The sequence below is a fragment of the Vibrio sp. BS-M-Sm-2 genome, from assembly GCF_041504345.1.
In the GTDB taxonomy this organism is placed as follows: domain Bacteria; phylum Pseudomonadota; class Gammaproteobacteria; order Enterobacterales; family Vibrionaceae; genus Vibrio; species Vibrio satsumensis.
This window is the reverse complement of record NZ_CP167894.1, coordinates 2,883,571-2,941,241: the sequence shown is the minus strand read 5'-3', so window position 1 is coordinate 2,941,241 and position 57,671 is coordinate 2,883,571. Positions and strand designations below refer to the sequence as shown.

The 57,671-nt window shown below is 44.0% G+C and carries 53 protein-coding genes, 2 tRNA genes and 1 pseudogene (1 of these 56 running past the window's edge); 26 read left to right on the top strand and 30 right to left on the bottom strand.

The genetic code is table 11. The features are described from left to right. Nucleotides 1-470 precede the first annotated feature (470 nt). A complete protein-coding gene (nhaC, locus tag AB8613_RS13585) occupies nucleotides 471-1,907 on the top strand; it encodes a Na+/H+ antiporter NhaC (protein ID WP_017063453.1) in 1,437 nt (478 codons plus the stop codon). A gap of 91 nt (nucleotides 1,908-1,998) precedes the next feature. Here the strand turns inward: nhaC and AB8613_RS13580 are convergent, their stop codons facing one another. From AB8613_RS13580 to yejK, 3 genes are all read right to left on the bottom strand, one after another. Then, entirely contained in the window at nucleotides 1,999-3,177 is a 1,179-nt protein-coding gene (locus tag AB8613_RS13580) for a chemotaxis protein (RefSeq protein ID WP_146492458.1), read from the bottom strand. A 76-nt stretch (nucleotides 3,178-3,253) separates the two neighbouring features. Next, entirely contained in the window at nucleotides 3,254-4,660 is a 1,407-nt protein-coding gene (locus AB8613_RS13575) for an Hpt domain-containing protein (protein WP_372383958.1), read from the bottom strand. Between the two features lie 105 nt (nucleotides 4,661-4,765). Beyond that, nucleotides 4,766-5,770 (bottom strand): nucleoid-associated protein YejK, encoded by a 1,005-nt coding sequence (yejK, locus tag AB8613_RS13570; protein ID WP_017061190.1) that lies wholly within the window; start codon nucleotides 5,768-5,770, stop codon nucleotides 4,766-4,768. A gap of 84 nt (nucleotides 5,771-5,854) precedes the next feature. On the opposite strand from yejK, the gene AB8613_RS13565 reads away from it, so the two are divergent. From AB8613_RS13565 to AB8613_RS13555, 3 genes are all read left to right on the top strand, one after another. After that, entirely contained in the window at nucleotides 5,855-6,082 is a 228-nt protein-coding gene (locus AB8613_RS13565) for a YejL family protein (RefSeq protein WP_017068253.1), read from the top strand. Between the two features lie 28 nt (nucleotides 6,083-6,110). Then, nucleotides 6,111-7,919, top strand: coding sequence for a DUF3413 domain-containing protein (locus tag AB8613_RS13560; protein WP_372383957.1), 1,809 nt, complete (start codon nucleotides 6,111-6,113; stop codon nucleotides 7,917-7,919). 138 nt (nucleotides 7,920-8,057) lie between these two features. Then, nucleotides 8,058-8,148, top strand: a tRNA-Ser gene (locus AB8613_RS13555). Here the strand turns inward: AB8613_RS13555 and AB8613_RS13550 are convergent. Next, nucleotides 8,135-8,293: a hypothetical protein gene (locus AB8613_RS13550; RefSeq protein ID WP_372383956.1), complete on the bottom strand. Its 159-nt coding sequence runs from the start codon at nucleotides 8,291-8,293 to the stop codon at nucleotides 8,135-8,137. The genes AB8613_RS13555 and AB8613_RS13550 overlap by 14 nt on opposite strands. Nucleotides 8,294-8,520: 227 nt before the next feature. On the opposite strand from AB8613_RS13550, the gene AB8613_RS13545 reads away from it, so the two are divergent. Beyond that, nucleotides 8,521-8,611 (top strand) — tRNA-Ser (locus AB8613_RS13545). A 66-nt stretch (nucleotides 8,612-8,677) separates the two neighbouring features. Here the strand turns inward: AB8613_RS13545 and AB8613_RS13540 are convergent. Next, the gene (locus tag AB8613_RS13540) at nucleotides 8,678-9,598 is read right to left on the bottom strand and encodes a histone deacetylase (RefSeq protein WP_372383955.1); all 921 of its coding nucleotides are present in this window, start codon (nucleotides 9,596-9,598) and stop codon (nucleotides 8,678-8,680) included. Nucleotides 9,599-9,859: 261 nt separating this feature from the next. Between AB8613_RS13540 and AB8613_RS13535 the strand changes: the two genes are divergently transcribed. Together AB8613_RS13535 and AB8613_RS13530 are read left to right on the top strand one after the other, a co-directional pair. After that, nucleotides 9,860-10,546: an SDR family oxidoreductase gene (locus AB8613_RS13535; protein WP_146492266.1), complete on the top strand. Its 687-nt coding sequence runs from the start codon at nucleotides 9,860-9,862 to the stop codon at nucleotides 10,544-10,546. A 7-nt stretch (nucleotides 10,547-10,553) separates the two neighbouring features. Continuing rightward, nucleotides 10,554-11,555: a DUF3080 domain-containing protein gene (locus AB8613_RS13530; RefSeq protein ID WP_327783631.1), complete on the top strand. Its 1,002-nt coding sequence runs from the start codon at nucleotides 10,554-10,556 to the stop codon at nucleotides 11,553-11,555. Nucleotides 11,556-11,594: 39 nt separating this feature from the next. Here the strand turns inward: AB8613_RS13530 and AB8613_RS13525 are convergent, their stop codons facing one another. The 3 genes from AB8613_RS13525 to AB8613_RS13515 all read right to left on the bottom strand — a co-directional run bounded on the left by AB8613_RS13525 (nucleotide 11,595) and on the right by AB8613_RS13515 (nucleotide 16,452). Continuing rightward, nucleotides 11,595-13,571: a DNA topoisomerase III gene (locus tag AB8613_RS13525; RefSeq protein WP_372383954.1), complete on the bottom strand. Its 1,977-nt coding sequence runs from the start codon at nucleotides 13,569-13,571 to the stop codon at nucleotides 11,595-11,597. Between the two features lie 115 nt (nucleotides 13,572-13,686). After that, complete coding sequence (locus AB8613_RS13520) at nucleotides 13,687-14,235, bottom strand: NAD(P)H nitroreductase (protein WP_146492270.1); 549 nt, start codon at nucleotides 14,233-14,235, stop codon at nucleotides 13,687-13,689. Between the two features lie 207 nt (nucleotides 14,236-14,442). Continuing rightward, nucleotides 14,443-16,452: an NADPH-dependent 2,4-dienoyl-CoA reductase gene (locus AB8613_RS13515; RefSeq protein WP_048660802.1), complete on the bottom strand. Its 2,010-nt coding sequence runs from the start codon at nucleotides 16,450-16,452 to the stop codon at nucleotides 14,443-14,445. Between the two features lie 279 nt (nucleotides 16,453-16,731). On the opposite strand from AB8613_RS13515, the gene sppA reads away from it, so the two are divergent. Then, a complete protein-coding gene (gene sppA / locus AB8613_RS13510; RefSeq protein ID WP_372383953.1) occupies nucleotides 16,732-18,582 on the top strand; it encodes a signal peptide peptidase SppA in 1,851 nt (616 codons plus the stop codon). Nucleotides 18,583-18,700: 118 nt separating this feature from the next. After that, on the top strand, nucleotides 18,701-19,717 hold the full coding sequence (ansA, locus tag AB8613_RS13505; protein ID WP_060982262.1) for an asparaginase: 1,017 nt from the start codon (nucleotides 18,701-18,703) through the stop codon (nucleotides 19,715-19,717). Between the two features lie 104 nt (nucleotides 19,718-19,821). Here ansA and AB8613_RS13500 read toward each other — a convergent pair whose 3' ends face one another. Continuing rightward, on the bottom strand, nucleotides 19,822-20,103 hold the full coding sequence (locus AB8613_RS13500; protein ID WP_372383952.1) for a YeaC family protein: 282 nt from the start codon (nucleotides 20,101-20,103) through the stop codon (nucleotides 19,822-19,824). Between the two features lie 113 nt (nucleotides 20,104-20,216). Between AB8613_RS13500 and AB8613_RS13495 the strand changes: the two genes are divergently transcribed. Further along, the gene (locus tag AB8613_RS13495; RefSeq protein ID WP_372384823.1) at nucleotides 20,217-21,023 is read left to right on the top strand and encodes a DUF2989 domain-containing protein; all 807 of its coding nucleotides are present in this window, start codon (nucleotides 20,217-20,219) and stop codon (nucleotides 21,021-21,023) included. Between the two features lie 172 nt (nucleotides 21,024-21,195). On the opposite strand, the gene msrB is transcribed toward AB8613_RS13495, so the two are convergent. Then, the gene (gene msrB / locus AB8613_RS13490; protein WP_019823761.1) at nucleotides 21,196-21,633 is read right to left on the bottom strand and encodes a peptide-methionine (R)-S-oxide reductase MsrB; all 438 of its coding nucleotides are present in this window, start codon (nucleotides 21,631-21,633) and stop codon (nucleotides 21,196-21,198) included. Nucleotides 21,634-21,952: 319 nt separating this feature from the next. Here msrB and gap point away from each other — a divergent pair, with 319 nt between their 5' ends. Further along, entirely contained in the window at nucleotides 21,953-22,948 is a 996-nt protein-coding gene (gap, locus tag AB8613_RS13485; protein ID WP_017059382.1) for a type I glyceraldehyde-3-phosphate dehydrogenase, read from the top strand. Nucleotides 22,949-23,184: 236 nt separating this feature from the next. Then, on the top strand, nucleotides 23,185-24,069 hold the full coding sequence (locus tag AB8613_RS13480; RefSeq protein WP_372383951.1) for a D-hexose-6-phosphate mutarotase: 885 nt from the start codon (nucleotides 23,185-23,187) through the stop codon (nucleotides 24,067-24,069). Between the two features lie 133 nt (nucleotides 24,070-24,202). Here the strand turns inward: AB8613_RS13480 and AB8613_RS13475 are convergent, their stop codons facing one another. Next, nucleotides 24,203-25,171: a nucleoside hydrolase gene (locus tag AB8613_RS13475; protein WP_372383950.1), complete on the bottom strand. Its 969-nt coding sequence runs from the start codon at nucleotides 25,169-25,171 to the stop codon at nucleotides 24,203-24,205. 205 nt (nucleotides 25,172-25,376) lie between these two features. Here AB8613_RS13475 and rlmA point away from each other — a divergent pair, with 205 nt between their 5' ends. From rlmA to AB8613_RS13450, 5 genes are all read left to right on the top strand, one after another. Continuing rightward, nucleotides 25,377-26,192 carry a 23S rRNA (guanine(745)-N(1))-methyltransferase gene (rlmA, locus tag AB8613_RS13470; protein WP_372383949.1) on the top strand — a complete coding sequence of 272 codons (816 nt, stop codon included), beginning with the start codon at nucleotides 25,377-25,379 and terminating at the stop codon, nucleotides 26,190-26,192. A gap of 75 nt (nucleotides 26,193-26,267) precedes the next feature. Next, nucleotides 26,268-27,221 carry a ChaN family lipoprotein gene (locus AB8613_RS13465; protein WP_372383948.1) on the top strand — a complete coding sequence of 318 codons (954 nt, stop codon included), beginning with the start codon at nucleotides 26,268-26,270 and terminating at the stop codon, nucleotides 27,219-27,221. Nucleotides 27,222-27,486: 265 nt separating this feature from the next. Beyond that, a complete protein-coding gene (locus AB8613_RS13460) occupies nucleotides 27,487-27,840 on the top strand; it encodes a hypothetical protein (protein WP_029405548.1) in 354 nt (117 codons plus the stop codon). A gap of 129 nt (nucleotides 27,841-27,969) precedes the next feature. Beyond that, entirely contained in the window at nucleotides 27,970-29,856 is a 1,887-nt protein-coding gene (locus tag AB8613_RS13455; protein ID WP_146492277.1) for a BCCT family transporter, read from the top strand. Between the two features lie 193 nt (nucleotides 29,857-30,049). Beyond that, nucleotides 30,050-31,627 (top strand): alkaline phosphatase, encoded by a 1,578-nt coding sequence (locus tag AB8613_RS13450; protein ID WP_372383947.1) that lies wholly within the window; start codon nucleotides 30,050-30,052, stop codon nucleotides 31,625-31,627. 148 nt (nucleotides 31,628-31,775) lie between these two features. Here the strand turns inward: AB8613_RS13450 and AB8613_RS13445 are convergent, their stop codons facing one another. Continuing rightward, complete coding sequence (locus AB8613_RS13445) at nucleotides 31,776-32,213, bottom strand: YcgN family cysteine cluster protein (protein WP_285953179.1); 438 nt, start codon at nucleotides 32,211-32,213, stop codon at nucleotides 31,776-31,778. 159 nt (nucleotides 32,214-32,372) lie between these two features. Between AB8613_RS13445 and AB8613_RS13440 the strand changes: the two are divergent. From AB8613_RS13440 to AB8613_RS13430, 3 genes and pseudogenes are all read left to right on the top strand, one after another. Continuing rightward, a pseudogene (locus AB8613_RS13440) lies at nucleotides 32,373-32,462 on the top strand (YkgJ family cysteine cluster protein); the annotation flags it as partial. Nucleotides 32,463-32,492: 30 nt separating this feature from the next. Beyond that, nucleotides 32,493-32,723 (top strand): YkgJ family cysteine cluster protein, encoded by a 231-nt coding sequence (locus AB8613_RS13435; RefSeq protein WP_372383946.1) that lies wholly within the window; start codon nucleotides 32,493-32,495, stop codon nucleotides 32,721-32,723. After that, nucleotides 32,720-34,135: a recombinase family protein gene (locus AB8613_RS13430; protein WP_372383945.1), complete on the top strand. Its 1,416-nt coding sequence runs from the start codon at nucleotides 32,720-32,722 to the stop codon at nucleotides 34,133-34,135. The genes AB8613_RS13435 and AB8613_RS13430 overlap by 4 nt, the downstream gene beginning before the upstream one ends. A 106-nt stretch (nucleotides 34,136-34,241) precedes the next feature. Here AB8613_RS13430 and AB8613_RS13425 read toward each other — a convergent pair whose 3' ends face one another. Continuing rightward, complete coding sequence (locus AB8613_RS13425; RefSeq protein ID WP_372383944.1) at nucleotides 34,242-35,102, bottom strand: hypothetical protein; 861 nt, start codon at nucleotides 35,100-35,102, stop codon at nucleotides 34,242-34,244. A 38-nt stretch (nucleotides 35,103-35,140) separates the two neighbouring features. Further along, nucleotides 35,141-35,689, bottom strand: a complete 549-nt coding sequence (locus AB8613_RS13420; protein WP_372383943.1) for a recombinase family protein — start codon at nucleotides 35,687-35,689, stop codon at nucleotides 35,141-35,143. 431 nt (nucleotides 35,690-36,120) lie between these two features. Here AB8613_RS13420 and AB8613_RS13415 point away from each other — a divergent pair, with 431 nt between their 5' ends. Further along, nucleotides 36,121-36,426 (top strand): hypothetical protein, encoded by a 306-nt coding sequence (locus AB8613_RS13415; protein WP_372383942.1) that lies wholly within the window; start codon nucleotides 36,121-36,123, stop codon nucleotides 36,424-36,426. Nucleotides 36,427-36,867: 441 nt separating this feature from the next. Next, nucleotides 36,868-37,428: a MarR family transcriptional regulator gene (locus tag AB8613_RS13410; RefSeq protein WP_372383941.1), complete on the top strand. Its 561-nt coding sequence runs from the start codon at nucleotides 36,868-36,870 to the stop codon at nucleotides 37,426-37,428. A gap of 155 nt (nucleotides 37,429-37,583) precedes the next feature. Here the strand turns inward: AB8613_RS13410 and AB8613_RS13405 are convergent, their stop codons facing one another. Both AB8613_RS13405 and AB8613_RS13400 read right to left on the bottom strand, forming a co-directional pair. Next, nucleotides 37,584-38,039: a hypothetical protein gene (locus AB8613_RS13405; protein ID WP_372383940.1), complete on the bottom strand. Its 456-nt coding sequence runs from the start codon at nucleotides 38,037-38,039 to the stop codon at nucleotides 37,584-37,586. Between the two features lie 14 nt (nucleotides 38,040-38,053). After that, nucleotides 38,054-39,250 (bottom strand): MrcB family domain-containing protein, encoded by a 1,197-nt coding sequence (locus AB8613_RS13400; RefSeq protein WP_372383939.1) that lies wholly within the window; start codon nucleotides 39,248-39,250, stop codon nucleotides 38,054-38,056. 117 nt (nucleotides 39,251-39,367) lie between these two features. On the opposite strand from AB8613_RS13400, the gene AB8613_RS13395 reads away from it, so the two are divergent. The 3 genes from AB8613_RS13395 (at nucleotide 39,368) to AB8613_RS13385 (ending at nucleotide 41,224) form a co-directional block, all read left to right on the top strand. Then, complete coding sequence (locus AB8613_RS13395; protein ID WP_372383938.1) at nucleotides 39,368-39,550, top strand: Fe-S-cluster oxidoreductase; 183 nt, start codon at nucleotides 39,368-39,370, stop codon at nucleotides 39,548-39,550. A 93-nt stretch (nucleotides 39,551-39,643) separates the two neighbouring features. Beyond that, nucleotides 39,644-40,333: an aquaporin Z gene (gene aqpZ / locus AB8613_RS13390; protein WP_146492280.1), complete on the top strand. Its 690-nt coding sequence runs from the start codon at nucleotides 39,644-39,646 to the stop codon at nucleotides 40,331-40,333. 231 nt (nucleotides 40,334-40,564) lie between these two features. After that, nucleotides 40,565-41,224, top strand: a complete 660-nt coding sequence (locus AB8613_RS13385; RefSeq protein WP_372383937.1) for a porin family protein — start codon at nucleotides 40,565-40,567, stop codon at nucleotides 41,222-41,224. 98 nt (nucleotides 41,225-41,322) lie between these two features. Here AB8613_RS13385 and recR read toward each other — a convergent pair whose 3' ends face one another. The 7 genes from recR to AB8613_RS13350 all read right to left on the bottom strand — a co-directional run bounded on the left by recR (nucleotide 41,323) and on the right by AB8613_RS13350 (nucleotide 47,298). Then, entirely contained in the window at nucleotides 41,323-41,922 is a 600-nt protein-coding gene (gene recR, locus AB8613_RS13380; RefSeq protein WP_019823189.1) for a recombination mediator RecR, read from the bottom strand. 77 nt (nucleotides 41,923-41,999) lie between these two features. Continuing rightward, entirely contained in the window at nucleotides 42,000-42,329 is a 330-nt protein-coding gene (locus tag AB8613_RS13375) for a YbaB/EbfC family nucleoid-associated protein (RefSeq protein ID WP_017062338.1), read from the bottom strand. Between the two features lie 152 nt (nucleotides 42,330-42,481). Further along, a complete protein-coding gene (gene dnaX / locus AB8613_RS13370) occupies nucleotides 42,482-44,737 on the bottom strand; it encodes a DNA polymerase III subunit gamma/tau (protein WP_372383936.1) in 2,256 nt (751 codons plus the stop codon). A gap of 18 nt (nucleotides 44,738-44,755) precedes the next feature. Beyond that, the gene (gene apt, locus AB8613_RS13365) at nucleotides 44,756-45,301 is read right to left on the bottom strand and encodes an adenine phosphoribosyltransferase (protein WP_019823185.1); all 546 of its coding nucleotides are present in this window, start codon (nucleotides 45,299-45,301) and stop codon (nucleotides 44,756-44,758) included. A gap of 161 nt (nucleotides 45,302-45,462) precedes the next feature. Next, on the bottom strand, nucleotides 45,463-45,834 hold the full coding sequence (locus tag AB8613_RS13360) for a YbaN family protein (RefSeq protein WP_146492282.1): 372 nt from the start codon (nucleotides 45,832-45,834) through the stop codon (nucleotides 45,463-45,465). A gap of 74 nt (nucleotides 45,835-45,908) precedes the next feature. Beyond that, complete coding sequence (locus AB8613_RS13355; RefSeq protein ID WP_017067606.1) at nucleotides 45,909-46,046, bottom strand: hypothetical protein; 138 nt, start codon at nucleotides 46,044-46,046, stop codon at nucleotides 45,909-45,911. A 148-nt stretch (nucleotides 46,047-46,194) separates the two neighbouring features. Continuing rightward, entirely contained in the window at nucleotides 46,195-47,298 is a 1,104-nt protein-coding gene (locus tag AB8613_RS13350; RefSeq protein WP_048669227.1) for a response regulator, read from the bottom strand. A 228-nt stretch (nucleotides 47,299-47,526) separates the two neighbouring features. Here AB8613_RS13350 and AB8613_RS13345 point away from each other — a divergent pair, with 228 nt between their 5' ends. Continuing rightward, a complete protein-coding gene (locus tag AB8613_RS13345) occupies nucleotides 47,527-48,402 on the top strand; it encodes a LysR family transcriptional regulator (protein ID WP_017067604.1) in 876 nt (291 codons plus the stop codon). Nucleotides 48,403-48,524: 122 nt separating this feature from the next. Here the strand turns inward: AB8613_RS13345 and purF are convergent, their stop codons facing one another. The 7 genes from purF to AB8613_RS13310 all read right to left on the bottom strand — a co-directional run. After that, nucleotides 48,525-50,039, bottom strand: a complete 1,515-nt coding sequence (gene purF, locus AB8613_RS13340; RefSeq protein ID WP_060982247.1) for an amidophosphoribosyltransferase — start codon at nucleotides 50,037-50,039, stop codon at nucleotides 48,525-48,527. A 34-nt stretch (nucleotides 50,040-50,073) separates the two neighbouring features. Beyond that, the gene (locus AB8613_RS13335; RefSeq protein ID WP_009848678.1) at nucleotides 50,074-50,565 is read right to left on the bottom strand and encodes a CvpA family protein; all 492 of its coding nucleotides are present in this window, start codon (nucleotides 50,563-50,565) and stop codon (nucleotides 50,074-50,076) included. A gap of 61 nt (nucleotides 50,566-50,626) precedes the next feature. Continuing rightward, nucleotides 50,627-51,202 (bottom strand): SPOR domain-containing protein, encoded by a 576-nt coding sequence (locus tag AB8613_RS13330; RefSeq protein ID WP_052878957.1) that lies wholly within the window; start codon nucleotides 51,200-51,202, stop codon nucleotides 50,627-50,629. Next, the gene (gene folC / locus AB8613_RS13325; RefSeq protein ID WP_372383935.1) at nucleotides 51,203-52,465 is read right to left on the bottom strand and encodes a bifunctional tetrahydrofolate synthase/dihydrofolate synthase; all 1,263 of its coding nucleotides are present in this window, start codon (nucleotides 52,463-52,465) and stop codon (nucleotides 51,203-51,205) included. It lies immediately after the preceding gene. A gap of 42 nt (nucleotides 52,466-52,507) precedes the next feature. Continuing rightward, a complete protein-coding gene (gene accD / locus AB8613_RS13320; RefSeq protein WP_372383934.1) occupies nucleotides 52,508-53,434 on the bottom strand; it encodes an acetyl-CoA carboxylase, carboxyltransferase subunit beta in 927 nt (308 codons plus the stop codon). A gap of 176 nt (nucleotides 53,435-53,610) precedes the next feature. After that, entirely contained in the window at nucleotides 53,611-54,405 is a 795-nt protein-coding gene (gene truA, locus AB8613_RS13315) for a tRNA pseudouridine(38-40) synthase TruA (protein WP_004734161.1), read from the bottom strand. Between the two features lie 194 nt (nucleotides 54,406-54,599). Then, on the bottom strand, nucleotides 54,600-57,671 hold the 3' portion of the coding sequence (locus AB8613_RS13310) for a FimV/HubP family polar landmark protein (RefSeq protein WP_372383933.1). Its footprint extends 1,920 nt past the window's final position; the window shows 3,072 of its 4,992 coding nt (coding positions 1,921-4,992); the start codon falls outside the window, past its right edge; it ends in the stop codon at nucleotides 54,600-54,602.

Below are 57,671 nucleotides of genomic sequence, written 5' to 3'. Positions count from 1 at the left end.
GCTCTCCCCCATCTATAAGTTTTTCAGAAACAGAACTCAAGTGCTTTTTGTCAAAAAGTGTAACTTTTTCGTTTCTTTTAAGTGAACGTAATGAATCGTGCAGTTATCTCTGTATCGACATTCCATCTCCACCTCATTGATTAAGCGTCCATTATCGTCAAATTCAAACATTTACATCGCCAAAACCGGTTCAATCGACGCTCATCACAAACAGTAAATCCCTCTTTCAAACCAAGGTTAATCAGAATTTTATTTTACAAAACGAAAACAACGTGCGACAGATTTCAACATGTAACAATCATGAATTTAACAAAATTTTAGATTATGAAACCACAATTGATTGAGTTAACAGTCAAATATCACAACTTGGGCGTATTTTTTCGATATAATAAACTAATTACTGTAGTGTCCGTTTTGTACCACACACTATAACGAAGCACTATAAATGCTCGAAATCACAAGAGGCTTTTATGAAGCAGAGTAAAACTCGCCTACCGAACCTATTACAGGTATTCATCGCGTTAGGACTATTTCTATCCCTTGCTTTTTCCTTTACAGCAAAGCTTGACCTTCCAATTCAACTTGCCTTGTATATTGGCTGGTTCATTATCATGGTTCTTGGTATTCGTCTTGGACACCAATACAAAGACTTAGAAAAAGCAGCACTCAAAGGAATATCCAATGGCTTAGGCGCGGTTTTAATACTTTTAGCCGTTGGCGCTCTTGTTGGTACTTGGATCTCAGGCGGGATCGTACCTACTATCATTTACTATGGTCTGAAAGCTATCCACCCTTCTATCTTCCTTTTAGCGACCATGATCATCTGTTCTCTAACCGCATTGGCAACTGGTACTTCTTGGGGCGCTGCGGGTACAGCAGGTATCGCAATGATGGGTATCGGCCAAGGTCTCGGTGTTCCAGCGCCGATTACTGCGGGTGCAGTGCTGTCAGGCTGTTACTTCGGTGACAAGATGTCTCCGCTTTCTGATTCAGTGATTCTGGCTTCTTCAATGTCTGGTGTTGAAGTGGTTGAACACATCAAGGGCATGTTGCCAGTTGCGTTAATCAGCTACGTGATTACAGGCATCATGTTTACTGCGTTTGGTTTCCACTACGCGGGCAACGTTGACATGAGCCAAGTAGACTCTGTAATCAAAGCGATGGAAGTTCAGTTCTACATCACCCCTTATTCATTCGTTCCAGTACTTATCGTGCTTGGTCTGTTGGCTTTCCGTATGCCTTCCTTCCCGGTTATCAGCTTTGGTTCTTTGCTGGGTATTATCTGGGCAGTCATGATCCAAGATATCGACTTCCTAACGGCATTCAACACTGCTTGGGCACCGTTCTCAATCTCATCTGGCGTAGAGTTTATTGATTCGATTCTTAACCGTGGCGGTATGTCTTCCATGCTTGGTTCGGTTGCGGTTATCGTATTTGGTCTAGGTTTCGGTGGCTTACTGGATAAAGTGGGCGTACTAGAGACAATCGCTAAAGTGTTTGAGCGCCGCGTAAACAGCGCAGGCTCACTAGCGACTAGCACCATTGGCACGGCTTTCATGGGTAACGTATTCGGTTCTGCAATGTACGTATCGTTAATCCTTACGCCAAAAATCTGTGCGAAAAACTACGACCGTTTAGGCTACAAACGTAAGAACCTATCGCGTAATGCTGAGTTTGGTGGCACGTTAACGTCGGGTATGGTTCCGTGGAGTGATAACGGCATCTACATGGCGAGTATTCTTGGCGTTGCGACGCTGTCTTACGCGCCGTTCATGTGGCTAAGCTTCATCTGTATCATTGTAACTATCGTGACGTCTTATATGGGTTGGTTCGTTGATAAGTGTGAACCAACAGCACCAGCGTTTGAAGCTGAAGAAGCGACAGAGCTAAGCAAGCAACAAGCTTAAGTTCATGGGCTAACACTTTCGAACGTAACTCAAAACGTTAATGGTAGAAATGCAAAAAGAGCGCCATAGAGCGCTCTTTTTTATCGGTTTTTTACTTGTTTGCGGTTCGCTTACCCAACCAGTAACCGATGCCTAACGGTGCGAAGAACACCACCAAGATAAACAGAATAAAGTAGATAATCACACCCTTGATTAGCTCCATCAGCTTATCAATCGCAAGCACAACCACTTCTTGAGAGACACGGTCTAAATCTTGAGTGAACAGCTCTCTTTCTGATGTCACAATACCTGCAATCTCGAGACGCTCTTTCTCAATCATCTGAACTAACGCTTCTCTCTCACGCGTAACCATCTTTTCCAGAGCGACACGTTCATCGCTCAGCATCGCCAATTTTTGGTCTGTTTTATCGCTGAGGTCGTTGAGCAATGGCTGCATTTCTGCCGACATAATAGAGGCTAGTGTTTGCATGTATTCAGGGTTATTTTCAATAAAGTCCTGCATGCTAGCTGAGGTTTGGCGAAGGCTTTCTAGTGTCATCGACAAATCTTCACCCGTGAGTGAGCTATTCATCGCCACCAATTCGGCTTTCCAAGACATCAGTTTTGGCGTTTGGTCCGCCATTAGGCTTAAGCGGTCTGATGCATCGCTCATGGCTTCTGGCATGGTACCTAGGCTCTGAACGATCTGTGATTCATCTTTACCAAGGTAAGCTAGCCATTCTCGATAAGCAGGCGTACTTCTGAAGGTAAGGTCTTTAAAAGGATTGTTCGCGGCAAACTCTGCAACGAATGCTTTGCTCTTTTTGAAATCACTCGAGCTCAATACGCCCTTTGCTAGCTTTTCAGCTTCTTGGTCAAGAAAACGAGCTGTTTCTACAGCATCATCGGTCACGAACAAATCAGCACCGTCACCTTGTGCGTAAAACTGATTCATTTGAGCAGTGAACACCCATGAGTCAATTAAAGCTGACATAGGAGAAGTTTGATAAGCCGCTTGCTGTAAGCCTTGCTCTGCGTGGATCTTCCAAAGCAACACATAAGATTGATGTAAGGTGTCATCAGCCGGGTAAGATTGCGCGATTACGTCCGCCGAGTCTTCGACTCTTGTAAAAAACATCTTGGCGTATTCACGCGTCATGAGGCGAGCATTCAGCTCTTGTTGAGTGAGAGGCGTCGTCTGACTATCTAACTTAACTTCTAGGAGAGAACAACCACTTAGCACAATGCTAAGCACCAACACCATCCAACTTCGACTCGAAACTCGTAACATATAAACCTCTGACAAAGACTAAGGGCGCGGATTGTATGAGCACTTCGTCAGAGTATTGTCAAAATCCCTGCAAAAGTTAACGTTGATTATCTAAATATGCATGAGCTGAATCTACCGAGGCTTTTATTGCCTGCTCGAGCTCTGTTAAATCATGCTCACTGATGGCTCTTGATTGCTTCATTGTCATTTCAATACTCGCGGCAATAATCGCTAATCGAGACGCTTTAATGCTACCAGCTACGCCTTTTAAACTATGTACAATGCGAGCTGCGGAGGTTTCATCTTTGATCAGCAAAGACTTAAATTTCTTATAATCACCTGCGTGATCTTGTACAAAGACGCCAAGCAACAATTCGACAGACTCAGCATCACCATCGAGTGTCTCCAACATGTCTTCAATATCAATCGCAGGCTTAGAGTCCGTCACACTGGCTATGTGTTTCTCCGACATTGGCTCGCCTATCGTACCAGGTTGACTTGCAGGGCTCATATTTTGTTGAGGTTGATATTCTGGTTGCTGATTCAATACGGTTTCAGGTACCTCAGGCTCTTTCTCAAACTGGTTAGTTGCCGAGGGAGTCGAATCAACGCTACTTTCTGAAAACAATTCATCTTCCTTATCGGAAAGATTAACAACCTTTTCTTTGCTAGGTTCAGGGGCTATACCCTGTTCTGCTTTGGGCTGCAGAGCCGCTTTTCTCACACTAACACTCCACACAACCAAAGCGCTCATCGCCACTAAGCTCAAGCCTAACATCACAAGTAAAAGGTTAAACTGACGCTCATGAAACTCAGCTTCAAGTTTAATGATCTGCTCATTCACTGAGTTTTTCTTAATCTTATCGACCAAATAATTGAGCTGGGCGTAATCACTCAACAATGCTGAAGCATCAGCCAATAGCTGTTGAAGTGCATCTTGCTCTTTGGTTTTTAATGAATAAGATTTTTCTAGAATAGAATCGAAGGCACGATAAGTGGCAGACGAACTTTGACTGTCAGAATACATCGCTTCAAAGACCACTACGCCGAATTCGTTTAGGAGTGGTTTTAACTTAGGGGAAAGCTCTTTATCCGCACGCAACATCTTAATGTTATCAACGATGTCTTGAACTTGGCTTTCGATCGGGATGAACTCATCGAACTTTTCTAGGAACTGATCGGCTACGTACAACAGTTGGTTCACATCAGGGCGAAACAAAGCGTGTTGAAAATCAGATTCAATCTGCAGTCGGATTGAATAAACCAACTGAGCATCGAGTGCTAGATCATTGATACGAGAGACTCGAAGCGGTTCTGAGAAATAAAGTGATTGCCTCAACTCGTTGACTCGAATACCGAGCTCTTCGATTTGAGCAAGAGAATTGGTGTAGGAACGGCTTAAATTAAGAAGAGCCAATGAAGGAAGTAGCCACAGAGCCAAGAGCACAACCAAGAAGGTGGCTGGTTTTTTAAAGCGTTTGGGCTTTGCTACTGATTGTTCCATCTATATTCCTTGTGCGTGTTAACTTGAAGCCATAACAGTAGCTAAAAGATTAAGCACAAAATAAGCGACAACATCCTGCTGCCGCTTTTATCCGTTAACTTCCGACTATGACTTATTGCGAGTCAATTGGTCACGTAAGTTCGGTGGTGTGCCTTTAATCGTTAGCGTGTCTGTCTCCGGATCGTAAAAGATACGTTCGCCTAGAAGCAGACTATCAAAACTAACATTCAAACCGCCACCAGCACCAACAAATTTTGTTAGTTTACGCATAGTTGCACGATCGGCTGGAAAGCTGTCTTCTAACTCGTAACCTTGCTCACTAGTATAGTCAAAGAAACTTGTGCCATCTGTGCTTGCTGGTAACTCTCCAGAAAGTTCACGAACTTGCACTTCATCGCCAGCTTTAAGCTGCTCGTTACAGTAATCCGCAACCTGCTTTTTGTAGCTGATCGCTTCTTCTTTTTCTAATTTAGAGTCAGAAACGAAATCTTCTACCGCTTGCATCAGTACTTGGTTTTGCTGTTTCGCATCCAGACCCACTTCAGCTTGTAAGAAATCTAAGAAGAAATCGGCGACTTTACGGCCAACACGTCCTTTAATGTAAGTTAAATAACGGTTTGACTCTTTATCAGTCTCATAAGTAGAAAGGTCTAGGCGAGCCGCGATATCCATTTTTGAGATATCAAGGTAATCCGTCGCACTAATATCTAGCCCTTCAGTTACCTTTAGGCTTTGGTTTGAAGGCAGCAAACCAATGAATAGGTAATCTGTTGCAAGTGACTGATATTCAGCCATTACCAAGATACCTTCGTCAGCAAATGGGTATTTTGAAAGCTCATCTTTTAGACGTTGCGCACTCTTTTGAGAAAAATCGTAAAAGTTTGTCTCACCAGCACGAAGTTGGTGCAACCACTGCTGAAATTCGCTGTCAGATTTGAAAGAACCAAACCCTTTGCCTGCTTTTGAGTTAAAAACACGGTGAAGTTCAGCAACCAGACTTTCAGATGAAGCATCGTTTTCTAGAGATTCAGCACGATAGTTAACAATCAGTTCATCCTGATCGTTCTTGCTCAGCTGGTGTAAAATTACGTTGGAAAGGTGAAGGCTCATAGTGAAAATATTACCGTTCAGGTTTCAGTTGTCGTGCATAGTAGGTTATCATAAGCCGCTTTTACTATCATTATTAGAGTCCTTATGCCGATTATATCTAAATACACAGATGATCAAGTTGAAAAAATCCTAGCTGAAGTAGGTGCTGTACTATCTAAGCACAAAGCTTCACCAGAACTTTCACTGATGATCGCTGGAAATATCGCAACCAATGTCTTAAATCAGAATGTTGCTGCTTCACAACGCAAAGGAATTGCTGAAAAATTTGCCGAGGCTTTAATTTCTTCTCTTGAAGATAAAAAGTCTCACTAAATTTGATTGACGGATAAAAGAATTATAAATGGTAGACAGCGCAAACTCATATAGCGATCGTGTATCTCGACTGGTTGGTTGGGGTCACTGGTTTGCATTTTTCAACATCATTGCTGCGATGTTGATTGGTACTCGTTATATTACTCAATCTGCTTGGCCAGAAACCTTGCTAGGTCAATTCTATTTGGCTGCATCGTGGGTTGGTCATTTTGGCTTTTTAGTGTTCGCGCTCTATCTATTAGTGCTGTTCCCGCTCACTTTTATTCTTCCGTCGAGGAAGTTATTACGTTTGGTTGCGGTTTGTTTTGCGACCATAGGTTTAACTGTCCTACTGATTGATACCCAAACGTATCAAAATATAAACCTCCACCTGACGCCTGTTGTGTGGGAGGTTTTATTCAGTGGAGAGGAATCTGCATTCACGTCTGATTTGCAGCACCTCTTCATTGTTATGCCGCTCATCTTCTTGCTACAGCTTGGCTTATCTGAATGGGTTTGGCGTAAGCAGCGTAAACTGTCTCATAAACACATTGGCCGTCCAATTACTGCCGTATTCTTCTTGTGTTTCATCAGCAGCCACCTGACCTACATGTGGGCTGATGCGTATTTCTATAACCCAATTACTAGCCAGAAAGCGAACTTCCCACTGTCTTATCCAATGACAGCGAAAAGCTTTATGGAAAAACATGGTCTATTAGACCGTGAAGAATATCTAGAACGTTTGGAAGCGAACAAAGGCAATGTAAACCTCGTTAGCTACCCACTAGAAGAAATTCAGTACAACCGTCGTAGTGATGATCTGAACATCCTGATGGTGAGTGTGAACAACCTTCGCTCTGACGCACTGAACGAAACATCAATGCCTAGCAGCTATGCATTCGCACAACAGTCGATCAACTTCACCAACCACTACAGTTCTAGTAACGACATGTTTGGTATTTTCGGTTTGTTTTATGGTCTTCCGAGCAGCTACGCGAGCAGCATCGAAGCCCAAGGCTCTAGCGCGGTATTACTCGATGTTTTAGATAATCACAAGTACAAGTTTGCTGCGTTCAGTGGCGACAACTTTAGCGATGCTCTTTACTCGGATATCATCTTCCGAGGACGTGATGTGATGCCAGAACAGGCAACGTATGATGACCAGAGTGCAATACAAGCTTGGTCTAACTGGATTCAATCACCGCAAGCGAAGCGCCCTTGGTTTAACTTTATTGAACTGACCACACTGGATAACTTCGCCAGCTACGATTCAAGCTCTGAATCAAACTCAACGTTAACCACAGCGGAACGGTTTACTGCAGACTATCAAAAATCAGCTCAAGCCGCCGATGCTCAGCTAGCAACAATCTATGCGGAGCTAGAGCGCTTAGATCTAACCGACAACACGGTTGTAATCATTACCTCTAACCACGGTACTGAGTTTAACGAAACCAAAACGAATAGCTGGGGTGCAAACTCCAACTACAGTCGTTATCAGTTACAAGTACCACTGTTTATCAGCTGGCCTGGTAAGTCTGCTTCTGAGTACACTCACCGTTCTAGTCATCTAGACGTATCAGTAACTCTGATGCAAGAGCTATTGGGTGTATCTTCAAGTCCGACTGATTTCAGTAGTGGTCGCAGCCTGTTTAATGAGCGTAAGAGAAAGTGGATTCTCGCGGGTGACTCTCGTGAACTTGCTCTGATTACTGACAAGCAAACTACTGTGTTAGATAAATTTGGTAACTACAAACTGTACGATCAGAATTACAAGCGCCTGAAAAACGTAAGCCCTCGCTTACCGGTGTTGATGCAAGGCCTCACTGAGCTACAGCGTTTCTACACAAAAAATGATTAAATGATCACCAAAAATAAAAGGGAAGCCAGTGGCTTCCCTTTTTTATTGCCGTTAATGACTAGAAAACAAGCAACAGAACAAAATTATGAAAATTAGGGGTTTACAAGGTCCTCTGCCCCTTATATTATTCACGCCACTGGAGGGATGGCTGAGTGGTCGAAAGCACCGGTCTTGAAAACCGGCAACCGTTAATAGCGGTTCTAGGGTTCAAATCCCTATCCCTCCACCACATTAAAGAAAGCCGCTGAGAAATCAGCGGCTTTTTTGCATCTGGGGTTTATCACTTCTCTTTGTACTTCATCACCAAACTTAATCATCCAAAAGAACTTGCCCAATAGCATTACCATCAAACTTCCACTTTCTTTGTCACTCACTCACAAGTCCACACCAGCATTTCAACCATTACACCGTTATGTCGCTAGCCTAAGATGTTCGCACTGCTCGCTTTAGCCCGATTTAGCGAACACCAATAAGAAAACCATCAAAAAAGCATAATAAATAGCCACTCAACACAAAAACATCGAAAAGCGTTCATAAAAAAAGCAGTCAGTTAATAAGGGTATTTACAAGCGAGGGCCTCCCTTATATTATACGCGGCATCGGAGGGATGGCTGAGTGGTCGAAAGCACCGGTCTTGAAAACCGGCAACCGTTAATAGCGGTTCTAGGGTTCAAATCCCTATCCCTCCACCACATTAAAGAAAGCCGCTGAGAAATCAGCGGCTTTTTTGTATCTGGAGAAAACCCGAGTTTGTCACGTCAAACATTCACTACTAGTGCCGCTTTCAATAATTGCATGTGAATAGAAACCAGATCTTCATGCTGTGTTCGATAGCCACCACCAACAACACACGCCATCGGAATAGATTCTGATTTCGCTAAGTCGATCATCAAGCAGTCGCGTTCAAATATCCCTTGTGTAGACACATTCAAATAGCCTAGTTCATCGTCTTGATGGATATCGATACCCGCATCATAAATAATGAGATCAGGTTGATGGTGAGCAATCGCCAGCTTGGTGACTTGCTCAAAACAACGCAGAAACTCTTTATCTTCTGTTTCACGACTTAACAGCACATCTAAATCAGATAGCGGTTTTCGTGCAGGGAAGTTTTTATCGCAGTGGAACGACAAAGTAATGATGTCGTCATTCTCTTGGCAAAGAGTCGCAGTGCCATCACCATGATGAACATCGCTGTCGACGATAAGCACTTTATCGATATGTTCAAAGGTCAGCGCATGTTTTGCCGCTAAAACCAGATCGTTCAACAAACAAAATCCGCTACCAAAATCATGGTGTGCGTGATGATAACCACCACTCAAATGAATCGCTAAACCACTCTCTATGGCCATTTCAGCCGCTAAACAAGTTCCTCCACTTGAGTAGAGTGTCCTTTCGATCAGTTGCTCACTCCACGGGAACCCGATGCGTCTCATTTTGGCCGCTGGCAAATTACCAGACACAAGTAAATCGACATAGTCACTATCGTGTACCTGTTTTACTTGCTCAACCGAAACCGGCGTTGGTTGAAACACTTCAAACTTGCTCTTCCATCGAGGTTCGCTATCCATTCGTTTCTCAACAGCACTATATAACAACTGATATTTGTTGATTGGGTAACGGTGACCTTCTGGTAAAGGTAACTGCGAATAGATTGGGTGGTAAATTAAAGGAATCATAATCAGGTTAATTGCGTATCTTTCTCAAAATCATAACAGTCTCAGCCTAGGCGACAACCTTAATTAATGATAATGGTTATCATTATATTAAATTTCAAAAAGAGACAGCAATGAGAAACCTAATACTCATCTTTGGGGTGATCTGCGGCTCAGTAACAGCAGTAATGATTTTTGTAGGAATGTTAATGGCCAGTTGGTGGAGCGTTGATTTTCTCGTGTTAAGCCATCAAACTTAACTAATTGAACTGAAAAGGAATCACCATGAGCGTAATTTTTATTACTGGAGCGAACCGCGGCATTGGCTTAAGCCTGACTCAGCAGTACTTGAAAGGTAACCACAAGGTGTACGCGACTTATCGTGAAGCCAATTCAGCAAAAGAACTGCTCTCACTCGCAAAGCACAACAGCAACCTAACCTGCATTCAATTAGAGATAACCGATTACCAAGCAGTAGGCCAACTCCCCTCGCAAATGGAACCGATTGATATCTTGCTCAACAACGCTGGCTACTATGGTCCTAAAGGTTATGGGCTGGGTAATACCGATGTCGAAGAGTGGCGTCGTGTTTTTGAAGTCAACACTATTGCTCCGCTGAAACTTGTCGAAACGCTATTGCCTTTATTAGAAGACAGCGATATCAAAAAGGTCGCTTGTTTATCCTCTAGAGTCGGCAGTATGACTGAGAACACCTCAGGCGGCGGTTATATCTATCGCTCCTCTAAAGCCGCTCTAAACTCCGTGGTGAAGAGCCTAAGCAACGACTTAACCGAGAATGGCTTTACGGTGTTAGCACTGCATCCAGGTTGGGTACAGACTGAAATGGGCGGGCCGAATGCTCTGATCGACACCGACACTTCAGCATCCGGCCTTATTAAAGTCATCGAGTCAGCGAATACCGAAGTGAGTGGTCACTTCTTCAATTTCGATGGCAGCGAAATAGACTGGTGATCCACAGATGAATGCAGGGCCTCTCTCAAACCTAGTTAAGCACTCAACGCTGTTTTGTCTGACAGTGATGCTAGCTGGCTGTTTCAGTGATGGCCCCGGCGACTTGTTCGACGACTATCAAACTAAGGTCGCCAGAGTACAAGATGCAAAAGAACTCAATGATGACTGGGAGTTTGAAAACCTACCGAGAAAGCGAGAGCTGTTGCTTGACGTGCCCTCACTTTCTATCGGTCTCATCGACAGTTATCAACTTCGACAATGTGGGTTATTCAATCTGATTGCAGAAAGAAATTCCGTACTTGGAAAAGTCGCCGACGAGTTCCGGAATTACGATTATCAAGTCGCTCTACTGGAAGGTGTTGGTAAGTGTTTATCTAATAACGAATTAGATCCAGAGATCGTAGAATTACTCAGAGAAATCGAGCAACAGAAACTCGCACAATTTCCACTGCACCAATGGAATCTAATCTATGCCAGTGAAGCAATGCAGTCGCAAATGCGTGGTAGTCAGTGGTTACGTGCTGATATCGGCGATCAGGTACGACAAACCAGTGATGCCTTAGAACATATCAATCAAGCGTTAAACGTTCCGCTCGTTTCAGGCAAGACTACTGAGGTTCAAGAAGTATTAGAGAAGAGCTCTACGCTCGGGGATTTATACTACTCGCTCGCCCGTACCTCAGCTGAGCTTGATACCATCACCAAGCAACTCACTACTTTTGATGCCAACATCATCTGCGGGAAGCAGCGAGACACCACTAAGTTTCGTTATCTCAACAATGTATTCGAGCAGCAATACATAGGTAAGGTTCAGCCTTACATGGCGCAGCTGGATGGCTTTTACCAGCAGTTAGCCCCGCAACTAGGGATGTTTGACGCGCAACCTGACCTGCACAGTTATTACTTTCCCATCAAAGATGCGCATCAAGCCTTTCGATCATCCACTCGCCGCCATGTTGATTATTGGCAACAGCTGTTTAAGCGCTGCGGACGCAAAGTCGGTCGTTAATTCCAGTATCGCCAATAAACAGCTGTTTGCTCTCAGTTCCTAGCTTTTAGTGCCTTTCTTAGCATAGGTACCTTTCTTGGCATAAGCTTTCTTCGCACCACCGCCTTTACGACGTTTAAAAGCGGGTCTCTCAACTTTAGGAAGATGACGCAGAGATTCAGGAACTTCGCCCGTTTTTACCTTGCCCATCAAACCATCAATCTTGCTTTCTAGCGCTTGCATGAAAGGTTGGTACGCTTGGTTACGCTCGGCCATACCTTGTAACTGGTGTTCCCAATGCGCTGTCATGTCAGGAAAAGTAGAATCCTCAGGCAAAGCATGGATCAAGCCTCTCCCCGCAGGGCTACTATGAATACTCTTACCTTGGCGCGTTAGCAGCTGCCTTTTGAATAGCGTATCTAAAATACCCGCACGAGTCGCTTCAGTGCCAAGGCCATCAGTCTCTTTCAAAATGGCTTTGAGGTCTTTGTTCGCAACAAAACGCGCGATACCTGTCATCGCTTGTAGCAAGGTCGCTTCAGTAAAATATTTTGGTGGCTCGGTTTTCTTATCACCAATCACGCCTTCACGACACGTCAACACCGTACCTTTATCCAATGGAGGAACCGTATCCGTGCCATCACCTTTCTCTTCGGTGTCCGTTTTCCCCATCAACACTTTCCAACCTGGGTTGATAAGCTGACGTCCTTTCGCAATGAACACACCACCAGCGATATCAAACACTAACTTAGCATCCGCAAACACAGCCGGTGGGTAGAACTGCATCAGATATTGGCGAGCGATTTGCTGATAGATTTTCATCTCATTGGCAGACAAACCATTCACCGATGATTTCTTCGGTGTTGGGATTATTGCGTGGTGAGCATCGACCTTACTGTCGTTCCACGCTTTTGATTTCAGTGAAAGATCTGCGCCTTGCGCACCACTTTGTAGTTCTTTCGCATTATTAGCGATAGCATCGACGACTGACTCTCGTTGCGAGTAGTGATCTTTAGGCAGGTATCGGCTATCAGAACGAGGGTAAGTGATGAGCTTGTGCTTCTCATATAATGACTGGCACGTGTCCAACACCTGCTGAGCACTCATGCCAAAACGCTTAGACGCATCAATCTGCAGTGCTGACAACGAGTAAGGCAGTGGCGCAGCTTGTTTACTTTGCTTTTGCTCTGATTCCGTTACCACCGCGGGTTGACTCGCAATTCGGTTAGCCACGTTCTCAACCAACTTGCGATTAAGCACTCGACCTTCTTCATCTTGCCATGGTTTACATGCTTCGCTTGGTTTCCAACGCGCGCGAATATCAAAGCTTTGCCCGTTATTTTGATAAGGGATCAAAGCGTGCAGAGTGAAGTAATCTTTAGGAATAAAATTCTCAATTTCTTCATCACGTCTTACAACCAAACCAAGTACTGGAGTCTGCACTCGCCCTACCGACAAGACGCCTTGGTAGCCCGCCTTTTGACCAAGCAAGGTATAAGCGCGAGTCATGTTCATGCCATACAGCCAATCGGCTCTAGAGCGTGCCAATGCTGAAACAGAAAGAGGGATAAAATCGCGATTGCTACGCATTTGAGAGAGTGCACGTTTTACAGCAGGTAAGTTTAAGTCGCTGATAAGCAGCCTTTCCATCGACTCTTTCTTGGCTTTAGAAACTTTGCAGTAATCAATCACTTCATCAACCAAAAGCTGCCCTTCTCTATCTGGGTCTCCGGCGTGAACAATTTGAGTAGCGTCCTTCAATAGCTTTCGGATCACCGTGAGCTGTTTGCTTGAAGTCTTGCGTGGTCTTAGCTGCCATTGCTCTGGCACGATGGGAAGATCGGCCAAGTTCCACTTCTTATAACGGTCGTCATAAGCGTCTGGCTCAACCTGTTCCAATAAGTGTCCAATACACCAAGTCACTACATCCCCATTACCACATTTGATAAACCCTTGGTCTTTCTTCTGTGGATTAGGCAGTGCAGCAGCGATCGCGCGGCCGAGGCTTGGTTTTTCAGCAATAATAAGGCGAGACATGTTTTTCCAGATGCTACAAACAATTAGGGCCACATTATCTAATGTGACCCTAATAAATCAAGAAAAACTGGTTGTTTATACAGTTAGCATTCCACTATTCAAGCTTCAACGCTCTTTACAAGAACTCAACAAACTTAGCGAAGTCGCGCTCTGGCACTTTCATTGGTGTACAGCCTGGAGTGCCAAGGTATAGGAAACCAACAATTTCGTCGTCGCCTTCTAGGCCAAATGCTTGGTGTACTTCTGGGTGGAACATCCATTTACCTGAGCGCCAAAAGCCTTGGAAGCCTTGCGCGACAGCAGCCATTTGCATGGCTTGTGCAGCGCAACCCGCAGAAAGGTGTTGTTCGAACGCGGGCACTTTTTCGTGCTCGGTAACTTTTGCAATAACGGTAATCACCATTGGAGCTCGGAACGGCGCTTTTTTTACTTTCTCGATAACCGCCTCTTCGCTTGCATCCGCTTCAGCGGCACGCACCAATATGTCTGAAAGCTTTTGTAGACCTGAACCCTGCGCGATAACAAAGCGCCAAGGTGTTAATGCGCCGTGATCTGGAGCTCGTAAGCCCGCTTTGATGATATTTTCTAACGCTACACCTTCAGGTGCCGGATCAGAGAGTTTTGCGATTGAGCGCCTGTTGAGCAATAGATCCAAAGCATCCATTTGAAGTCCTTACTATTTCTTTATTATTTGTATACTTGAACTTTAGCACAGAATACAAACGATAATAAATCTCAACGACTAGCCATTTGGCCTAGATTAGAAGCAATAAAGGCTCCTAAATCTATGACTTAGGAGCCTTGTTCAAAATCTAGCTCAGCAAACTAAGTAACAATATCTACCGATAAGATTACAGTTTGATAGATGATTCTATAACTTAATAGCTAGCTCAACACCTTGACGGATAGCACGTACTGCATCTAGCTCACCGGCATAATCGGCACCGCCTATCACGTGCAGTTTGCCACCAAACTCTTGCCACATATCTTCGAATGGTCGAACTGACACCTGGCCCGCACATACGATAACGGAATCGGCATCGAGGACCTGTTCTTTCTTGCCAATACTGATATGCAGACCTTGGTCATCAATCTTGTTGTAGCTCACGCCACCCAGTAGGTTCACGCCGCGCTTTTCTAGCGTACGTTTATGAATCCAACCTGTGGTTTTGCCCGGGCCTTTACCAACACGACCCGCTTTACGCTGCATTACCCAGACTGTCTTATCGCTGAATGAATCCGGGTAAGGATACAAACCACCTGGGTGTTCCATATTCTTATCGATGCCCCACTCATGCAGCCAGTCATCTAAACTGTGAGAAGTAGGCTCGGTTAGCATGGTTGCCACATCGACACCAATACCACCAGCACCAACAATCGCGACTTTTTCGCCTACTGGTGTCTTTTCGCGAATCAAGGTTTGGTAATCGACTACGTTTTCTTGGTCGATGCCCTCAATATCGAGCTTTCTCGGTTCAACTCCTGCCGCCATCACCACTTCATCGTACTTCAGCAACATCTCAAACGTTGCTTCGGTATCCAGTTTCAGGTTCACACCTGATGCATCGATTTGGTTAGCAAAGTAACGAATCGTTTCTCTGAACTCTTCTTTGCCCGGAATCTGCATTGCCAGTCTGAATTGTCCACCGATACGGTCATTCTTCTCTATCAAGTCAACCTTGTGTCCACGTTGCGCTAATGTCGTCGCACAAGCCAAGCCTGCGGGGCCTGCACCGACAACCGCAATGGTCTTAGTGGCTTGAGCAGGTTGAACAACAATTTCAGTCTCGTAACAAGCTCGTGGGTTAACCAAACAGCTCGCACGTTTACCTTTAAACACGTTATCTAAACAAGCTTGGTTACAACCGATACAGGTATTGATGAACTGAGCTTGGTCTTGAGCGGCTTTATTAACAAAGTCAGGGTCAGCCAAAAATGGACGCGCCATTGATACCATGTCGGCCTGTCCTGAACTGAGGATACGCTCGGCCTCTTCTGGTGTGTTGATTCGGTTACAAGTCACCACTGGGATCGACACGTATGGTTTCACTTTTTCCGTCACCCAAGAGAAAGCACCTCGTGGTACTTGTGTCGCGATAGTCGGAACACGAGCTTCATGCCAACCAATGCCAGTATTGATGATAGTCACGCCCGCTTCTTCTAGCTTCTGAGCCAAAAGAACAACATCTTCAAACGTGCTGCCTTGCTCAACCAAATCAAGCATCGACAAACGGAAGATAATAATGAAATCTTTACCCACCGCTTCGCGAATCGATTTAACGATCTCTAAAGGGAAACGCATACGCTTCTCGTAAGAACCGCCCCACTCGTCGTAACGCATGTTGGTACGCTTACAGATGAACTGGTTAATCAAGTAACCTTCCGATCCCATGATCTCAATGCCGTCGTAACCTGCCACTTGAGCGAGCTCTGCACTATTGGCAAAGGCACCAATGGTCTTTTTGATCTGACGAGGGCTCATCTCGCTAGGTGCGAACTTAGCAATTGGTGCTTTAATACCAGAAGCACTTTGCGCGAATGGGTGCATTGCATAGCGGCCAGCATGCAGCAACTGAAGGGCAATTTTACCGCCATGCTTGTGCACGGCTTCAGTAACAACTTGGTGAGCTTTTGCGTGCTTCACTTTACTGAATTCAGCACTAAATGGGGTCAATCTGCCACGTAAATTAGGAGAAAAACCACCGGTAACAATAAGGCCAACGCCTCCTTTTGCTCGCTCTTCATAAAACGCGGCGAGTTTATGCAGGCCTTCTTTATTTTCTTCTAAACCTGTGTGCATTGATCCCATCAATACACGGTTACGTAATTGAGTAAAACCAAGATCGAGTGGTTCAAGTAAATGTGGGTACATGGCAGACATCACTTCTATTATTATATCCTTGTGGTCAGACCACAATATAACTCAATTACCAAAAGTTCAAACAGCTGTTTACATTTTTGTAACACCGATCATAGTGCAGGATGTATTAATCGTTCAAAAGTTCTTAATCTAACTACACTTAATGAGAATATATATCGATTAACAATTCTTGGTATAGTTTGAGCTTGGGAATTATCGTAGGATACTAAGCAGTTCATATTATTGAGATTAATGGTACTACGGCTTGTTAAAGCGACGTGATCTCACTGCGGAGACAGAATGAAAAAAATATTCAAATTTATAGGCATGATCTTTAAAGGGATTTGGAAGCTCATCACGTTTGTGCGTCTTGCGCTGGTAAACCTTTTCTTTTTACTCAGTATCGCCATCATCTACTTTGTGTACTTCCATTCAGATACGGCCCAGCCGACTGTTCCACAAGAATCAGCGTTAGTACTTAACCTGTCTGGCCCTATCGTAGAGCAAAGCCGCTATATTAACCCTATGGATTCGGTCACGGGTTCGCTGCTGGGCAAAGACCTTCCAAAAGAAAACATCCTGTTTGATATCGTTGAAACGATTCGCTACGCAAAAGACGACGATAATGTAACGGGTATTGTTTTAGCACTTAAAGAGCTGCCAGAGACCAATCTAACTAAACTGCGTTACATTGCTAAAGCCTTAAATGAGTTTAAAGCGTCGGGTAAGCCGATTTATGCGGTAGGTGACTTCTACAACCAAAGCCAATACTACCTGGCAAGTTACGCCACTAAGGTGTACATGTCCCCTGACGGTGGTGTGCTTCTCAAAGGTTACAGCGCCTATTCGCTTTACTACAAAACCTTATTAGAGAAGCTAGACGTAAATACGCACGTGTTCCGTGTTGGTACCTATAAATCAGCTATCGAGCCCTTCATTCGTGACGACATGTCAGATGCAGCGAAAGAGTCCGCTTCTCGTTGGTTAAGCCAACTGTGGGGTGCGTACGTTGATGACGTCAGCAACAACCGTCAGATCGATGCTAAAACACTGAACCCAAGCATGGAAACGTTCTTGAAAGAACTTGAGTCTGTGGACGGTGACATTGCAAAACTGGCTGAGAAACTTGGCTTAGTGGATGAGCTAGCGACACGCCAACAAGTTCGACTAGAGCTTGCCGATGTTTTCGGCAGTGACGGTCAAGACAGCTACAACGCGTTTGGTTACTACGAATACCGTGCAACCATGCTTCCAGACATGACCAGTGAGCCACACGATGTCGCCGTGATTGTTGCTAGCGGCGCAATTATGGATGGTAAACAACCGCGTGGTACGGTTGGTGGTGATACTACTGCAGCCCTACTTCGCCAAGCGCGTAATGATGATAAAGTGAAAGCCGTTGTACTTCGTGTAGATAGCCCAGGTGGTAGCGCATTTGCTTCAGAAGTGATCCGCAATGAAATAGAAGCGATCAAGCAAGCAGGTAAACCGGTTGTTGTGTCGATGTCGAGCCTTGCTGCTTCAGGTGGTTACTGGATCTCGATGGGTGCGGATAAGATCCTAGCGCAACCAACCACGCTCACCGGTTCGATTGGTATCTTCAGTGTTATCACGACCTTCGAAAAAGGATTAAACGATATTGGTGTTTACACTGACGGCGTTGGTACGTCACCTTTCTCAGGTATCGGTATTACGACAGGACTTAGCGATGGCGCGAAAGACGCTTTTCAAATGGGCATTGAAAACGGTTACCGCCGATTCATCAGCCTAGTTGGAGAAAATCGCGGCATGGAAGTCGATGCTGTAGACAAGATCGCTCAAGGCCGAGTATGGACAGGTCAAGATGCAATCCAGAAAGGCTTAGTCGATGAGATTGGCGATTTTGATGATGCGGTTGCAGCTGCGGCTTCACTTGCAGAACTTGAAAGCTACAACATCTACTGGGTAGAAGAGCCACTTTCGGCCACTGAACAATTTATTCAAGAATTTATGAACCAAGTTCAGATGTCGATAGGCCTTGATATTCAATCGATGATACCAAGCAGTTTACAGCCTGTTACTCAACAGTTAGCTCAAGATAGCCAGCTGTTAGGCAACTTTAACGACCCACAAGGCCGCTACGCTTTCTGCTTAAATTGCCAAGTTCAATAAGATAAGTTCAACGCTTTATTATCAAGAGGCGCCTCTGTGTTAGGTGCCTCTTTTTATTGCATGATAATTCGCTATAATCGCCCCCCTGTTCCCTATATCACACTAAGTATTATTCGCCATGGAAAGAAAACACATCTATATCGCGTACACCGGCGGCACAATTGGCATGCAGAAGTCTATTGACCACGGCTATGTTCCAGTCGCAGGTTTCATGGATAAGCAGCTAGCTGGCATGCCTGAATTCCATCGCCCAGAGATGCCTGAGTACACCATTCACGAATACTCTCCATTAATGGACTCTTCAGATATGACGCCACTTGATTGGCAGACTATCGCTGATGACATCCGCGCGAACTACGATAAGTACGATGGTTTCGTTATCCTGCATGGTACAGATACTATGGCATACACCGCCTCTGCACTGTCTTTCATGCTTGAAAACCTCGGCAAACCTGTGATTGTAACGGGCTCTCAGATCCCATTAGCAGAGCTTCGTTCAGACGGACAAGCAAACCTACTGAATGCGCTACACATTGCTGCAAACTACCCAATAAACGAAGTGACGCTGTTCTTTAACAACAAGTTAATGCGTGGTAACCGCAGCACAAAATCACACGCTGATGGCTTCAATGCGTTTACTTCTCCAAATCTGAACCCATTGCTAGAAGCGGGTATCAATATCCAAATCAGCAATAACGTAAAGGTAAACGAGCAGCCTGAAGGTGCTTTCAAGGTTCATAATATTACTCCGCAACCTATCGGCGTAATCACTATGTACCCTGGCATATCACATGAAGTGATCCGCAACACACTATTACAGCCTGTTAACGCAATGATTCTGCTTACTTTTGGTGTGGGTAACGCACCACAAAACCCAGAACTACTTCAGCACCTAAAAGACGCATCAGAGCGTGGAGTTATCGTGGTAAACCTAACTCAATGTTTAGCAGGTAAAGTGAACATGGGTGGCTATGCGACGGGCTGTGCTTTAGCAGAAGCTGGGGTTGTCAGTGGTTATGATATGACTCCGGAAGCGGCACTAGCGAAACTTCACTACCTATTAAGCCAAAATCTAAGCTACGAAGAAGTGAAAACTCAAATGCAACAAGTGTTGCGTGGCGAGATGAGCTTATAAGTCTGTTAGCCAATTAACGTGAACTAAATCGTTTTATTGCTTATAAATAAACGGCTTAAAGTAAAAGGGGTGGCACATTGCCACCCCTTTGTTGTAATTTAAGCCTAATGATTAAGGTTAACCCTAACAATATCGTCTTGATCTGATTTAAACTGTTTCTTTAGTTCAGACTTAGATTTAAAGCTAATCTCACCACCAGCTGCAATTGTCATATGTTGAGCTTCAGAGTTATGTTTAGATTGATATAACATAACCGCTTGCATACACGAGTCGCGCTGCTCTTTTGAGAGCGCCGTACCTTCTGGCCATTTACCCGTTTCAACTGCATAAGTTAAACGTTCGTAGACCTCGGGTGTCATTGCGCTAAGAAGTTGTTCTGCATCCATGGTAAAGCCTTAGTTTTAACAATTTTCACCAGAAAATAACCCGTAACAGAATTGAGTCAAGAACCTGACCGATAATAAGTGCATTTGATCACAAGTGAAGGAATATGAAAATTATGAAATGGTTGGCGATTAGCCTATTGCCTTGCACTCTGGTTGGGTGTCTTGAAGGAAACAAAAATACCGATCAACTGTGCCAAAGCAACCCGGGCCTTCAGTGTGAACAATTGAACATGAACGATGGGCAATGTCGTGTCGCACGTACCGATCTTATCTGGCATCGATTTGAAGTTCAGAAACACCCCTCCGAAATCAATAAGATTAAAGAGTTCGAATTAGTCACTGCTTACAAAAAGTGCCTAGAGCTCGCAGCTCAGATCGAAACTATTGACCAATCTAAACTGCAAGAGCGCCGCTTTACCTCTTTAATGCACAGTATTGAAGAGTCTGAGCGCATTGTTGGTGAGCTATCGCAATCTGATACACCGGAAACGCTTTACTTCTTGTGGTCGCAAACTGGAGACACCAACGCAAGACGCAGTTTCCTACAACTGGAAGGCACAGAAGCGTTAAACACGGCAGAGATGCAATATGCCTTAGCAACCTTCTATACCACCAGAGATCATGCTAAAACACTTAAGCTGCTTAATAATGCCTTAACGTTGTCGAGCAACTCTGCCGTCAATACAGAGATCTTTAAGTCAATGGCCAGCATCAATCACAGCTTGGGCCATATGGAAAAGGCGTATGTCTGGGCGATGGTTGCCAAAGAGTTTGATGTACCAATTGCATCAGAAGCGGAACTGGCCGTTCTCTATCGTTTTGAAGATTCAAAATACAAACAGTTAAATAAAGACGCAGACAAAATTGTCGAAGCTATTGAGGATGGGGTCTACAGCCCTTCAATCGTCCCGAGTTACTGATCGCTTCATTTATAGTGTTCTAACTTAAGCTTCTTATTCACCTGCTTTAAAAAAACAGCTACCTTTTTGGTAGCTGTTTTTATTTGTACTAGAGTTAAATCTGAAATCTTGGGCGTTTCAGCATTCCTAAATCGACAAATGCGACCTGTAAGGATTAGACAATAGTTACAAGTTATTTCGTACTTTCGTCATTTTTGTTGAAAATTAACGACACTGAATTAACACAGAACCGTTCACCAGTGGTCTTCGGACCATCAGGAAAAACGTGACCTAAATGGCTATCACAAGCGGTACAACGGATCTCTACACGCTTCATTCCGTGACTTAGATCTTCTATATAGCGTACTGCTTCATCATTTACTGGGGCATCAAAGCTTGGCCAACCACACCCAGAGTCATATTTGTTATCCGACAGAAACAAAGGGCTTTCACAGCATGTACAGCTATAGACGCCAGTCTTATGGTTGTGCAGTAACTTACCGCTATATGGGGCTTCAGTACCACGTTCACGACACACTGCAAATTCGTCGTCCGTTAGGCGTTCACGCCAGTATTCATCAGGCTTTATCATATTTCCTCCCTTTTGAATCACGTTAATATCTCTCCACATTATCAGTTATTATATTTACTTTTTTCTATAAAGGCTTGCATATCAGTCGTTTTGTAGCACATACTTTCTCACCAGGAAACATTGTACATATACACTCATAAGTGAATCATCATTTAGGGGTATTTTACCCAACTGGAAGGGTACAGAGCCACTTGCAATGGTCAATTTTCAACCACTTACACCCAATTGTTAAGAAAAGCGTCGCTTTTTTTTGACATTAAACAAGTTAAGTCGGATTATCTATTGCAGATGTATACTGGATTCTGTAATTTTACTACCAGTTATCTTTAATCAGAAATTAAGTTGTGGAGCAACTACAATGACTATCAAAGTAGGTATTAACGGTTTTGGCCGTATCGGCCGTTTCGTATTCCGCGCAGCTCAAGAGCGTGCAGACATCGAAGTAGTAGGTATTAACGATCTAATCGACGTAGAGTACATGGCATACATGCTTAAGTACGACTCAACTCACGGCCGTTTCAACGGTACTGTTGAAGTTGAAGGCGGTAACCTAATCGTTAACGGTAAAACTGTACGTGTTACAGCTGAACGTAACCCAGAAGACCTTAAGTGGGATGCTATCGACGTAGACGTAGTTGCTGAAGCAACTGGTCTTTTCCTAACTGACGAGACTGCACGTAAGCACATCACTGCTGGCGCTAAGAAAGTAGTTCTTACTGGTCCTTCTAAAGATGCAACTCCAATGTTCGTAATGGGCGTTAACCAAGCATCTTACGCTGGTCAAGACATCGTTTCTAACGCTTCTTGTACTACTAACTGTCTTGCACCTATCGCTAAAGTACTTAACGATAAGTGGGGCATTGAGTCTGGTCTTATGACTACAGTTCACGCTACTACAGCAACTCAAAAAACTGTAGATGGCCCTTCTGCTAAAGACTGGCGCGGTGGCCGTGGTGCTTCTCAAAACATCATCCCATCTTCAACTGGTGCAGCTAAAGCTGTAGGCGTTGTTCTTCCAGAACTAAACGGCCTTCTAACTGGTATGGCTTTCCGTGTACCAACTGCTAACGTATCTGTAGTTGACCTAACTGTTAACCTAAAAGAAGCTGCATCTTACGAAGAAATTTGTGCTGCAATGAAAGAAGCTTCTGAAGGCGAAATGGCTGGCGTTCTTGGTTACACTGAAGACCAAGTAGTATCACAAGATTTCATCGGTGAAGTTCAAACTTCAGTATTCGATGCTAAAGCTGGTGTTGCTCTAACTGACAAATTCGTTAAAGTTGTATCTTGGTACGACAACGAAATCGGTTACTCAAACAAAGTTCTAGACCTAATCGCTCACATCTCTAAGTAATTTCTTTTTAGAAATAGCTTTAGATAAGCATTAGCGAAGACTGTTTTGAGCAGACTTTGAAAAAGGCGACCTTAGTGTCGCCTTTTTAATACCTGCTATCTTTTAGACCGCGTCTATCTCAGTTCATCAAGGTAACGCAAAATTGAATTCCAATACTGACTCTGCTTGTTACTCGTGAAAGCACAAGCACCACTCTAGTCTGCATTTGAATTCAATTTCCTTAGAAGGATCATGTAATGGATTTATCTACTCTACCTGCACTGACTGTACTTTCTGATAACGTGACTATCGTTGAGCACGAAGGTGTAAAACTGGTTCGTGTTATCCACGATAAAGCAAACGCAGCTATTTCACTGTTTGGCGGCCATGTCGTGTCATTCCAACCGCAAGGCCAAGAAGACCTAATTTGGATGAGCCAACAAGCTAAATTCGACGGCAAAACAGCTCTGCGTGGCGGCATTCCAGTATGTTGGCCTTGGTTTGGTCGCATTGCAGTACCTGCGCACGGTTTTGCACGTTCAAGTGAATGGCAATTGGTTGAGCACCGTGAAAGCGAAGCTGGCGTGATTGTTAGCTTAGGTCTGAAGCCAAACGAAGAGACGCTAGCGGTATGGCCTCATCAATTCGATGCACGTTTGAATGTTGAGATCGGCGAGCAGCTAAAAGTGACCTTAGATGTGAAGAACACTGATTCTCAGCCATGGACTTTCTCTGGAGCACTGCACACTTACTTAAATATTGGCGATATTCACAGCACAACCACAACAGGTATGGGTGCTGAGTACATTGATAGCCTGCAAGACGGCAAAATCTGCCAAGGTGGTTCTGAACTGGTACTGACCGACACGATTGACCGCGTTTACACGCAACCAGAAGCGCAAATCTTAGTTGCTGACAAAAAGCAGGATCGCACACTAACGGTTGAAAACCACGGTCATAATTCTGCAGTACTGTGGAACCCGTGGGCCGAAGGTGCTGCTGGTATGGGTGATATGCAAAACGACGGTTACCTAACCATGTTATGTGTTGAATCAACGCTGCACGCATCAAGCCTAGAAGCAGGCAAAACATTACAGCCAGGCGAAAGCCACCAGCTTATTACGGTGATTGCTGCTCAGTAATCGGTTCGGTAAGTCGTTCAGTAACGAATTAAGTACATTAAGAATATCAAAGGCCGGTTAACCCGGCCTTTTTTATAGCTGTTGAGTACCTAGTACCACGCGATTAGAACTCTCGCGTGCTTAATGGTAAGGCCTAACTCTGTGAATATTGAACTAACGTTTCTTTATAGAGTGCTAACAGCGCCGTGTCGTCCACTTTGACACCCACCTTTTGTGCAGGGAACGAACTCCATTCATCGTTCATATAGCTACGTTGATCGCTTTTTTGAATCGTCATACCTTCCGCAGGGCCATCCGTGACAACCCTAACCGCACCACTTCGACATTCAAACAAAGAAGGTTGGATGACATAAGCAATCGCTGATGGATCATGAACATGGCACCCTTCCATTCCCACTTTTTCGGAATAGAACTTTAAATAGTAACGACTAACATCCCAAATGAACTGTCCAACCTCACCTGCTTCGTCTCGCAGATCATCAAGATATTGCCGAGTAAAAAAACTCTCTTCAGTAACATCAAGACCGATAATCACAACAGGCCATGAAGCTGTAAATACCTTGTCGGCTGCATGAGGGTCATCATGTATATTCGCTTCGGCAAATGGAGTCACATTACCTCTGTGGTCATTTTCACCAAAGGCCCCGCCCATAATGACCACTTCCTTTACTAAGTCGACGATTTCAGGATCCGCTTCAAGAGCAAGCGCAAGGTTAGTTAGAGGGCCTACAGCCACAAGAGTGATCTCTCCCGGTTCAGCTCGAACACTATCGATAATGAACTGATAAGCCGGCTTTTCAATCGCTGTAACCTCTAGCGCACTTGGTGCTTTAACATCACCAAACCCTGCTTCGCCATGAACCACAACCGTAGCTCCAACAGGATCTCTAACTAAGGGCTTATCAGTACCCTTTGCTACAAGTGCCTTCATACCAAACTTCTGCTTCAAATAGAGTGCGTTCTGAGTACCATTGTCTATCGTCGCATTACCATAAACTGTAGTAATACCCATTAGCTCAATCTCAGGGTGAGCCTCTGCAAATAGGATGGCCATTGCATCATCGATGCCCGGATCTGTATCTAGGATGATTTTCTTTGTCATATCAGCTTCTAATTAAACAGTAGGGAAAGGTAGACGATACCCAGAAAAAACGGAGATAAACGTGACCTAAACCTAAGCTATGATTTTTATTATGACGAGCCGTAAAGTCACCACTCTAATGACTGGTCTTCTTGGCTTTTTTATTTAGCCTGATGCTGACCTTTTTGATAGAATCTGCGCCCAACTATATGCCTCTGAGATCGTCATGACTTACCAATGCCCTTTGTGTCACCAACCTTTATCTCAACACGATCGTACGTTTAAGTGTGAAAAGAACCATCAGTTCGATTTAGCAAAAGAAGGCTACGTCAACTTGATGCCAGCACACCATAAACGTTCAAAAGATCCAGGTGACAACAAAGAGATGATGCAGGCACGTCGTCGCTTCCTTGAAGGCAACCATTACGATCCAATGCGCCAAGCGGTTGTCGGCTTATGTTCTAGCTACCTGCCAGACACAGATCCTAGCCTATTGGATATTGGCTGTGGCGAAGGGTATTACACCAACGAAATTGCGTTGAATCTTCAAGATAAAAACGGTGCTATTTTTGGTCTAGACATTTCTAAGATTGCTATCAAATACGCCGCTAAACGCTACCCAGCAGTCGACTTCTCTGTTGCCTCTAGCCATCGTCTACCCTTTGCAGAAAACAGCTTAGACGGCATTCTACGCATTTATGCACCATGTAAGGCAGAAGAGCTCCAACGTACAATTAAAGACAATGGTGTCGTGATTACAGTAACACCGGCAAGCCGACACCTATATCAGTTGCGTGACGCCATTTATGATGGTGTGCGTTTACACGATGAAGATCCTGAATTGATCGAAGGTTTTACTCTTGAACACCAAGAGCATCTAAACTATATGATGGAACTATCGGGGTCAGATGCATTCGACCTACTACAGATGACGCCGTTTGCTTGGAAAGCGACTGAAGAGTTTAAACAACAACTCACCAACGCAGAGCAATTCAACTGTGAAGCTGACTTTATGCTAAGAGTGTATCGCAAACAGGTTTAATTGATATTGATTATCGTTTGCATTGAAATCTCATCTTGCCTCCTTTAGTATGCGTGTTCTTCAAGGAGGCATTTCATGCGACGTATTATTCTTACCGGATTAGCCACTCTTCTCACAGCTTGTGCTAATCAACCCTCAGAAAACACTTCTCAAAAAGTGGTTCAACCGGAAACCGTTTCCACCTACTACGATTACCAGTTTGCCTCACCACAAGGCGAAGCACTCTCACTTAACGCTTTACCTCAAGAGTTGCTAGACGCTGACGTCATTCTTATTGGCGAATGGCATACTCACTCCGCCATCCACCGCTTTCAAACTGATTTCTTAAAAGCGCGCCGCAATGCAACATCAAACATTACACTTTCAATGGAACAGTTCACTCGAGAGCACCAAACCACACTCGACCAATACTTAAACGGTGAAATTGGCGAACAAATTCTCATGTCTCAAGCAACGGCGTGGCCAAATTACGAAAGTGATTACCGCGCGTTAGTTGAGTTCTCAAAAGCCAACGACGTCGATGTTATTGCGGCAAATGCACCAAAGCCATTCGTTCAGTGCATTGGCCGTAAAGGATTGCCTTACCTAGACCAATTATCGACCGAGCAACGCCTATGGATTGCTGCAGAAGTGGATACTGGCGATAGCCCATACAAAGAAAAGTTCATGGCTTCTATGCATCACGGCACGCCAGAGCAAACAGAAAAGCAGTTTGCCGCTCAAGTAACCTGGGATGAAACCATGGCTGAATCGATAGTGGATTACCTAGCGTCGAATCCGAATAAACAAGTGATTCATGTAGCAGGCATGTTCCACACCGAGGGTGGTTTAGGGACGGCGGCATCAATTCTACGCCGTAACCCTGATTTGAAAATCGCCATCATCAGCCCAGTTGAAGAGATCACATCGGATAACAGCGATTATCAGCTTGAAGTTCTCTCGCCACCGGCTCGCTTTGTTAAGAAAGAGAGCCGAATGAAGGCATACAAGCACCTGTCAAAACGCAGTGCTAGCCTAGAATGTGACTAAACCATTCTTCTAAGCTAAAGAGTCGATGGGCTAATCCTAGATAATCAGCCCATCGTCAGAACTAGATCACATTCCCGTCATTCATCCTAACTCCATCTAAAATCAAACATTCTTATCGGCACAGGACTTGCTTAGTAAACAGACAATTTAACCAAGCAGAAGAAAATGTAATGTGCGAATAAAAAACATCACTATCGATGATTAATTGCACAAGTTTTTCACACCTCTGCCGATACTATATTTAAGGATAAGTAAGGAGGGCGATATGACGCCAGTAGGAACGAGTAATACTCAGCTGTATTCACCTTCGCAAATGAATGCACAAGCTAAAAGCACTGAAGCTGAACAGCCTGCACCTCTTAAGGTTGAACAAAATACCGTCAAGCTTTCTGATGAAGGCAAAGCTCTATTATCTGCACTTAAAGAAATCGATAAAGAAGCCAAAAAAGTCGAAGCTGAAAACGCGACCGTTACCGATAAGGTAGAGTCATTTGCTCATGGCGCTTTAGGTATGGATCATCCAGATAAGATTGAAGAAGAGGACGATGGTTCTTATTCAGCAGGGCAATACTTATCCGCAGCGGCAACCGTTGGTGGCATCCTACTCGCTTTAATCTAACTTTACTCTCCTGTTACCGCAGATTTCCCTCTGCATTGAAGCGATTTGTCGTCACGACAACAGACCCGATTTGGTCTAAAAAACGAGTTCATTCCATAATTCCGCTCTCATTTTAATGGAATAATACTCGTGAAAAACACTTTTGAGCTTATTGACAAGCCTACCTTCTTTGGTGCGATTGCACTCCTACTCACGATAGTTTTCCCGCTAATTTTGTTCCCAGCACAGGGCGCAGACTGGATTGCGGTTGCGAAAACATTCATGACTGACCAACTTGGATTTCTATATCTTGCGCTAGGCCTCGCTGCCTGTGCATTTATGGTTTACGTTGTGTTCAGTGATATGGGACAAATTAAACTGGGCGAAGCTGATGAAGAGCCTGAATTCAAAACAGCATCATGGGCTGCAATGTTATTTTGTGGCGGTATCGGTGCAAGTATCTTGTACTGGGGCTGTATTGAGTGGGCTTACTACTACCAATCACCGCCTTTCCAACTAGAACCTGGGAGTGAAGAAGCGGTTCGTTGGGCTGCAACTTACGGTTTGTTCCACTGGGGACCAATCGCTTGGTCTATCTACCTGATCCCGGCGATTCCTATCGCTTACTTCTTCTATGTACGTAAACAGCCAGTTCTAAAGATCTCTAGTGCGTTAATGCCTGTTCTTGGTGAACACCGCAGTAAAGGCGTACCTGGAAAAATCGTCGATATCCTTTTCATTTTCGGTCTATTAGGCGGCGCTGCAACAACGCTAGGTTTAGCTGCACCTCTAATCACTGAAGGTCTGAATCACCTATTTGGTCTACCTAAAAATAACCTAACGCAAGTGATGGTTCTTTTAGTGTGTACTGCGATTTTTGCTTACTCATCTTATGCTGGATTGGAAAAAGGCATCAAGATCCTAAGTAACATCAACTTCTGGGGTGCGATGGGTCTACTGGCTTTCGTTCTGATTGCAGGTCCAACAATCTTCATGCTAGAAACAGGTTTAGACTCAATTGGTCGTCTACTATCTAACTTCTTCGTGATGGCAACTTGGGCTGAACCATTTGGTGGTTACGGTACCTTTGAAAATACTCACTTCCCACAAGACTGGACAATTTTCTACTGGGCATGGTGGCTAGTATTTGCACCAAGTATGGGTCTGTTTGTTGCGCGTATTTCTCGCGGCAGAACCATCAAACAAATGGTGTCAGGTTCGATCTTCTTTGGTTCTCTAGGTTGTTTCTTATTCTTCATGATTTTAGGTAACTACGGCTTATCACTGCAACTTTCTGGTGAGCTAGATGTCGTTGCTATTTTGAATGCTGAAGGCGCAACCAAAGCTATCTTCTCGATGCTTGCCCAACTGCCAATGAGCACACTAGTTATCGCGGTATTTACACTACTGTGTATCATTTTTACTGCGACAACCTTTGACTCAATCTCATACATCCTAGCGTCTGTTGTACAAAACAACGTGACAGAAGAACCAATGCGTTGGAACCGTATGTTCTGGGCATTTACTCTATCGTTCCTACCAACGATTCTAATGTTCTTGGGCGGTCTAAGTACTCTACAAACGGCGGCGATTGTTGGTGGCCTGCCGCTGCTTGCTATCTCTGTCATGTTGATGATTTCAGCGGTTCGTGCGACAAACCTAGACCTGCGCCATCAAGATGCGTACATCGAGCCAACGATCAACATCGAAGAACTGCCAGACATGGACCCTTGGTCTGCAGAAGGTATGGCGCTGGCTCAATTTGAGAAAGAAAAAGATGCTGCGCAAGAAGCCGCAGAACTTGAGCGTGTTGCTTACACAGAACTTGCCGCAGTGAAGAAAGAAATTCGCGCTTATGTGTTAGAACAAGGTTCACAAATGGAAACTCACGAGTTACCAGAGAATCTACAACAAGCACTTGAGTTGGCCGAGAGTAATCTTAGTGCCGCACAAGCGAAAAAGATCGAGTTATCTGAGCAAGCTCAGAATGCTCGTATCACGTTCAACCAGGTGGTTGCAGACTTACCGCTTGCTTGACATTAGCCATGACGCAGTCCATTGATTTGGACCCTCCTAAATACGACCAAGGCTCACAGAGATGTGAGCCTTTTTTTATGCTTTTCTAAAAACTTGAGTTATTGCTCAATTTCATATTGATGAAATAAATATGAAACGACTTTGACACAAATCGGTGTTCTAATCATCCCGCTTATATAAAAAGGGATAACTAATGAAGCACTTTATGAAACCAATTGTTACCGCAGTGGTAACCTCTACACTCTCATTCAACGTACTTTCAGCAGAAATCAAAAATGTCATTCTGATGATCGGCGACGGTATGGGACCTCAGCAAGTTGGCTTATTGGAAACCTACGCAAACCAAGCGCCAAATTCAATCTATAAAGGGAACAAAACGGCCATTTATCAACTTGCTCAAGAAGGGGTTATTGGTTCATCCCTAACGCATCCGGAAGACGCAATCGTAGTGGATTCAGCTTGCTCTGCGACCATGCTTGCAACGGGTATCTACAGCGGTTCAGAGGTGATCGGTATCGATTCTCAGGGTAACCATGTTGAGACAGTACTTGAGAAAGCGAAAAAAGCAGGCAAAGCGACCGGCTTAGTTTCCGACACGCGCTTAACTCACGCGACCCCTGCTTCTTTCGCCGCTCACCAACCTCACCGTTCTTTAGAGAATCAAATTGCATCTGATATGCTAGCAACCGGCGCTGATGTGATGCTCTCTGGAGGACTGCGTCATTGGATCCCTAAATCGACCAACGACAAAGGTGAAACCTATAAGCAACTTGAAAAACTAACTCAAGGTGATGTTTATCTCAAATCGAAGCGTAAAGACGACCGTAACCTGCTGACTGAAGCAGAAAAAGACGGCTACCAACTGGCGTTTAATCGCAACATGCTAGACGACGCTAAGGGCGATAAACTACTTGGCCTGTTCGCCTACTCAGGCATGGATGATGGCATCGCTTACAGCAACAAGAAAAAGAGTGGCGAACGAACTCAGCCAAGCCTGAAAGAGATGACACAAAAAGCGCTCAACATCCTATCCAAAGATGAAGATGGCTTTTTCCTAATGGTCGAAGGCGGCCAAATAGATTGGGCGGGACACAGTAACGATGCAGGCACTATGCTGCATGAACTGCTCAAATTTGATGAAGCGATCCAAACAGTGTATGAATGGGCAAAAGATCGTGAAGACACGATCGTGATTGTAACTGCAGACCATGAAACAGGATCTTTTGGCTTCAGCTACTCTTCTAACGACCTACCAAAACCACAGAAACGTTCTGGTGAAGCCTTCGCCGACCGCGACTATGCACCTAACTTTAACTTTGGTGCATTCGATATTCTCGATGGTTTATATAATCAGAAGCAAAGCTACTACGGCATGATCAGCGAATTTCAGAAGCTGGATAAAGCGCAGCAAACACCTGAAAAGCTCGCTGAGATCGTCAACAAAAGCAGTGAGTTCCCTATTACAGCTGAACAAGCGAAAAATGTATTAGCAAGTAAGCCGAACCCATACCGATTGGCTCAGCACAAATATTTGTCGGCAGAAGAAGTGCCTGCTATCAACGATTTCGATGCATTCTTCCCATATAACGACCGTGGCAACCTACTTGCTCGAGAACAAGCAACAGGTCAAAACATCGTTTGGGGTACAGGTACACACACTCACACACCAGTGAACGTGTTTGCTTGGGGTCCTGCTGAAAAGATACTGCCAGTTTCGAAAATCATGCACCACTCAGAACTAGGTGAGTACATTAAACAACAAGTAAACTAGCCTGAATCTTTTTTGCTCGTTTAACTTTAGCGCCCTTCGGGGCGTTTTTTGTTTTAAACCTTTAAGCCTTTAAACTAAGTAAGTTTCAAATTTAGGTGACGCCAAATAGCAAAACAGCCGCTATTGAGCGACTGTTTTTCTTTAATCATTAACGATTTGGGTGGTTCAAGATGTGGTCTTCCCAATCAACAACATCAATTTCGTAAACCACTTTATTACGAACACTTTCACCAGCTGCATGCATCTCTGATTTAGAACCCGTGATCAATGGGTGCCATTCAGGGATCGGCTTAGATTCAGATAGAAGACGATAGGCACAAGTATCTGGCAACCAATGGAATTCATCGATCTTGTCACGAGTCAGCTTCAAACACTCTTCACCTGAAGTGAAGCGGTTCGGGTAATCTTTACATGAACATGTTTTGTCGTTTAACCAGCTACACGCTACATTGGTGTAGTACACTTCATCGCTATCTTCATCCATTAGCTTATGTAGACAACACTTACCACAACCGTCACACAGTGATTCCCACTCATTCTCGGTCATTTGTTCTAGTGTCTTTTCTTGCCAAAATGGATTCGTCATAGGATTACTTCTTACTCTTTTACTGGGGTGCGTGTTATACCGCTAGCCCATAAAAAGTTCAAGGATAATAATTGTTCATTCTTTGATTCAATCAACAGCTGTCACTCTCATCATTTTTTGCTACTATCGCGCACCCTGTTATTTAGTGAGTTTAATTTGATGGAATGTCGCCTAGGTTGTGGAGCATGCTGTGTCGCTCCAAGTATTACATCTGCTATTCCTGGAATGCCAAATGGCAAGCCTGCTGGTAATCTATTGAGCAAAGGTAAACAATAACTTATGGAATGCAGACTTGGTTGTGGTGCTTGCTGTATTGCACCTACTATTAGTTCTTTAGGTAAACCTGCTAACATACGTTGTGAGTACCTTGACGACGGGAACTTGTGTACCATTTTTGGCAAGCCTGAACGCCCTCAAGTATGTAGTGATTTCAAGGCAGAACTCGACTTCTGTGGAAAGACAAATGAGGAGGCGATGGCTAATCTTATTTATCTTGAGAAAGTGACATGACAACAGTCCTCTACTACGCCAGATTCAGCTCATCCAAACAACGTGATGGTTCATCAATAGAACGTCAATTAAGGCTCTGTGACACATACAGGCTAACCCATAAGCTACCATCACCCAACCACACCTACACCGACAAAGGTACATCTGCTTACCACTCAAAACAGCTGGAAGGCGAATTAGGTCAACTAGTGCATGACCTGGAAAACAGTGTTTACCAAAAGCCCATAACAATCCTATGTGAAGCTATTGACCGCATAAGCAGAGCCTCGATTCGTGATAGCCAAACAATCATAAACAGCATCACTGAGCATGCTGACCTTGTAACTGTATCTGACGGTAAAATTTACACGCACTCTGACGATTCACTGGAGACATCATTAATTCAATTGGTGAAATCAGCTACTAGCCGTGAAGAATCAGACAAGAAAAGTAAACGAGCAAAAGAATACTGGGCGACTTGCAAAGAGAATGGAGTAGCGCAAAACTCCGTTTGCCCTAAGTACCTCAAGCTCAATGCAGATAGAAAAGGTTACACAGTAAAAGGCGACATTGCTGACGAAATTAGAGGTATCTACAAACTCCTCAAAGCAGGCAAAGGTATCAAGAATGCCCATCAATCATTCCCTTCATGGTCTCCTAGCGCCATCGCTCGCCTACGTAAAGATGAACGCATCGTAGAACATGGCATCATAAGTGATACTGACTTCTGGAAAGTTCAAAGTACGTTAAAGACAACCCGTAAATCAGGGGCTAAGAACTCAAAGAATTTGTTCCGTTCGTTATTTGTATGTGGTGAGTGCGGCTCTAATCTTGTGTATGTTGCGCCTAGACCGTCTCGACCAACATGGTCAGGGCATTTGATGTGTAAGAACCGCCAAGCTAAAGGAAGGGTTGCATGTCCTAATTCTAAGAACATCAATTACAACAAGTTTGAGCCTATCTTCTTAGACTTTCTTGAGTCTGTTAGTAGTGAGTTGTTTAGGTCTAACCTTTCAGAAGTCGAAGCAAAAAAGAGTCAACTTGAAGCTCTTGTTATGCAGTACGAGCAACTAGAAAAGAAAGTGGATAATCTCTACGACATTCTAGGTGAAGCTCCAACCAAGCGTGGTAAAGCAAAAATAGACCAGCTTGAAGCGCAACTGAATGAACTAGAAGCGACCAAAGAGAAGCTAGAAGCCGAAGTCCAGGGTTACACTGACATTCAGCTTGAACAGCCATCTACCGACCTAGAACGTGAAGAATTCAACACACAATTACTGCATGCTTTCAAGTCGATAACCATCAAATACCCAACCGAGGGTAACCAATGGTTCACGTTCGACGATAAGTTTGAGATTAGTAGTGATTTCACAAGGTGGGAATTGATTCATACTGATACGAATGAACAACCTGTTGTCTTAGAGTTTGACTAACCAACCTCTAAAAAGACTCCCGCTAGCTCCACCAATGTTTGGAAACAGCTTTATTTCACTAGGTTATCGCCTTCTGAGATAGCGCTGTTTTTGTATGAGTGCCACACTAAAGTGCCACGTTACTAATCCATTCCTTTGCTAGTTGTATAGCTTGATACACTGGCTCAATAATCCAATCAACATTCGTATGATAACTTGTTTCAATCAAGCCAGATTGGAATGCTGCTGTTGTAGCCAAAACTACAGTTAGCCACTTCATTGTATTAGCTTGTCTCTTTGATTTTTCCTCTTTCTCCCTTTCTTCCTTAAGATGCTCATAAGTTACTAGCGCCTTTCCTTTCACCAGATGCTCACCGTACCCCTGCACCGATAATTCATCTGACTCTGCTAATGAAGCAAGCACCAGTTCTAACCGATTAAACAAATCATGATACTTCCTGTTATGAATTGCTTTTGAGGTGTAGATTTCATACATAAGTTTCAATGTATCGACTTTCCTATGACCCTGCGTCTCAGACAAATCCAGTACCGCTTTGAGTGCTGCTTCTCTTGTTGGCATTGGTAATCTTTTCCTTCGCCACCACCATGCAGGGATTAGATACTTCGAAGAACTCCACTTAGCTCTAAGAATGTATAAACCTGTAAGTTCATTCAGCAAGAACTCACTTCGGCTTTCGTAACCTATGTTTACGGTTCCATAGTAGTGAGTGATGTCGTAGTCGTACTCATCAAAGGAATCGACATTCAACTCTACTTGTTTATCGAACCTAGTTCCTTCTTGGTTCAACTCTAGTACATGAATCTTGTTGGCACTTATGCGCTCGACCAGATAACGACCATCTTTATTCGTCATCGTAATACTGTAGCAATCAACTGCTTTAGCTTCCTCTCCGCTACGTGCGACTCTGCCAGTATTAGCTTTCTTTGCTATCGCTTTTAGTTTCCACAGGAAAATCTTTTTTATCATTAGGTTACTCACTAAACACTAGTGTCGTGATTATACCATCATTGTGCACCAAGTAACCTATACAGTGTAGCTCTACCAATCCCTAACTCCTTGGCTGCTTTAGCTTTTGGCACACCATTATCTAATAGCTTCTGGACATCCTCTTTCGTCACCTGTGCTTTAGGTCTACCGATGTGCTTACCTGCTGCCTTGGCTGCTGCAATACCCTCAGCCTGACGCTCTTTAATCAGCTCCCTTTCCATCTGTGCCACTGCTGCCAGTATCCCTAGCACACCTTTCTGTGCTGCACTCATAGCACCATCGAATCTCATTCCTTCCTTGTGGAACTGCACAGATACACCTTTCTTGTTCATCTGTTCCACCAGCCCTACCGCATCACCAGCACCACTGCGACAGATACGGTCTAGGCTGTGAACATGTAGCACATCACCATCCCTAACGTATTCCAAGCACGCCTGTAGCTGTGGTCTGTCTACTGTCTTTGCTGAAACCTTTTCCTCGAACACCTTATCCAGTTTCACATCAGCTAACTGTCTGCTGGTGGATTGCTCAACTGTACTAACTCGAATGTATCCAACGTGTGCCATGCTTACCCCTTTGTCTCAAAACCTCTTAATACTTTCAGCATTACATGTATCAAAGCTAGAATTCAAGACTTTTGAGACAGCTTTATGTACAGTCTCATAAGGTATGCTTTTGAATCACTGTTAAAGTACACAGCCAAAATAAAACCCATTTACAACATGCCATTCTAAATGTACACTTTGCGACCATTTTTGTTTGAATAAGGTCAAGTGATGATACCTTTTCTTTTAATAGTCATAATCTGTATTTTATGTCCTATTTTTATCCCTGCTATAGCTGTGCTATTTGGAAGTTACCTAGGGTTATTTATGATAGTCAGCGGCTTGATTCTGGTAATTTTATTTGCTCGCATAATTAGCTCATTCGTTCACGAAGCTAAAAAGCCAATAACCGAGCAACAAAAACAAAACGAATCAGACTGGAATCAAAATTAATGAAACTTAGTAGGTTGTATAAAACTTTTTTGATTTTCTTCTCATTTGGAAATCAAGCTATTGCTGCTGTGAATTACCAGTTCAATCCAGAGCTAACAGTTAAGTACATAAAATCGTGTAAAGCGGACATTTACTTTTACAACACTCTCTTTAAATGTGATGGGTACACGGTTCATTTTTTAACGATGGGAGGAAGCTCGTCTGTAGTCACCATTCAGAACTCAACTGTCACAATCACAACAGAAGCAGCGGAGCGCTTTCAAAACCTTATTCAAGAAAAAGCAAAGAAGGAAAAAGGTGAGTGATAGGCGGAAATCCTGATAAATTTTCTACTTTGTTAATCAGGGTACCTTAATACCGAGACTTCGATTTTTAGGAAAAAATTTAAGGTTAAAATAACCTTGCCACATTCCCCCCGTCACCCCTTACAATTTCAGTCATTAAAAACAATACTTTACTATTGCAACCATCTCATACAGATTGACATTCTGTATGCTTTTTGTTATGGTTTCGCCCGATACGAAGTGGTATCAACATACACACACTAAAGCACACCTTGATGGTAATTTGCCATCTTAAAGGGTGTGTTTTTTGTTGCTAGTTATTTGGTGAAACGTCAAAGGTCAGACAAGCCTTTTATGAATTTACTTACATACAATAGCATTTTACTCACAAAAACAATCTAACCAATTGTTTTTATTTATGTTAATGGAGATTTCAATGTCCCAAAAACTTAGGAGAACATCATGCAAAAGAAAGGAGAAAAACACCCTTTAACTAAACCTCAACATCAGCTATTACTCAGCTTGGTGCATTCTAGAAACAAACAGTCAAGAAAAGTCTTTGACAAGAAAGACAATTGCTTTACCAACAAGAGTCTTCGTGAGATTGAAGAAGTCACCACCCACTCAAAAAGCAGCCTAGGGAGACTATTCAATGTGCTCAATGAACGTGATTTAACTCGGACGGTAGCAAACCACAAAGGTGAAGCTGTAACTATGCTCTCACCCTCATTTATGGCCTGTACGACGCATTACCTTGAAAAGCGATTTAAACTCGCAGTCTACGCACTGGGAAGCTACGAAAAGGCTTGTGAATGGTCTGACGCTTGTAGAGCCAATAGTGTTATTTATAACTTGGACACTTTTACACTAGCTGACGTTATCGACTTTGAGACGGGCGAAGTTACCCCACAAAGGAAAATTAGAAGAGTCCTAACCCAATTTGAGCTCAGAGAATGGGAAAGATACAGGTACTCATACTCCTGCACAGATAGGACAAAGCACCGCCCACCCAAAAGAGCATAACGATAGATACAAAAACGCCCCAGCATTTCTGCTAGGGCGATTAATGTATTGGTGACACTTTCCAGGCAAGCTCCTCATCGACTCTGACAGTTAAGCCAGGTTCGGTTGATAGCTTTTGTATGCGATTTTAAATACAGCTCTATCAAATAAAGGAGCTACAAAGGGTTTAAGAGTGGTTTCACACCAAAAACCTCACCACGTCGCGCCTTGTCCTCCATTAACCTTGCCTCTGCACTACTTTGAACTAGTAGATACTGATAGTCTAAGTTATCTCTAACGTACTTCTTAGTTAATTTATCAAGCGTTAACTTACCTGTAGAAAAGTCCATTAAATCCGATTGTGTTAGAAGTGGTATGACTAGCCTATTGGCAACATAGACACAAAATTGGTCACCACTTAAGCGTCCCGAAGCATGGCTATTTAGTCTTGTTACCATTCCGTATTTGCTTTTCCCCAGGGCAATAGCTTTCTCGATTTCTCTTCCAGACATACCACAGTAGAGCAATGTATCCTTATTCCAAATGGCATAAACTCCAGCTGATACAGAAGGTATTGAAGCATTACTCCAGTCTGAGAACTTTAATCTATTACTAAAACCTGAATCTTCCAAAAAACACTCCAAAGTTACTCACTTCCATACAGTTTCAGTTCGTAAGCACTTGGTTTTACTTGCACAACACCAGAACTAATTAACTTGAAAGGATTTTGTAGTACTTCTACCTTTTTAGCACCTTTTGCATTTACACCAGTGAGTAGATAAAGAAAATAACTATCCCCAAACTCCTCCGACGCATTCAACTCGTTAGCAGTTAAATTGAGACTACTCATACTATTTGAAACGGTGGATTTAACCTCTATCCGCTTAATGCTTCCATCTACGTCATAAGATGTAATGTCCCATCCTGGTCTATTATTTTGGGCTTCTTCATGAACGACTTTAACTGCAAGGTCTTCTCTTCCATTTAGTGACAAATGTTCAATTTCGCGCTTTAAAATGTATGCCTCACCCCAGTCGCCAATTTCTTTAGTAGTTCGGTTTGAAGAACGTTTGGAGTTATTACTTTTAGAAGAGCCACCTGATGAGTTCTTCATTTCTGAAGCTACTCTAGGCACAAAGTCTACAAATTCAGCATCGGTAGCTTTAGATAATAATTGTTCGGGCTGTATCGAGATTGAAAGTAAGGCGTCATTATCCGGTGTTGCCTTATCCTCTACCATCGACTGATAAATACGAACGAACTTATCGTAATCTCTGATTAAATGGTCTTCATCCAACGACTCGTTGATGTCATACGTAATGTGCAGTACAGCCCCCTCTTCATACCCTCTTTGAAGGCTATAACCTCGCTTATCCGTTATTTTAGAAACCCCAAGATTAACTCGACTTACAAAATCAACATCACCGATGCTATTCAAGTATGGCATCGCATGTAACTGCATTCTCAAAGCTGCATTTCTTATTTCTTGTAATGCTTGTTTGTTCTGCCCATAAAAGCGAGTAAATTGTGTTGCACCTAGCCCTAGCTCAAGCGTTATCGTGTTCATGTCTGTTGAGAATAGAAAAACAACATAAAACCCATGTGTAGCCTTGTTAGTAATCCTAGAGTCAAAGCTAGCAAACCATGGTCCTCTTGTAATGTTCCCCTCTCCACTTGACGCCCCAACAACCAACGACTTAAAACCTAATCGTTCATTTGTCTGAACTAATACGTTTTTTAGTTTCTTATTAATTAGCTCATCAGCTCTATTAGAGCTATCAACATGTTTTAATTCATAATAACTGTGCCATTTCTCAGCAAGCTCGATAATCAATTCTTTCATTATCTATTTCAACCAGTTGTTTTATTTAACTTTATCACCTCACATCAGATAAAAATGCGTTTTTCGTTTAGTTTTTGCAGATGACTAGAGGTCCCTGATTGAAATAAATACAATTAGTTGCCAGATGGTAAGCCTGCTGGCGTGCGTTGCATTCAATTAAATGAGCAAAATCTCTGTAAGCTATTTGGTCAGTCTTCACGCCCCAAGGTGTGTCACCAATTTAAAGCTTGTCCTGTCATCTGTGGAAAAACAGATCAAGAAGCACTTGATAACCTTATTGAGCTCGAAGCAATAACCTAACAATACTTTTCTTTTTATATATGCCCAAGATTTCACAACTTTGATAAATTTAAACTATCTTATTGATACTGGTAAAGATTAATAAGGATAGTTATGAATAGGTATATCGCAGAAATGTTCGGTACATTTTGGTTGGTATTAGGTGGTTGTGGTAGCGCCGTGTTGGCCGCTGCTTTTCCCGATGTAGGTATCGGCTTACTCGGGGTCTCCCTCGCCTTTGGTTTAACCGTACTCACCATGGCCTTTGCTATTGGGCATATATCAGGTTGTCACCTCAACCCAGCTGTCACCATCGGTCTATGGAGTGGTGGTCGCTTTGATGGCAAAGATGTTGCGCCTTATATTATTGCCCAAGTGATTGGCGGTATTATCGCGGGTGGCGTGCTATTTGTTATAGCTTCCGGCCAAGCAGGTTTTGACGTTGTCTCATCAGGCTTTGCTTCAAATGGTTATGGTGAACACTCGCCTGGAGGCTATTCACTTACCGCTGCACTCGTCTGTGAGGTCATCATGACCATGGTGTTCTTGTTTGTGATCATGGGCGCAACCGATTCAAAAGCACCGGCTGGATTCGCACCTATCGCTATCGGTCTATGTTTAACCCTAATTCACCTTATCAGCATTCCTGTAACCAACACCTCAGTGAACCCCGCTCGAAGTACTGGCGTAGCTGTGTTTGTCGGTGATTGGGCTGTGTCGCAATTATGGCTATTCTGGGTTGCACCGATTATTGGTGCCGTGATTGGCGCAATGATCTACAAAGCAGTGAGAGGTTCAGATTAAGTCCTATAACTCAATAAAAACCTACGTTAAATAAATGCAAGGCCGTTAAATTAGCGGCTTTGTGTTTTATGTCGTTTAGTTACTTATAAAGCTCTACCTGTATCTTCCTATCACATCGGTCACCTCTAGCTTGATAACTTTTGGTTAACAGGGCTATTCCATTGAATCATTAGCCGCAGTTGTCAGTGCTGCGCATAATGCACCCCATTCCCTATACCGATGGACATAACAATGAAAAAAACACTACTTGTACTAGCTCTTTCTTCTTTAACGGCAACAACAGCTTTCGCTAACGAATCGGTACCAACCCCTGAATTAATGCCAGAACCAATTAAAACCGAGTTTTTTGTTGGTGGTGGTTTGGGTTACCACTCAGCTAAAGCTCAAATCACTGGACCTGGCTTTAAAGAAAGTAAAACAGCCAAAGGCGCTGCTTTCCATATTCGTGGCGGTGCTTACATTCAAGAAAACCACAGAATTACTGGTACGATTAACTTTACTGGTGACAATGAACTATGGCATAGCCGTGAGGATCAGGACGAAATTAATCTAGATTTAGCTCAGACAGAGTTCCTTTTATCTTATGACTATATTCACGCCATTAACTCTCAGTTCTCCGTATTTGGTGGCGCGACGGTTGGTATGACACAAAACACTTTTAAAGGCGAGTATATTGATCTAATTGACTCTTCAGAGAATGGTTCAGCTAAATCTAAAGAAACTGACTTTGTGTACGGTTTACAAGCCGGTGTTCAATACAAGATCATGAAAAACGTTTCTGCCGATTTCCAATACCGTCATATGTTCGAATCATATTCTGAAGGCAATTTAATTGAACTATCTGTACCAAACAACAGCGAGTTTACTGTGTCTGTCGATTACCGCTTCTAATTAGATAGTGATATTCAGCTAAAGTGAATATAGGGAAGATATTCAGACTGCCTTAATAAAGAAAAAGCCGCTCAGTGATAATTCACCAAGCGGCTTTTTTAGATCTTATGACGACCGAGTAAGGAGTGCGAAAGCGTGGTGCCATCCACCAGCTCTAGCTCACCACCAACGGGAACACCATGAGCGATACGGCTTGCGTTCACTTCATGGGCATTACATAGCTCAGCAATGTAGTGCGCTGTCGCTTCCCCTTCAACTGTCGGGTTGGTCGCTAGGATTACTTCAGAGATATCACCACGTCGTAAGCGGTAGTCCAGCACATCGAGACCGATATCACTTGGACCAATGCCATCAAGTGGTGAAAGGTGACCCATAAGAACAAAGTAACGACCAGAGTATTGGCCAGTTGCTTCGATAGCTGCAATGTCTGCAGGGCTCTCTACTACACAGATTTGACCATTTTCCTGACGTTTAGGATTGGTACAAATGTGGCAAGTATCTTCTTCAGTAAAAGTACGGCACTCATTACAGTGACCAATTTCGGTCATTGCTTGGCTAAGAGCTTCAGCCAACTGTAGGCCGCCTTTTCTATCGCGCTGTAACAAATGAAAGGCCATACGCTGCGCCGACTTGGGGCCAACCCCAGGTAGACAACGTAAGGCCTCCATCAAATGCTCCAGCATATGACTGGTACGCATATTTAACCGTTCTAATTTTCAAGTAACGGTTTACTCAAGATAAACCGCAGCTTGAATAAACCTTTAGAAATAGTTTCTTAGAAAGGCATCTTCATACCTGGTGGAAGTTGCATTCCGCCAGTTACGCTAGCCATTTTCTCTTTTTGAGTTTCTTCAACGCGACGAGCCGCATCGTTGAAAGCAGCAGCGATAAGATCTTCAAGCATCTCTTTATCGTCTTCCATTAGGCTTTCATCGATATCAACACGGCGAACGCTGTGGCTACCAGTGATCGTTACTTTTACAAGGCCAGCACCTGACTCACCTGTAACTTCCATATTTGCGATTTCTTCTTGAAGCTTTTGCATGCGCTCTTGCATTTGCTGGGCTTGCTTCATCATGTTGCCCATACCGCCTTTACCAAACATGTTAATACTCTCTGGTCTAATTGGTTTATTAAAATTAATTAAGCTATACGTGCTTAAATGGGGGTTAAGCCAGTGTGATTCAACCCCTCGATGTTCAGTTCTCAGATTTGCTTATCTGGGATGATATGCCGGTCACTAAACGAGAAAGTATTCTAGATAGGACGAACGCTGTCTCTGTCGAGTTCTGCAGCAAAACGTCTTTCGATAAACTGTACGTTGGCATCGTTTTCCAAACTGGTAAACGCGTCTTTCAACTTGCCTTGGTACAACCTTTCTCGTAATTCTAGTGGCGTTTCTCCACCATCACCGATTTCAACACTCAAATGACACTCTTCTCCGAGCACAGTATTGAGCGACTGTAATAGTTCGCTCTGCGCGCGGTCCGTATTCAAGTGAGCTTGGCTCGCTCTTAACGTTAAAGTGATTGATGTGTCGTTTTTAGCAAACACTGAGTTCAATGCTAACTGTTCAACAAGCTTGGCTGTCTCTAGCTTTTGAATCGTGGCGGACCATTCATCTTGAGCAATCGACTCTTGAAGCAATTTATCGACCATTTCTGGTGTCTTAATATGCTCTAACGCACGCTTGATCTGAGTAGGTGTAAGCTCTTTGCTCACCTCTTTCACTACAGGTTTAGACGGTTTCCAGCGATAAGGTTCATTATCATTGGTTACCTTTTCTGCAGAGGAGGCAGATAAAGAAGCTGGCGACACCCGCTCAGAGCCACCGTGTTGCTGAGCAACTCGGTCAAGAACTGAAGTTTTAGCTGGTGTCGCTTTAGCCTTTTTTGGCGCTGAACCTTTGCTGTCCGGTGTTGTACTGCCCCTGCGTTGAGAACGCAATTGGTGGCGTAAACCACTGACAGGTGAAGCCGGACGTTCTGATTGTCCTTGCGGAGCAGCAGAAGCAGGTGGCGCTGAAGGTGCAGCGTTTTGCGGCTGAGCTGGCGCTTGATTCTGATAATTCGATTGTTGAGGCTGCTCTGCACCGTAGCTAGGACGTTCGTCATAAGCCGGTGGCGCATCATACTGACTATGCGGGTAACCCTGTTCAGGGTAACCTTGGTTGCCGGAATGGTCAGCGTAACCTTGTGAATCTGAATATTGGCTCTGACTCTGCTGCGGTGCTTGGCTGTGTTGCTGCATATCCTGTTGACGAGGTTGCTGCTGAGGTGCCTGTTGCTGCATCGGAACTGACTGTGGCACCTGAGCAGGCTGTCTCGGAGCTGGCGCAGGTTGACTCACTGGCTGAGCAACACTCTGAACTGCAGAAGCTGGCGCTGGGCTTGTCGACTGAGTCGAGATTGCCGTAGCAACCACTTGTTCAGTTGGTCTAAATGCCAGCATGCGTAAAACCACCATCTCAATGCCAACACGAGCGGTTGGCGACAATGGTAAGTCTTCACGACCTTTCAACACGATCTGGTAATACAGCTGAATGTCTTGAGGGCTTAGCGCCTTACTCAACAGTTCTAGCTTCTCAGCATCTGGTTGTGCTTTATCTAATGTGGATGGCAGAGCTTGGAACATAGCAAGACGATGCAGTTGAGTCGCAAGCTGATTCAGCAAACCATCCCACTCTACGCCGTTCTCAGCAAGGCTTTGAATACAAGCCATAGCCACTTGAGGCTGCTTACTGCTGATCGCTTCAAGCAGGTGAATAGCTTGGTCGGTGTCTAGCGTACCGAGCATGTGAGCCACGGTGTCTGTCACGACATTACCGTTGCCTAATGCGATAGCTTGATCCGTTAAACTCAGAGCATCACGCATACTGCCGTCAGCAGCATGAGCAATCATCCCTAGCGCACGAGGTTCAGACGTCACACTCTCTTGTTCAAGAATGTGGTCAAGCTGTTCGTGAATATTATCAACGCTGATCGGCTTAAGATGAAACTGCAGACAACGCGACAAAATCGTCACTGGAAGCTTTTGCGGATCAGTCGTTGCGAGCAAGAATTTCACATACTCAGGCGGCTCTTCTAACGTCTTTAGAAGCGCGTTGAAACTGTGCCTAGAAAGCATGTGTACTTCATCGATAAGGTAAACCTTGAAGCGACCACGTGCCGGCTTGTACTGAACATTGTCCAGAAGCTCGCGGGTATCTTCTACCTTTGTACGTGATGCCGCATCAATCTCTAGCAGGTCAACAAAACGACCTTCATCGATCTCTTTACAGGTTGCACATTCACCACAAGGGATTGAGGTAATGCCTGTTTCACAGTTGAGTCCCTTAGCGAATAAGCGACCGATGGTTGTTTTACCAACACCTCGTGTACCGCTGAACAGGTATGCATGGTGCAACCTATTCTGGCTAAGGGCATTCTCTAATGCTGTTAAAACATGGGCTTGACCAACCACTTCTTTGAATTTGGTTGGTCGCCATTTTCGCGCTAACGCAAGATAGCTCATGAATAATTCCGAAAAGGATTAGTGACCGTCGAATTCGCAGATGCTAAACACTTCTAGACCTAAGCCTTGTAAGCGCTTGTCACCACCGATTTCTGGAAGGTTAATAACAAATGCAGCGTGTTCTACCACACCACCTAGTTGACGAATCAACTTTGTTGTTGCTTCAATCGTACCGCCTGTTGCTAACAAATCATCAACCATCAACACTTTATCGCCTTCAACGATAGCGTCAGTATGGATTTCTAGCGTATCTGTGCCGTACTCAAGCTCATAAGATTGTGCCACAGTTTCACGAGGCAGTTTGCCAGGTTTACGGACAGGAATGAAACCAACACCTAGCTCTAGTGCCAAAGGCGCACCAAATAAGAAACCACGAGCTTCAGTACCAACGATCTTAGTAAAGCCCATGTCCTTGTATGTTTCCGCTAGCAGATCGATTGTCGCTTTATACGCGGCAGGATCTTCCATCAAGCTTGTTACGTCACGGAACAAAATACCCGCTTTAGGGTAATCAGGAATGCTTTTGATGCTTGCTTTGATCAGAGAGATTTTTTCTGTGTTCATAATCTTATGCACTTCATTAGGCCGCTTTCCAAACTCTCGTCAACGAATCAAACATCAACGCTTGGAATTAAGGAAAGGTACGATTGGTATTCATTGCAACGAGAGTCATAACTCTGATTGCTGAAATAATAAACGCCCGCTGTACAAGCAGGCACACTGGCTTAATGGTAGTGATTTTCTTTGCTGTCAGCAACCAACTCATGAGTTGGAAGTCGCATAAACCATGTGAGAAGAATAACAAGTACACAAATTAGGAAGGCCTTGACCCACATGATAGGGGCAAAGTAGATGGATAACGCAAAACTCAACAAGATAAAGAATACGCCGCGCGTTTTAACTTGTTTGGTTACGGCACCGTGTTGGTACCAATTGTTCAGTAAAGGACCCAGCGTTTTGTGCTCGTGCATCCATTTATGAACTTTCGGATTACTTCGCATGAAGCATGCGCTAGCAAGAAGGAGAAAAGGTGTGGTTGGCAGAACAGGTAAAACTATCCCTAGAACTGCGAGAAATATGCAAAGGCCACCAGCAATATTGAGACTTAAAACTCGAACGCTAATTGTGGCCTCCTTGAGTTAGCTATCGTTAATCAGCGACGACAGCTTAACTAGAATGTTGCGTAACCATTGAATACACGGATCAACGTAAGTGTTGCAGGTAGCAATGGGATCATTAAAAATGCGGCTAGAAAGCCTAAAAAATAGAATACATTAAACGGGTCTTGAAAGTCTTTGTTATCTGCCATGATTGCTTCTTGTTTTTGTTAGTAAAGGTAAGTATCTGGCGAACCAAACCCGCTTTGCTAAATCGACATTTAACAAAAAAGGCATAGCCGCACCATTTGCGCAACTATACCTTAATCAATTATTCACAAAAACCGAGGAAATATAGGGTTAATCGGTAGACCCTTGGTGTATGTCTAAACTAAAACTTGCCGCTCCAAGTAGGCTTAACGAAAGTTGGCAGCCCTGTTCGATCGGAAGGTCCCGCGTTATAAAGTTCTTCTTGCAGTTCTCGCCCAAGCGCTCACCTGCTGCAATATGTTGATTCAATTCACCATTCGACCATTGCCCATCTAAGCCCGCAGGTAAAATGGAGATGGTTCCCTCGGCAAGGTCGGCAACACCAAACAAGGCATTCACTGGGGTAGAACATTTAGAGCAACGAATCCCCTTCTCTAAGATCTCAGCAATATCTTTGAGATCAACATTAAAATCTTTTCTGTTTCTTATGTAATCGTGGAACAGCGCTCTCACCAACAATGTTGTTGCTGAGCCGCCATTATCAGAAGACGATGAATCGACGAGGTAAAAAGCAAATTGCCCGTTCATCATCCACGCATAATCAAACACAAGTGGCATCATCTCTGTTGATTGCAGTAAACGGTAACTGCAACGCCATGAGCCTTGTCGCGTATCTTTCTCTGGAAGCAGCGCATGCAGTAAATCTTTTGCTGCGCTTGGATTATCTTGAAGGTAATTCAGGTGCCAATGCAGTTCTTGGTCTTCAGGGATCTCTCCCCCGTCATCCACACAGAACCACTGGCTCGAAAAATCTCGTTGGTCTGAAATGTTATCGAACGAATCTGTCAATGTATTCGCAATCGCACTTCCTAGATGACCGTGATCCTCTAACGGTTTCGCTAAAAAGTCTTTAATACCAAATCGCAAGGCTTTCGCCACATCAGACATATCATCAGTGCCGGACACCACGATCATAGGCAGTGACGGGTACTCTAAACTGAGCTCTTCCACAAGCTCTATGCCATCAAGTATTGGCATTGATAAATCACACACAATTAAATCTGGCGCTGAGTCTCTAAGCTTTTGCAGAGCGTCCAGTCCATTTTCAGCCTCAACCACTTTATAACCGACCTTGTCTAGGTACGCGCTGGTTATACGGCGAAAAATAGGATCATCATCAACCAACATCACGCATTTTTGGTTAATTACTTCCTGAGCCGAGGTCATTACTGGCTGACTGTGAGTTTTGTACATAATCTATAACCTCACAAAACTAAGTCGAATTATTATTGTTATCTGTTCTAAGAACTAATATAAAACTTAGTAATAAAATGCTAAATACACAAATTTGCACTCTTTGCTGGTAATTCGTGACCAGGGTTGGAATACTTGTAAATAGTGCAACGAGTTGACGTAACGCAAACATTGATCTCACTGTTACGTATAAATTAGATGAGATTGTAAACAAATGTGTCTGGATTTATGAAATTAGATGATTTAAACCTCTTTCGACTCGTCGTTGAAAATGGGAGCTACACCGCAACATCGCGCAAGACTATGATTCCGGTTGCGACCATCACACGACGCATCCAAGCCTTGGAAGATTCTTTGAACCTTAGGCTTCTCAATAGACACGCGCGTAAACTTTCTTTAACAGAGGCAGGCGAACGTTTCTTCAATGAATGCTCTCCGCTGTTGCAACGTCTCTCTTCTACCGCAGAAGAGTTAACTGACGTGTGCAAAGGCGCTTCCGGTAAGATTCGTATTACGGCCCCCTCAAATCTGACCAAGCGCATGATGATGCCAATGTTCAGTGAATTCATGACTCAATACCCTGATATCAATATTGAGCTGATGATGAACAACCAAGCAGATCAGCTGGATCCAACTGAGTGGGATGTCATTTTCCGTGTCGGCCCGCAGCGTGATTCAAGCCTAATCGCTCGCAAAATCAGTGAAGTCAAAGATATTCTTATCGCGAGCCCTGAGTACTTAGCGAAGAACCCAGCTCCAAGCCATGCTGAAGAGCTAGCGAACCATTCGCTACTCAAAGGCTACCCGCTGATTAAGTGGCAGCTGAGTAATTCGAATGAAGAGACGGTGGTAAATAGCGAGAAAGGCCGTTTCAACGCCAATGCGCTTAATGTCGTGAGACAAGCTTGCTCAGAAGGCCTAGGTATTACCCTGATGCCTGACGTGATGATTCGTGAATACATTGAAGATGGCAGCTTAGTACAAGTCTTAGAAGACTGGAGCGCTAACCCTCGTGATATTTATATGCTTTACAACCACAAAGACCATCTACCAGAGAAAGTTAGATTGTTTATTGATTTTGTGATCGCATACCACATTCATTAAGATCAATCCCCTTCTCCACAAACAAAAAAACCAGAGCCGATGCTCTGGTTTTTTATTTTCTGTATCGCTAGCAATATTGAATCATTGCTAGCAAAAACTCTTTATTACTGACGAAACGCTAATTAAGCACCTTCATTGTGTAACTCTAAGTTCGCAAGATCTTGTTGAATCTCACGTTGAACCTTTGAGTCGTCATTACGCAAAGAGTCTAGGAAATCTAGGTACGCTTGGTCGATATCGCCCGTTACATACTCACCGTTGAATACTGATGTATCGAAGCGTGCGATGTCTTGATTGCCCATGCCTACTGCAGAAATCAAATCTGGTAGTGTTTGGAAAATCAGAGCATCTGCGCCAATCTGCTTACAAATCGTTTCGTTATCACGACCATGAGCAATCAGCTCTGTCGCGCTCGGCATATCAATGCCGTAAACGTTAGGGAAGCGAACCTCTGGAGCCGCTGATACCATGAAAACCTTGTTTGCGCCAGAATCACGAGCCATCTCGATGATTTGCTCTGATGTCGTACCACGAACGATAGAATCGTCAACTAGAAGAACGTTCTTACCTTTAAACTCAGAGCGGATTGCGTTGAGCTTACGGCGAACCGACTTCTTACGTTGTTGCTGACCAGGCATAATGAACGTGCGACCAACATAGCGGTTTTTCACGAAACCTTGACGGTATGGCTTATTGATCGCTTGAGCAATTCGTAGCGCAATATCATTCGATGTTTCAGGAATTGGGATAACCACATCAATATCTAAGTCTGCATACTCTTCTTTAATACGCTTACCAAGCATCTCACCCATCTCAACGCGTGCGCTGTAAACCGAAATTTTGTCGATAAATGAATCTGGGCGTGCAAAGTATACAAACTCAAAGATACATGGGTTTAGTTGTGGGTTGTCTGCGCATTGCTTAGTGAAAAGCTCACCGTCAAACGTTGCGTAGATAGCTTCACCTGGTGCTACGTCGCGCATGAAGTCAAAACCAACAGCATCGAGTGCTACCGATTCAGACGCTACCATGTACTCTGTTTTACCTTGAACTTCACGCTTACCAAGGCACAGTGGACGAATACCATGTGGGTCACGGAATGCAATCATACCGTGGCCGATGATCATCGCAGTTACAGCATAAGCACCACGAATTGTACGGTGCACATTTGCAACAGCGCGGAAAACGTCATCTGAAGTCACGTTACCTTTAACGGTATCGATCTCATGAGCTAATACGTTCAGTAGAACTTCAGAGTCAGAGGTTGTATTTACATGACGACGGTCTTTTTCGAACAACTTTTCACGAACTTCATTTGCGTTCGTCAGGTTACCGTTGTGTGCCAACGTAATGCCAAAAGGAGAGTTTACGTAAAAAGGCTGAGCTTCAGACGCACTTGAACTACCCGCTGTAGGATAACGAACATGGCCAATACCAACTTCACCTTGTAGGCGCTGCATGTGTTTTGCTTCAAAAACATCTTTTACTAAACCGTTCGCCTTACGCAGACGGAAACGATTGCTTTCTATGGTACAAATACCAGCGGCATCTTGGCCACGATGCTGCAATACCGTTAAAGCGTCATAAATAGACTGGTTTACAGGTGTTGAACCCACGATTCCAACAATACCACACATGTCCTAATCCTCGATTTTTCGACATTAACTGGCGCTAGAGCGCGCCAGATAAGAAACTAGATGTTGCTTGTAAATGCTCGAAGAACGGCGCAATGATTCGACTAAATTCCGGAACCAATTGCGAATTCTTCCACCACTCAGAACTTGGGAATGCAGTAAACGCATCCATGAAAAACAACACTGCAGAAACAATCAAAACACCACGTAAGCCACCAAAGACGACACCGAGGATTCTATCTGTACCTGACAGGCCTGTTTTCTGAACTAGCTGACCGATGACATAGTTAACTAAGGCACCCACAACTAACGTTGCAACAAACAATGCTGCTATCGCAGTTCCGTTTCGAAACATCTCATCTTCGATATTGGTGAAGTACATTGCTAATTTAGCGTAGTACTGGCTAGCAATAAAAAATGCTCCAAACCAAATTACGAGTGACAAGGCTTCTTTAGCGAAACCACGAACTAAACTGATCACGGCAGAGAAGCCGATCACGCCTAAAATGACAAAATCTAACCAATTCATGAATTCTTCATCTTAAGTTGGCGCGCATTTTAACAGAAAAAATGCTGACGCAAACGTTTTCTTATGGATTTAACGGTTTAAATTTGAGCAACTGGCCTTTTGAACCCGTAATTTTTTCTAATTCCTTAATTTGTCGCTCAAGTTTGGATTTAGAGACATCCGGGCCAATAATTACTCGCGTAAAAGTTTTTTCTTGCTTGGTGTGAGCCTGATAACCGCGCTTTTGCAGATCCTTAACAACATTTTTTGCGTTGTCAGCATTCTTCAAAGCCATCAATTGAATAATCCAAGCACTGTCTTGGTATTCATTTTTTTCCGGTACTGGCTTAACCACGACCGCCACTTTGTCTGCTTCTTTATTATTGGAAGAAGACGCGGTTTGCGTGTTTGAATTGTCAGTACGACCACTTTCAACCACTTGCTCAACCGGAGAATCCGGTAGCGCTATCTGATCTTCAACGGGATCGAGTACTTCAAACACTTCAACATTACTATCAAGCTCAGGCTTAATCGGAATGCTTGCAAACTCTTCTTTATAGTGGAGCTTCTTACCATCTAGCACATCGGGCAATACAATCACGCCAATGGCCACTAAAATGATGGTGCCGACTAATCGGCTTTGGAATTTACTTGCCATTTAGTTTCCTTTTTTCTGCCAATGCTCCAACACTTCACCCACGGTATGGAAAGAACCGACAACCAACACAACATCGTCACCTTTAGCAGCAGCTAAAGCCGCTTCAAACGCTGCGACAGGGTTTGAATGCTGCTCTACGCTGTCAGGTAGGCTTTGACACAATTCAGCGGCTGTCGCTGCGCGTGGCCCTTGTAATGAAGCTGGATACCAATGAGTTGCGATTGGCGCTAATACTTCCAATGTCGCTGGGATATCTTTGTCATGAAGCATGGCGACTACAACGTGTAAATTTTTACCTGCATACTTCTTCGTAACTTGCTGCGCAAAATATTCAGCAGAATGAGGGTTGTGCGCCACATCAAGCACAATCACGGGTTGTTCGCTAATTTGCTGCATACGCCCTGGAAGCTGCGCATTCTTCATACCGTTAACAACGTTCACGTCACTAATACTAAGCTCTGATGTGCCCAATGCCATCAACGCAGTTGCAGCATTAGGTAACGGTAGGTTTGGAATAGGTAGCGATTCCAGTTGAAATGCGCCACTGCGCCAGTTCCACGTATCACCGTCAACATCATAGGTGTATTGGATACCAACTTGGTAGAACTCAGCCTTAATGTCATCAGCGTGTGCCGCAACCGTTACCGGTGGTTTAGGTTGACCACAAATAGCTGGTTTACCGCTACGATAAATGCCCGCTTTCTCAAAGCCAATTACATTGATGTCATCACCAAGCCAGTCAACATGGTCGACAGCCAAACTAGTAATCACAGAAACATCATGCTCAACGATATTGGTAGCGTCTAAACGTCCGCCTAAACCAACTTCTAATAGCACAACATCAACCGCTTCAGTTTGAAACGCACGTAACGCAGCTAAAGTGCCATATTCGAAAAAGCTCAGGCTAATTTCGCCACGCTCTTTTTCAATGAAATCGAAAGACTGAACCATCTTTTCATCAGATAGATCTTGGCCGTTGATACGAACACGCTCGTTATAGCGAATTAAGTGGGGAGAGCTATAGACACCAACTGAGTAACCAGCGTCCAATAGAATCGCTTCCATCAGTGCACATGTAGAGCCTTTGCCATTGGTTCCGGCAACAGTAATAACATGTTGAGCAGGTTTGGTAAGGTTTGCCTTAGAGGCGACGGCCTGAACTCGGTCTAATCCAAGATCAATAGCGGTTGTGTGGATGTTTGATAAATAATCAAGCCACATCTCCAAAGAGGATGTGGCTTGAGGAATAGGTTGTTGACTCATCTAACTCATAACCATAATTAAGTTGGTTTGTTAGAAGGTACTTTACCCTTTTTCTGGCGCTTCTGGTACTTCATAAGTAGCTTCATTCGGTGAATCGTTCACAGAAACTACTAATGGTGAAGGCTGGTTGGTCATTTTAGCAACAAGGCTTGCAACGCGCTGACGCATCTCACGACGGTCAACGATCATGTCGATAGCACCGTGGTCTAGAAGAAACTCACTACGTTGGAAACCTTCAGGAAGGTCTTCACGTACCGTTTGTTCGATTACACGACGTCCAGCAAAACCAATCAGTGCTTTTGGTTCACCAATGTTGATATCGCCAAGCATTGCCAAACTTGCAGAAACACCGCCCATTGTTGGATCAGTCATTACTGAAACAAACGGTAGGCCTTTCGCAGATAAGCGCTCTAGAGCTGCACTGGTTTTCGCCATTTGCATTAGAGACATCAATGCCTCTTGCATACGAGCACCACCACTTGCAGAGAAACAAACTAAACCACAGTTGTTCTCAATAGCAGTATCTACCGCTTTCACAAAGCGAGCACCAACAACAGAACCCATTGAGCCGCCCATGAATGAGAATTCAAAAGCACACGCTACAATAGGTAAACCAAGCAGTTCGCCTTTCATTGCAACTAATGCGTCTGTCTCACCACTGTTCTTTTGAGCAGCAGAGATACGTTCTTTGTAACGCTTTGAGTCTTTAAACTTCAGCTTGTCTTGTGGCTCAAGATCAGCACCGAGTTCAACACGCTCACCTTTGTCTAGGAAGGTATCCAGACGACGACGTGCTTTCATGCGCATGTGATGGTCACATTTTGGACATACTTCTAGGTTACGCTCTAGTTCTGCATGGTACAGAACCTGCTCACAAGAAGTACATTTAGTCCAAACACCCTCAGGGATAGACGCTTTACGAGATGTTACGATGTTGCTTTTTTCTAAAATCTTTTCAAGCCAACTCATGGAAGACCTTTTTGTTTCGATTCTTCCGCTTGATTGCGAAAGAAATAAATTTGGGAATTATGCGTGGGAATTAAAGCACATAAAACAGCGACTGTAGATAAAAAACTGGTTGTACCTATTTTCTGGCACTATCTTACGCACTAAACCGTAATATTTTTTGAACCTAAGTCTCACATTTAGTTCAAATTGTCCGGCAAAAATAGAGGACCAATTGGCTCTCGTGGTAGCTCAAAATGTTCAGGATAATCAACATCCACAAGATACAAACCTTCCGCTTTTGCAGTTGCGCCGGCTACTTTTCGATCTTTAGCTTCTAAAAGCCACTGGATCCACTCTGGTTTCTGCTCACCTTTACCTACGGCAATAAGGCTACCAGTAATATTCCTCACCATGTGGTGAACAAACGCATTCGCTTTAATATCAATCACAATGTAGTGTCCATGACGAGTCACGTTCAAGTGAATCATGTTTCTCCATGGGCTACGGGATTGACAATGTGTTGCCCTGAACGAAGTGAAATCATTCTCACCAAGTAAGTACTGACCCGCTTCGTGCATTTTTTTCTCATCAAGATGGCCATGATAATGGCTCACGCCTGAATTCAAAATGCCAGGGCGAAGTGCATGGTTAAAGATAATGTAGCGATAACGGCGGGCAGTTGCTGAGAAGCGAGCATGAAAATCCTCATTCACTTCTGTCGCCCAACGAACCGCAATATCTTTTGGCATGTTGGCATTCGCGCCCATTGTCCATGCCACCATTTTACGATCGACATTAGTTTCAAAGTGAACGACTTGTCCCGTACCGTGAACACCGGCATCTGTACGACCTGCGCACATAACTTCTACAGGGTGATTCGCGACAACTGAAAGAGCCTTTTCCAATTCTTCTTGGACACTTTTCACGTCTCGTTGGCGCTGCCAACCAAAGTAGTGGGTACCGTTATATTCAATACCTAAAGCAATTTTCATGTTCTTGTTCTCTTTGAAAATGGGCGAGAAGTATATACGGAAATCAGTGCTAGCCCAAATAGGATGGGGCTAAAACTTCAATAAACAATCAGCATCGACCTAGGCGATGCTTTTAGGAAAGCAAATCAAACAATAGCGCTCTGTATCATCTAAAAATAAAGGGTAGCCAACGCTACCCTTTATGATTTGTTAATTTATCGACCGTTTAACGAATCGATAAGATTTTTTGCCTCTCGACGAATATCATCGCTGCCGTCAACGATTGCCTCTTCTAGAAGCTTAATTGCCCCATGCGAGTCACTCATCTCGATGTAGATTTTAGCCAAATCAAGCTTACCCGCAGCTTCTGCATTACTGTCGACATCATAATTGCCAATATCACCGATAACATCAGGGAATTCGTTGAGACCAACATCCAGTTTAAGCTCTTCATCGTCTGGATTAGTGACTTCTTCACCTTCTCGCTCGACTTGAGCCATCAGTTCATCAATCGTCATGTATTGCTTATCACGACTGCTGCCTGATTCGGTTAGGTTGTCTTGTTGAGCCCAATTCTCTTCTTTGATCTTCGGTTCAGCTTGCTGTTCAGCCGACGCCCAAATCTCTTGTTGGTCGTCAGGCACATCATGATGCATGCTCGATTGTTGCTCTGGCGCTAGGTTAAAGCCTTTCCAGTCTTCGCCACCAACTTCAAGCATGGCATCAATATCTAGCCCTGCACTATCAATCGATGTTGCATCCAATGGCTTATTAAACATGTTGTCGACAGAGTCTTGAACATCTTCAGAAAGCAGCTCAGCTAATGCTGTCTCATCAAAGTCATCAAAGCCTTCTAGTGGTTCGTCTTGAACCGCTGTAGGCGTTGAGTTTAGCTCAGAAGCTGTGCTCAGTGATTCTTCTGGCTGTGTAAAACCAGCCAACTCAGAGTCTTGTGGATTCGAGAAATCTTCAGCCTGACTGAAGCTTTGTGGGTTCGCGAACAAATCATGCAACGCATCTTGCTCTTCGCCTTGTGGGCTGAAAGAAGTCAGTGGTGTTGGTTTCTCTGCAAACGCGTCTGAGATGGCTTCATCTTCACCGTATTCTGGTAAATCAAGCTCATCGAACTCTACGTCTTCATCTTCTGCTACTGGCTCAGCACTGCTTTGCTCAATATCATCTAAAACAGAGTCCGCTTTTGCGCTTTCTTCATCGTACTCTGGAAGATCAAGGTCATTGAACTCGAACTTCTCTGTACCATCAGATAGGTCTTGTTCTAATTGAGCTTCATCCGGCTCACTCACCACTTCAGCTAATGCATCTTCTTCACCGAATTCTGGCAACTCAAAATCATCAAACGAGAACTCTTCTTCACTTTCTGGTTTAGCAGTTTCAGCCTTTGGTGCAGCATCTAGTTGAGGCTCAGCGGTTGGTTGTGATTCAACACTTGGTTGAGAATCAATAGCAGGCGTTATTGGTTCTGATGTTGATTCAGCATCAGCTTCTGCTAGTGCGTCTTCTTCACCGAACTCTGGTAGCTCAAAGTCATCAAACGAGAACTCTTCGTCGTCTTGACCCTGAGCGTCAGTTCGAGGTTCAACATCTAATTGAGACTCAACAGCTGGCATTACTGGTTCTGGTGTTGATTCAGCATCAGCTTCCGCTAGTGCGTCTTCTTCACTAAACTCTGGCAACTCAAAGTCATCGAACGAGAACTCATCTACGCTTTCTTGTTTCGCTATTTCTGATTGTGGCGCAGCATCAGCTTCCGCCAGTGCGTCTTCTTCACCAAACTCTGGAAGTTCGAAGTCATCAAACGAGAATTCTTCTTCGCTTTCTTGTTCTGCCACTTCCGCTTGTGGTGTAGCTTCAACTTGCGGTTCAGCGTCTAACTGAGGTTCAACAACAGGTGTTACTGGTTCTGGTGTTACATCAGTTTCTGCTAATACTTCTGGTGCAGACGTATCGTCTTCAATCAGCCAATCATCGTCTTGCGGCACACCAAATTCATTCGGAATGATCTCTGGCATATTTGCAGCACGAGCTGGCTCTAGCTCTGGCTCTGGCTCTGGCTCTGGCTCTGGCTCTGGCTCTGGCTCTGGCTCTGGCTCTGGCAAGGATTCAACAACATCTTCAAATTGTTCACTACCTTGGATTTTCGGTTCAAAGTCAAAATCAGAAGCTACGTCCGCAGGCGACTCTACATCGTCGATCGCTTCAGCTAACCAGTCTTCAACCGTCTCTTCTTCATATTCAGAGATATCATTTAAAGATGATGGTGAAGCTTGCTCTTCAAAACTAGCAGCAATGTCTTCGCGCTGCTCTTGTACGTCGGCTTCTTTCGGTTCTGATTCTAGTGACGCAATTTCTTCTTGAACTCGCTCTTCAAAAGCTGGTTTGTCAAAATCAGAATTCTCAGATAACAGCGAGTCGATATCCAGTTCGTCATCTTCAACCGATGATGCAATTTCGTCCGCTGATGCTTGGTTGCTATCTGAAAGAGACGCTTGCTCTAGTTCAACCGTATTTTCAATTGAGGGCTCAACAGGCTCTTCTGTCGCTTGCAGCGAATCATTGTCATCAGAAGTCATTAACTCATCAATCAACGCTTCGTCTGTTGTTTCTAGCGAGTCATCAAGCAAAGCATCCGTTGCCGGTGCGACACCGAACAAGTCATCGATAAAGTCATCACGATTGAAGTTTTCATCATTTTCTGGCTTAACGTCAGCACTTTCTTGGATCAGTTCCGAATCTAGCGATTCATCACGAACGATTTCAGGTTGTGTTATTTCACTAATGTCCGACGCTTGCTCAGGCTCAACGTCAGATGTTTCTGAGGTTAACGGAGTAAGAGCAACGCCTGAGTCCTTTTCCGGCTCCTCGTTGACGTTGTTAAAACCAAAGGCTGCATCAAGCTCTTTATCAAACGCCTTCTCTTCAGACTCAAGCGCATCTTCAATGCCACTTGTCAGTAAGTCATCAAACGGGTCTAAAGATTCTGATTCTTGTACATCCGCTGAAAGCTCATCACCTGACAATTCACTATCAAGAAAATCATCCAGTAAGTCGGTACTTTCGGCATCAAGTTCGAAATCATCATCGTCAGAATCGCCTATCAATTCATCCAAGGTTTCCGTGCTGTCTTCTGCGATGTTTAGGTCATCATCCGTCGATAAACCAGAAAGCTCTTCAAGTTCAGATAGGGAGTCAAAACCTAAAGGCTCACTTTCAGACTCTACACCCGATTCGTCTTCCAACATTTCATCAAGGAGGTCTGTCGAGTTACT

Excerpts from the sequence above, each read along its gene's own strand:
- nhaC (WP_017063453.1), top strand. The coding sequence starts at position 471 with ATGAAGCAGAGTAAAACTCGCCTACCGAACCTATTACAGGTATTCATC.
- AB8613_RS13580 (WP_146492458.1), bottom strand. The coding sequence starts at position 3,177 with ATGTTACGAGTTTCGAGTCGAAGTTGGATGGTGTTGGTGCTTAGCATT.
- AB8613_RS13575 (WP_372383958.1), bottom strand. The coding sequence starts at position 4,660 with ATGGAACAATCAGTAGCAAAGCCCAAACGCTTTAAAAAACCAGCCACC.
- yejK (WP_017061190.1), bottom strand. The coding sequence starts at position 5,770 with ATGAGCCTTCACCTTTCCAACGTAATTTTACACCAGCTGAGCAAGAAC.
- AB8613_RS13565 (WP_017068253.1), top strand. The coding sequence starts at position 5,855 with ATGCCGATTATATCTAAATACACAGATGATCAAGTTGAAAAAATCCTA.
- AB8613_RS13560 (WP_372383957.1), top strand. The coding sequence starts at position 6,111 with ATGGTAGACAGCGCAAACTCATATAGCGATCGTGTATCTCGACTGGTT.
- AB8613_RS13540 (WP_372383955.1), bottom strand. The coding sequence starts at position 9,598 with ATGATTCCTTTAATTTACCACCCAATCTATTCGCAGTTACCTTTACCA.
- AB8613_RS13535 (WP_146492266.1), top strand. The coding sequence starts at position 9,860 with ATGAGCGTAATTTTTATTACTGGAGCGAACCGCGGCATTGGCTTAAGC.
- AB8613_RS13530 (WP_327783631.1), top strand. The coding sequence starts at position 10,554 with ATGAATGCAGGGCCTCTCTCAAACCTAGTTAAGCACTCAACGCTGTTT.
- AB8613_RS13525 (WP_372383954.1), bottom strand. The coding sequence starts at position 13,571 with ATGTCTCGCCTTATTATTGCTGAAAAACCAAGCCTCGGCCGCGCGATC.
- AB8613_RS13520 (WP_146492270.1), bottom strand. The coding sequence starts at position 14,235 with ATGGATGCTTTGGATCTATTGCTCAACAGGCGCTCAATCGCAAAACTC.
- AB8613_RS13515 (WP_048660802.1), bottom strand. The coding sequence starts at position 16,452 with ATGTCTGCCATGTACCCACATTTACTTGAACCACTCGATCTTGGTTTT.
- sppA (WP_372383953.1), top strand. The coding sequence starts at position 16,732 with ATGAAAAAAATATTCAAATTTATAGGCATGATCTTTAAAGGGATTTGG.
- ansA (WP_060982262.1), top strand. The coding sequence starts at position 18,701 with ATGGAAAGAAAACACATCTATATCGCGTACACCGGCGGCACAATTGGC.
- AB8613_RS13500 (WP_372383952.1), bottom strand. The coding sequence starts at position 20,103 with ATGGATGCAGAACAACTTCTTAGCGCAATGACACCCGAGGTCTACGAA.
- AB8613_RS13495 (WP_372384823.1), top strand. The coding sequence starts at position 20,217 with ATGAAATGGTTGGCGATTAGCCTATTGCCTTGCACTCTGGTTGGGTGT.
- msrB (WP_019823761.1), bottom strand. The coding sequence starts at position 21,633 with ATGTGGAGAGATATTAACGTGATTCAAAAGGGAGGAAATATGATAAAG.
- gap (WP_017059382.1), top strand. The coding sequence starts at position 21,953 with ATGACTATCAAAGTAGGTATTAACGGTTTTGGCCGTATCGGCCGTTTC.
- AB8613_RS13480 (WP_372383951.1), top strand. The coding sequence starts at position 23,185 with ATGGATTTATCTACTCTACCTGCACTGACTGTACTTTCTGATAACGTG.
- AB8613_RS13475 (WP_372383950.1), bottom strand. The coding sequence starts at position 25,171 with ATGACAAAGAAAATCATCCTAGATACAGATCCGGGCATCGATGATGCA.
- rlmA (WP_372383949.1), top strand. The coding sequence starts at position 25,377 with ATGACTTACCAATGCCCTTTGTGTCACCAACCTTTATCTCAACACGAT.
- AB8613_RS13465 (WP_372383948.1), top strand. The coding sequence starts at position 26,268 with ATGCGACGTATTATTCTTACCGGATTAGCCACTCTTCTCACAGCTTGT.
- AB8613_RS13460 (WP_029405548.1), top strand. The coding sequence starts at position 27,487 with ATGACGCCAGTAGGAACGAGTAATACTCAGCTGTATTCACCTTCGCAA.
- AB8613_RS13450 (WP_372383947.1), top strand. The coding sequence starts at position 30,050 with ATGAAGCACTTTATGAAACCAATTGTTACCGCAGTGGTAACCTCTACA.
- AB8613_RS13445 (WP_285953179.1), bottom strand. The coding sequence starts at position 32,213 with ATGACGAATCCATTTTGGCAAGAAAAGACACTAGAACAAATGACCGAG.
- AB8613_RS13435 (WP_372383946.1), top strand. The coding sequence starts at position 32,493 with ATGGAATGCAGACTTGGTTGTGGTGCTTGCTGTATTGCACCTACTATT.
- AB8613_RS13430 (WP_372383945.1), top strand. The coding sequence starts at position 32,720 with ATGACAACAGTCCTCTACTACGCCAGATTCAGCTCATCCAAACAACGT.
- AB8613_RS13425 (WP_372383944.1), bottom strand. The coding sequence starts at position 35,102 with ATGATAAAAAAGATTTTCCTGTGGAAACTAAAAGCGATAGCAAAGAAA.
- AB8613_RS13420 (WP_372383943.1), bottom strand. The coding sequence starts at position 35,689 with ATGGCACACGTTGGATACATTCGAGTTAGTACAGTTGAGCAATCCACC.
- AB8613_RS13415 (WP_372383942.1), top strand. The coding sequence starts at position 36,121 with ATGAAACTTAGTAGGTTGTATAAAACTTTTTTGATTTTCTTCTCATTT.
- AB8613_RS13410 (WP_372383941.1), top strand. The coding sequence starts at position 36,868 with ATGCAAAAGAAAGGAGAAAAACACCCTTTAACTAAACCTCAACATCAG.
- AB8613_RS13400 (WP_372383939.1), bottom strand. The coding sequence starts at position 39,250 with ATGAAAGAATTGATTATCGAGCTTGCTGAGAAATGGCACAGTTATTAT.
- aqpZ (WP_146492280.1), top strand. The coding sequence starts at position 39,644 with ATGAATAGGTATATCGCAGAAATGTTCGGTACATTTTGGTTGGTATTA.
- AB8613_RS13385 (WP_372383937.1), top strand. The coding sequence starts at position 40,565 with ATGAAAAAAACACTACTTGTACTAGCTCTTTCTTCTTTAACGGCAACA.
- recR (WP_019823189.1), bottom strand. The coding sequence starts at position 41,922 with ATGCGTACCAGTCATATGCTGGAGCATTTGATGGAGGCCTTACGTTGT.
- AB8613_RS13375 (WP_017062338.1), bottom strand. The coding sequence starts at position 42,329 with ATGTTTGGTAAAGGCGGTATGGGCAACATGATGAAGCAAGCCCAGCAA.
- dnaX (WP_372383936.1), bottom strand. The coding sequence starts at position 44,737 with ATGAGCTATCTTGCGTTAGCGCGAAAATGGCGACCAACCAAATTCAAA.
- apt (WP_019823185.1), bottom strand. The coding sequence starts at position 45,301 with ATGAACACAGAAAAAATCTCTCTGATCAAAGCAAGCATCAAAAGCATT.
- AB8613_RS13355 (WP_017067606.1), bottom strand. The coding sequence starts at position 46,046 with ATGGCAGATAACAAAGACTTTCAAGACCCGTTTAATGTATTCTATTTT.
- AB8613_RS13350 (WP_048669227.1), bottom strand. The coding sequence starts at position 47,298 with ATGTACAAAACTCACAGTCAGCCAGTAATGACCTCGGCTCAGGAAGTA.
- AB8613_RS13345 (WP_017067604.1), top strand. The coding sequence starts at position 47,527 with ATGAAATTAGATGATTTAAACCTCTTTCGACTCGTCGTTGAAAATGGG.
- purF (WP_060982247.1), bottom strand. The coding sequence starts at position 50,039 with ATGTGTGGTATTGTTGGAATCGTGGGTTCAACACCTGTAAACCAGTCT.
- AB8613_RS13335 (WP_009848678.1), bottom strand. The coding sequence starts at position 50,565 with ATGAATTGGTTAGATTTTGTCATTTTAGGCGTGATCGGCTTCTCTGCC.
- AB8613_RS13330 (WP_052878957.1), bottom strand. The coding sequence starts at position 51,202 with ATGGCAAGTAAATTCCAAAGCCGATTAGTCGGCACCATCATTTTAGTG.
- folC (WP_372383935.1), bottom strand. The coding sequence starts at position 52,465 with ATGAGTCAACAACCTATTCCTCAAGCCACATCCTCTTTGGAGATGTGG.
- accD (WP_372383934.1), bottom strand. The coding sequence starts at position 53,434 with ATGAGTTGGCTTGAAAAGATTTTAGAAAAAAGCAACATCGTAACATCT.
- truA (WP_004734161.1), bottom strand. The coding sequence starts at position 54,405 with ATGAAAATTGCTTTAGGTATTGAATATAACGGTACCCACTACTTTGGT.